Here is a 56,848-nt window from a genome sequence, read left to right as displayed (position 1 = left end):
TATAACAATATTGGCCGAGGCCTGACATGCGTGTTTCCCTGACTGCTCCCTCCGCGCCCGAGGATCGTTGCCCGCTCAGCCATGCTGCCCCACAGGCCGGCACGGCGCCGAACGGTTGTCCTGTCTCGCCTCAGGCGGCGGAATTCGACCCCTTCGAAAATGCCTACCAGCTCGATCCCGCCGAAGCGCTACGCTGGTCGCGAGATCAGGAGCCGGTGTTCTACAGTCCAAAGCTTGGCTACTGGGTGGTCAGTCGCTACGCCGATGTGAAGGCCATCTTTCGCGACAACCGGATATTCTCGCCATCCATCGCACTGGAGAAGATCACCCCGGTGTCTCAGGCGGCGCAGGACACGCTGAAACGCTACGGCTACGCCATGCACCGCACACTGGTAAATGAAGACGAGCCGGCCCACATGGAACGGCGCCGTGCCCTGATGAAATCCTTCGAGCTGGAGGAACTGGCCCATCACGAGCCCATGGTACGGCGCCTGACCCGGGCTTATTTGGACCGTCTCATCGACCAGGGCGAGGCGGATCTCGTCGATGAAATGCTCTGGGAAATTCCGCTGACGGTGGCGCTGCACTTTCTTGGCGTACCCGAGGAAGACATGGATACGTTGCGCGAGTACTCCATCGCACACACCGTCAATACCTGGGGCCGCCCCTCTCCGGAGGAGCAGGTCGCGGTGGCCGACTCCGTGGGCCGGTTCTGGCAGTATGCCGGCAAGGTACTGGAGAAGATGCGCCAGGATCCCTCGGGGCATGGCTGGATGAAATATGCTATCCGGCGGCAGCGGGAACTTCCCGAGGTGGTCACCGATTCTTATCTGCACTCGATGATGATGGCCGGCATCGTCGCGGCTCATGAAACCACCGCCCATGCCAGTGCCAACATGCTCAGACTGCTGCTGGAAAGCCGCGAGGTATGGGAGGATGTCTGCGCCAACCCCTCGTTGATCCCCAATGCGGTCGAGGAGTGCCTGCGCCTGTCCGGTTCTGTCGCCGCCTGGCGGCGCATCGCTACCGCCGATGCCTGGATCGGCGATACGTTCATCCCCAAGGGCGCCAAGCTATTGATCGTCAGCGCGTCGGCCAACCACGACGAGCGTCACTTCGAAAATCCTGATGTTCTGGATATCTACCGCGACAACACCACCGATCACCTGACGTTCGGCTACGGCAGTCATCAATGCATGGGCAAGAACCTGGCGCGCATGGAGATGCGCATCTTTCTTGAGGAGTTCACCCGGCGTCTGCCGCACATGGAGCTTGCCCCGGATCAGACGTTTACCTTCGTGCCCAATACTTCCTTTCGGGGGCCCGAGCACTTGTGGGTGCGCTGGGACCCATCCCGCAATCCCGAACGCCACGATGCCTCGTTGCTTGAGCGGGAGAGGCATTTCCCGCTCGGCGCGCCGAACCGGCAGGATGCCGAGCGCGAGGTGCGCGTGACCGAGGTGATTGCCGAGGCGGAAGACGTCGTGCGCCTGGTGCTGGAGGATCCGAGGGGCCGCCCCTTGCCTCGCTGGAGTCCGGGTGCGCATATCGACGTCCTCATTGGCGACTACGTGCGCAAGTACTCATTGTGCGGTGATCCGAATGACGAACACCGGCTGCAGGTGGCGGTACGCAGGGAGTCTCCCGGGCGCGGCGGCTCGCGCCATATCCACGATTCCATCAAGGCGGGCATGCCATTGCGCATGCGCGGGCCCCGCAATCATTTCCGTCTGGATGAGCGAGCCGATCGCTACCTGCTGATCGCCGGTGGTATCGGCATTACGCCGATCATTGCCATGGCCGATCGGCTCAAGGCCCTAGGCAGGGACTACGCCATCCATTACTGCGGACGCTCGCGCCAGTCCATGGCACTGCTGAGCCGCCTGGTGCGGGATCACGGTGAACGACTGCAGCTCTACCCCGCCAGCGAAGGGCGGCGGCTCGACCTGCCGACGCTCGTGGCGGGGCATGGCAATGCACTGATCTATGCCTGCGGTCCGGGGCGCCTGCTCGACCAACTGGCGGAGTTGACCCGCACGTATCCCGGGGCGCTTCATGTCGAGCACTTCACCGCCACGGCAGAGGCACTCGATCCCCGTCGGGAACATACCTTCGAGGTGGTGCTCGAGGATTCCGAGCTGACCGTGCCGGTAGCGGCGGATCAGACGGTCCTTCAGGCTCTGCGCGCGGTCGGTGTCGATGTGCCCAGTGACTGTGAGGAGGGCCTGTGCGGGACCTGCGAGGTGGCGGTCGTCGACGGCGATGTGGATCATCGCGACAGGGTGCTCACCGATGCCGAGCGGGCAGATAACCGTCGCATGATGACCTGCTGTTCGCGGGCCCGCAGCGGTCGGCTCGTGCTAGGGCTTTAAGCCCTGTCTGAACACCGATAACCAACAACAACATTTATCGATGTATCCGCCCGAGCGGAACACACCAGGAGATTCCTGTGAATAACAACATCCCCAAGCTCGCCACGCTCACCGCCGGTATTGCACTCGCCCTGTCGGGTACGGCGCTGGCACAGACTACCCTCAAGGTTAGCCACTACCTGCCCCCGGTGCATGGCATCCATACCGATTTCATCGTCCCGTGGACGGAGCAGATCACGGCCTGCACCAATGGCGAAGTGCAGTTCGATATCTACCCGGGCGGCACGCAGCTCGGTAACGTGGCCAAGCAGCAGGAGCAGGTGGTCGCCGGGGTAGTGGATATAGCCCACGGGCTGCACGGCATCCCACGGGGCCGCTTTCCACGCACGTCGCTGATCGAGTTACCCTTCATGACGCGCGACGCGGGGGCGGCCAGCGAGACCCTGTGGGATATGTACCCAGAGGATCTGGCCCCTGAATATCGCGGCCTCAAGGTGCTCGCCCTGCATGCTCACAATGGAGGGCTCGTCCATACGGCGGACAAGAAAGTCGAGACGATGGAGGACATGCAGGGGCTGCGCCTGCGTACGCCAAGCCCTGCGGTATCGGCCATGCTGACGGCACTGGGGGCCACGCCTCAGGGACTGCCGCCGGGTGAGGTCTACGAGAATATTCAGAAGCACGTAATCGATGGCACGGTCTTTCCCTGGGATCCGGTGAAGTCGTTCGGCCTCAACGAGGTGCTTAACTATCATCTGGAAGCCGGGGCCTATACGGTGCCGTTCTTCTTCGTCATGAATCAGCGCAAGTACGATGCCCTGCCCGACAATGTCCAGACCTGCATCGACGAGGCTTCGGGGGATACGCTGGTGGCCAAGTTTGGCGACTGGTGGGACACGTGGGATGCGGCCGGACGCCAGGAGGCCGAGGCATCCGGGCACGTCATCACCGAGCTTTCGGATACCGAGCGCGAGCGTTGGAGAGAGGCGCTGCAGCCGACCATCAACGACTATATCGAACAGACGGCTGATCAGGGCGTCGACAATGCCCGTGAGATCTATGATCGCATGCTGGAACTGCTCGCCGAGAAACAATCACGATAAGTCCGCCGCATCGGCCCGGCACGCAAGGTGGTGCCGGGCCGTCTGCCATGACGTGAGCTTGCCATGAGATATCTGATTACGGCGTTGCGTTCGCTCGTCACGCTATCCGCGGCCACAGGCGTTGCAGCCTATGCGGCGGCTGCCCTGCTGACCGTTGCCGACGTGATCGGCCGGCAACTCGGTCTACCCATCCCGGGCATGGTCGACTTGGTCCAGTTGTTTGTGCTGGGTGGCGCCTGGCTGGTCATTCCCTATGCCTTCATGACCGGAGCGCATGTGGGCGTCGATCTGCTAGTCGACTCCTTTCCGAAGCGCCTTGCGGTAGTGATGCGGGGCGTAGCGGCCATGGCTGCCCTCGGCCTGATGGCGCTGATGCTCTACTTCTGTTATGCCACCTTCCAACAGCAGGTTATGTTCGGTGACCGCTCTCAGCAGTTGGGCATTCCCATCTTCTACTTCTGGCTGCCGTTACTCTTTGGAGTCGGGCTTTCCATGGTAGCCATCGTGCTGACCTTGGTGCCGGTACCGGCCCGACAGGCCGAGGTACTGTCATGAGTAGTGCCGCACTCGGGCTGGCCGGCTTCGGCCTCACGCTGTTGCTGATCGCCTTCGGGTTTCCCGTCGCCGTGGCCATGGCCCTCGTCGGGGTGGGAGGTTTCTGGTGGCTGAACGGGAGCATGGGGGCCGGGTTTATTCTTGGCTCATCGCCGTTCGAAGCCATTTTTCCCTACTCTCTGAGTGTCGTGCCGTTATTCGTGATGATGGGCGTGTTTGCGGCGCGTGCGGGTTTGTCGCGCTCGCTGTTCGATATGGTCAACAGCTTCCTAGGACACATCCGCGGTGGGCTGGCAGTGACGGGCGTCGGCGCTTGCGCGATCTTTGGAGCCATCTGCGGTTCGTCGTTGGCAACAGTGGCCACGATGGGACGGGTGGCGATCCCTGAGATGCAGAAGCGGGGCTACGATAGCTCGCTGTCCTCGGCTGCTATTGCCGCCGGGGGAACCTTGGGCGTGCTGATCCCACCCTCCATCCTGCTGGTCATCTATGGCATCCTCACTCAGACCTCGATCGGCCAGCTATTCATCGGTGCCATCGTGCCCGGCATTATCGGTGCCGTGCTATATGGCCTGGCCATCGTCATTCGGGTACGCATGTCGCCGAAGTTGGCACCGCCGGCGGAGAAGGCGGGCTGGACGACGCGGCTAGCTACATTGCGGCGGGTATGGGGCGTACTGCTTCTGTTCTCATTAGTTATCGGGGGCATCTATCTGGGCTGGTTCTCGCCGACCGAAGCCGCTGCTGTCGGAGCCGTTGGCGCCTTCGCGCTGGCGCTGGTTTCCAGGGAGTTGGACCGACACTCGTTATGGGGAGCGGTACGTGAAACGGCGGGACTGACCGGTATGATCTTCTTCATCCTGATCGGTGCGTCCCTATTCAACTACTTTCTTGAAACTACAGGGTTGCCCAGTGCCCTTATCGAAGGCATTCGCAACAGCGGCCTGGGGCCGATGACAGTACTGATCCTGATCATGCTGTTCTACATCGTGCTGGGCTGCTTCATGGATGCCATGTCGATGATCCTGCTGACCGTGCCATTCCTGGCCCCGGTCGCTGCCTCGCTGGACTTCGACATGGTGTGGTTCGGTATCCTTGTCGTCACGGTCGCCGAGATCGGCCTGATCACACCACCCATCGGCATGAACCTGTTCGTGGTGCAGGCGACACAGCCGGAACTCACCCAGAGGATGATCGTGCGCGGCATCCTGCCATTCATTCTCGCGGATGTCGTCCGGCTAGTGCTGCTGGCTGGCGTGCCGGCACTGACCCTGTGGCTGCCCGCTAAAATGTTCTGAGTCTGGCCGGCCCTGGTTCAATTCAGGCCCAGCCGCTTGCCCAGCCGGTACAGGTTGCCACTGTCGAGGCCCAGCGTATGTGCCTTGGCTGCCCAGTGGTGATCATGGCTGGGGCTAAGAAGCACAGGGCCACCGTCATGGCGATGGCCCTTGCCGTTCTAGAGGCGGATAACGCTAGACCTTGAGCACCACGCGGCCGCGTCGTGGACACAACTTTTCATGGTAGCGGTGGGCCTCGACCACCTCCTCGAAAGGAAAGACACGGTCAATCTGCGGAAGCAGTCGCCGTTCGTTGGTCAGGCGGTCGATTGTCTCCAGGGCACGCCGAACGGCGTCACAATCCTGGGGGATACCGAGCTCGGGCTTGCCGGTAAAGTTGGTCAGGCAATGCAGATGAAACTGGATGTTCTTGCGGAAGGCCTCACAGGCGGGCAAGGGGGTTTCGTTGCCACCCAGAAGCCCATAGAGCACCAGGCGCCCTTGCGGGGCGAGCACGTCGCCCATCAGGCCCATCTGCGGCCCGCCCAGAGGATCCATCACTACATTCACCCCGCGCTTGTCGGTCAGCTTGGCGACCTGCATGACCAGATCCTGCTCTTCCGTGACGATGACGTGCTCTGCGCCTAGAGAAAGCAGGTAATCCCGGTCGTCTGCAAAGCGGGTCGTAGCGATGACCCGCGTTCCCAGCGCCTTGGCCAGTTGAATCGTGTAAGGTCCTCCGGTCTGGCTGGCGGCGGTAATCAGAACCCACTGCTGCGGCCGTACCTTGGCCAGCTCGACCAGTCCAAAGTAGGCCACGAATAACGGTGAATAATGCACGCTCGCCTCGATGGGCGAGAGTATCGAGGGATAGCGTGTCAGTGAGCAACGCGGCAACACGAGCCGATCGGCGTAGGTACCGTACTGGCCGGGGTCGTGGCCCGGGAAGGAAGCCACACTGTCACCCACCGCCAGGTCTTCAACACCGTTACCTACCGCCAGTACGGTGCCGGCCATTTCGTGGCCGATTCGCGAGGGCAGGCTGGCATGGGAAGGGGCCAGATTCTGACGCCAGAGCACGTCAAACCAGTTGACCCCAATCGCCTCGGTCGAGACCAGCACCTCGCCTTCACCGGGCGCTATTTCAGGTTGCTCTTCGCAGCGAAGCACATCCGCCGTACCGAACTGATGGAAACGTATCACACGGGGCATCGTTCACCTCGCCAGATGAGCCTGATGGACATAAACTCTATCGGGGATAACCTGCCTGCACCATTCATGTCCATCGATAATCGATATAGAGCCTGATAATGAAGCGAGGTTCAGCGTTGGGGCTGGAGTAGTTCAGCGAGGGTCGATCCCGGCTCGTTTTCCTCTCATGTAGGATTTTTGCCGCACGGGGCATTGCCTGCAAGGAAGAACCATGAACCGTAATGACCTGCGCCGCGTCGATTTCAACCTGCTGATTGTCTTCGAGACGCTGATGCATGAACGGAGCGTGACGCGTGCGGCAGAAAAGCTCTTTCTCGGCCAGCCCGCAATCAGTGCCGCCCTGGCCCGGCTGCGAACGCTCTTCGACGATCCGCTGTTTATCCGTACCGGCCGTGTCATGGAGCCGACCAGCCGGGCTGAAGAGATTTTTCGTCTTTTGGAGCCGGCACTCGATTCCATCTCCAATGCGCTGAGCCACACCAGTGAATTCGATCCCGCTACCAGCGATGCCGTTTTTCGTGTCGGCCTGTCTGATGATGTCGAGTTCGGCTTGCTGCCCCCCTTGTTGCGTCGTCTGCGTGCGGAAGCCCCCAATGTCGTGCTGGTGGTCAGGCGCGCCAATTATCTGCTGATGCCTCAGTTGCTGAGTTCGGGCGAGATTTCTGTCGGCGTGTGCTACACGGGTGAGTTGCCGGCCAATGCGAAGCGCAAGGTGCTTAGGCGAAGCAAGCCGCGTGTACTGCGTGCCGATGCTATCCCGGGGGCGCTCTCGCTGGAGGATTATTGCGCTCGGCCGCATGCCCTGGTGTCGTTTGCCGGTGATCTGAGTGGATACATCGATGAGCGGCTGGCGGCGTTGGGATGCCGACGGCGCGTGGTGCTGGCGGTGCCGCAGTTCAATGGATTGAGCGCGCTTCTGGCCGGGACGGATATCATTGCCACCGTGCCGGATTACGCCGCTGCTGTCCTGACAGCGGGTGGCGGACTGCGTGAAGACGACGTGCCTTTCGATGCGCCCTCGTTCGAGCTTTCGATGGCTTGGCGGGGGGCCCAGGATAACGACCCTGCCGAGCGCTGGCTGCGTTCACGTATCCAGATGTTTGTCGGCGACCCCGATTCCTTACGGTAGTTGCCTGCATTGGCGTGGATGCCGTCCCATCATAAGGCGTTTTCTATCGTTGCGTCGTAACCATCATTCTGAGCGATAGTAGCTTTTACTCTGTTCGATTAGTCACCTTGTATGTTGCATTGCAGAATCCGCTAACTCCCCAGTGATTAGCGGTTCAGACCATGAACTATCAGTTTTCCTACCTACGCAACGCGTTGCATGCAGTCGTGGCCGTTTTCGTACTGTCAGCGGCAAGCGCCCATGCTGAAACGATGCCTGCGCCAACAGTGAGCGTGGCACAGGTCATTCGGCAACACACCACGGAGTGGGACGAATTCACCGGACGTCTCGAGGCGCCCGAAACCGTCGAGGTGCGCCCGCGTGTCTCCGGCTTCGTCGATGCCGTGACCTTTCAGGAAGGGGCCCGGGTGAAAAAGGGCGATGTGCTGTTCGTCATCGATCCGCGTCCTTACGAAGTCGAAGTGCGCCGTCTGGAAGCACAGCTTCAGCAGACGCGGGCGAATGCCGACCGGGCCAACAACGAAGCCCGCCGGGGTGAGCGTCTCAAGGCCAGCAACGCCATCTCGGCCGAACTCGCCGAAGCCCGTACCAGTGCGGCCCGGCAGGCACGCGCCGAAGTGGCGTCACTCGAGGCAGCACTGGATGCAGCCCAGCTCGACCTCAGCTTCACCCAGGTGACCGCACCCATCGATGGCCACGTCAGCCGTGCGGAAGTGACTGCCGGTAATCTCGTCACTGCCGGGGAGAGCGTACTGACCACTGGTATCTACAGATCGCGTTTATGCCTATTTCGAAGCCGACGAACGGGCCTACCTGAAATATCAGGAGCTGACCCGGGAAGGACAGCGTGGCCAGTCCAGCCCGGTCTATATGGGGCTCGCCAACGAGAGCGATTATCCCCATCTGGGCAGCATGGATTTCGTTGATAACCGGGTCGATCCGCAGACTGGCACCATTCGTGGCCGCGCAGTATTCGATAACCCGGAAGGACGCTTCACGCCGGGGCTTTATGTGCGGCTCAGGCTGGCGGGCAGTGCCAGCTACGATGCCGTGCTGATTCAGGATGCCGCGGTGGGTACCGATCTCGGTCGCAAGTTCGTGCTGGTGCTCAATGAGGACGGGACGGTGGCTTATCGCAATATCGAATTGGGTCCTCAACTTGCCGGGCTGCGCATCGTGCGGAGTGGTCTCGATGCCGGCGAACGCATCGTGGTCAATGGGCTCCAGCGCGTCCGCCCCGGAATGCCGGTCACCGCCGAGATCGTCCCTATGGCCGATAGCGAGACGCTGGCCACCCTGTCACGCATGCAGCGTCGCGTCGATGCTGCCCTGGCGGCTTCGCAGTCGCTGGAAGACAACCGACTGACGGCCAGCGCGGCGCACCAGTCTCGCTAGCGGGTTATTGAGGGACGACAACGATGAACTTTTCACAGTTTTTCATACGGCGTCCGATCTTCGCCGTTGTTCTTTCCCTGCTGATCCTGATTGCCGGCGCCATCTCGCTGTTCAAGTTGCCGATCAGCGAATATCCGGAGGTGGTGCCGCCGACGGTAGTGGTGCGTGCCAACTATCCCGGTGCCAACCCCAAGGTAATCGGTGAGACCGTGGCGGCGCCGCTGGAGCAGGCAATCAACGGGGTGGAGAACATGCTTTACATGTCCTCCCAGTCCACTGCCGACGGCAAGATGACCCTGACCATCACCTTCGCACTCGGGACCGATCTCGATACCGCCCAGGTGCAGGTACAGAACCGTGTCACCCGGACGCTGCCCAAACTTCCCGAGGAGGTGCAGCGGCTCGGCGTGACTGCTGACAAGGCCTCGCCCGACCTGACCATGGTCGTTCATCTGATATCACCCGATGAACGTTACGACATGCTTTACCTGTCGAATTACGCGGCGCTCAACATCCGTGACGAGTTGGCCCGGCTGGAAGGGGTGGGCGATGTGCAGCTGTTCGGAGCAGGCGATTACTCACTGCGTATCTGGCTCGATCCCAACCGGGTGGCGTCGCTCAATCTCACTGCGATGGATGTGGTAAATGCCGTACGCGAACAGAATCGGCAAGTCGCCGCCGGTACGCTCGGAGCACCGCCATCGCCGGATGCCACCAGCTTCCAGTTGCTGATCAACACTCAGGGGCGCCTGGTCAGTGAAGAAGAGTTCGAGAATATTGTCGTGCGGGCGGGGGCGAACGGCGAGATCGTACGTCTCAAGGACATCGCTCGTATCGAACTTGGGGCCAGCCAGTATGCGCTGCGCTCACTACTGGATAACCAGCCGGCGGTAGCCATCCCCATCTTCCAACGGCCGGGTTCGAATGCCATTGCGCTGTCCGATGCCGTACGCGAGCGCATGGCCGAGCTGAAGCAGGCCTTCCCCGAGGGTGTCGACTACCGCATCGTCTACGACCCGACGGTCTTCGTGCGTGGGTCCATCGAGGCCGTGGTCCATACCCTGCTCGAGGCGATCATACTGGTGGTATTGGTTGTGGTGCTGTTCCTCCAGACCTGGCGAGCCTCGATCATTCCGCTGGCCGCCGTGCCGGTATCGCTGATCGGCACGTTTGCGGTCATGCACTTATTCGGATTCTCGCTGAATGCGCTGTCGCTGTTCGGCCTGGTCCTGGCGATCGGTATCGTCGTCGACGACGCTATCGTGGTGGTGGAAAACGTCGAGCGTAACATCGCGCTTGGCAAGTCGCCGATCGAAGCCACCCAGCAAGCGATGAAGGAAGTCACCGGACCGATCATAGCCACTGCGCTGGTGCTGTGTGCGGTATTCATCCCCACCGCCTTCATTTCGGGGCTTACCGGGCAGTTCTATCGCCAGTTCGCCTTGACCATTGCCATCTCGACGGTAATCTCGGCGTTCAACTCGCTGACCTTGTCACCGGCCCTGGCCGCTGTACTGCTCAAGCGCCATGATGCACCGAAGGATCGCTTCTCGCGTCTGCTCGACTGGATCTTCGGCAAATGGTTGTTCCGGCCCTTCAATTCCGTGTTTCACCATGCCAGCAATGGTTATGTGGGCACCGTACGACGCATCCTGCGGGGTAGCTCGGTCGCCCTGTTGGTATACGCGGGGCTGATCGGGCTGACCTGGCTAGGTTTTTCCAGCACGCCAAGCGGCTTCGTGCCGCAGCAGGACAAGCAGTATCTGGTATCGTTCGCCCAATTGCCGGATGCCGCGACGCTCGATCGTACAGAGGCGGTAATTCGCGAGATGTCGGAGAAAGCCCTGAACTACCCCGGTGTAGAGAGCACCGTGGCGTTTCCGGGCCTGTCGATAAATGGCTTCAGCAACAGTCCAAATAGCGGCATCGTCTTCGTCACACTGGACCCGTTCGAAGAGCGTCAGGCGCCTGGCCTGTCGGCCAACGCTATTGCCGGGGCGCTGAATCAGGAATTCGCGGCCATTCAGGAGGCGTTCATTGCCATCTTCCCGCCGCCGCCGGTCATGGGGCTGGGAACCATCGGCGGGTTCCGTCTGCAGGTCGAGGACCGTGCCAGCCTCGGTTACGACGAGCTCTACGCGCAGACGCAGAACATCATTGCCAAGAGCCAGCAGGTGCCTGAGCTGGCGGGGGTGTTCTCCAGCTTCACGGTCAACGTGCCGCAGATCGATGCCGACGTGGATCGTGAGAAAGCCAAGACACATGGCGTATCCGTCGATGACATCTTCGAGACCATGCAGGTTTATCTCGGCTCGCTATACGTCAACGACTTCAACCGCTTCGGTCGGACGTATCAGGTGATTGCCCAGGCCGACCAGCCATACCGACTCGAGCCCGAACAGATCGGTCAGCTCAAGCTGCGCAATGCCACCGGCGACATGGTGCCTCTGGCGACGTTCGTGGATATACAACACTCGGCTGGTCCTGATCGCGTGATGCACTATAACGGTTTCCCTACGGCCGAACTCAACGGTGCCGCTGCGCCCGGCTATAGCTCCGGCCAGGCCGAGGCAGCCATGGCCCGGTTGCTTGAAGAGGAATTGCCCAATGGCATGACCTTCGAGTGGACGGACCTGACCTACCAGCAGATCCTGGCCGGGAATACGGCGCTGTTCGTGTTTCCGCTGTGCGTGCTGTTGGTACTGCTGGTCCTTGCTGCGCAGTACGAGAGCTGGAGCCTCCCGCTGGCAGTGATCCTGATCGTACCGATGACGCTGCTTTCCGCGATCACCGGCGTGCTTATTTCCGGCGGTGACAACAATATCTTCACTCAGATCGGACTGATCGTCCTGGTGGGGCTGGCGTGCAAGAACGCGATCCTGATCGTTGAGTTTGCCAAGGACAAGCAATTGGAAGGATTGGACCGGGTCAGCGCCGTGCTCGAGGCTTGCCGGCTACGCTTGCGGCCCATCCTGATGACGTCGTTTGCCTTCATCATGGGCGTGGTCCCGCTCGTGCTCTCTACCGGCGCAGGTGCCGAGATGCGTCAGGCCATGGGCGTCGCGGTGTTCGCCGGTATGCTTGGTGTCACGTTCTTCGGCCTGCTGTTGACGCCGGTTTTCTATGTGCTGATCCGTGCCTACGTGGAGAAGCGCCAGGCCCGAAACCTGCATCCGGATGCGGCTATGTCCTGAGTCGCGTCCCGTCGTCGGCTGGCTATCTTGCCTGTGTAGCCAGCCGATGAGTTTGCCCGCAACGCTTGCCGTTGCGGGCTTTTTTCGTCAAGAGACCAGCGTCGTTCGGTATCAGCTTGCAACGTCCATAACCGGACGGCGGCTCAGCGACAGATAGACGACCAGCGCGCTGGCTCCGGCCAGGGCAATGACCAGCACCATCGGTAACGCCGTACCGTCATAGAGCCGGCCAACCAGTGCACTCGATGTCGCTGCCGAGCCCATCTGGATGAAGCCCAGCATCGACGCAGCGGTGCCTGCCATGTGGTGAAAGGGGGCCAGTGCGCCGGCAATCAGTTGCGGCATCATCATTCCCGAGCCGATGGCGTAGATCACCTGCGGGCCGATAATCGCCGCAAGGGTATCGGCGCCGCTCGCCACCAGCGACACGACCAGCACGCCGGCCAGGACCAGCAGGCTGCCGCCGACGAGAATCAGGCGGTGTCCGCCGACCTTGGATATCAGCCGTGCGCCCAGCAGGTTCCCGGCGATGAAGGCCGCCACTACGAACAGGAAATACCAGCCGAAGTGGGCTTCGGGCACCTCGAATAGCTCAATAAGCACGAACGGAGCGCCGGACATGAAGCCGTAGTGGCCGGCAAACATCAGGCTTACCGCTAACGCATGGGCGAGAAAGGTGCGGTTGCTGATCGCTGACAGGTAATTATCCATGACTGTGCGCGGATGCAGGGTCTGGCGACGTTCGCGGGGCAACGACTCGGGCAATCCGACCCCCACCACGGCCAGTGTCAACGCGGCGTAGATGGCCAAAAATAGAAAGATCGACGGCCAGCCGAAAGCCACCAATAGCGCACCACCGACGACCGGGGCGAGTGCCGGCGCAACGGCCGTGGTGCTACCCATATAGGCGAGCTTCTTCGCCGCCTCGACAGGCTCGAAGGTGTCGCGGACCATGGCTTGGGCCAGCACCATGCCTGATGCTGCGCCGAAGGCCTGGAAGAAGCGATAGCCGAACAGCACGGTGATACTGTCGGCGAACATGCAGCCCACGCTGCCCAGGCAAAACAGGCCCATACCGACGAGCAACAGCGGCTTGCGCCCGAACCGATCGGCCAGTGGGCCACACAGCAACTGCGCGATTGCCAGACCGATCATGTAGGCACTGAGGGTCAGCTGGATCCTGTCTGCCCCAACGCTGAACGTCTCGGCCATGGCGGGAAAGGCGGGCAGGTACATGGAAGTGGCCAGCGGTCCCATCGCCACCATGGCGGCCAGGACGACGACGGCAATCGGCGAGGTGAGCTTGATCATGGGGTGTCCCTTCGGTGATCGGGCTAGAATTCTACGCCTAACACGATGGGATTAGCCAGCTAACGAAAGGCCGGCGTACACGCAAAAAAATGGACCGCAAGAGCGGTCCAAGGTACGCAGGGAACTGAAGGGTCGTGCTGGGGCTGAGCCCCACAGAGTCAAAGGACGGCCATCGACATTACGTCCTTTGACACTGTTCATGATGCGTCGCGGTGAAACTGAGCGGCGCATGCCAAACGAGGCGTCCTTGCGGGAATCCATTCCAGATGCCGTGGCATCCTTGGCCCGAAGGCGCGGCGATTCATCCTTGGACTGGGGGGGTGAACGACGTTTGCACGTGCCTGCCCTCGCCAGCCGCACCTTGAACAATGCGAGAAGGGCGCCAGGTTTTCAAAACATTTGAGATAACAATGCCTTATAGAGGGTTGCTGGTGACTGGTGTTCGGGGGCAACGGTGATTAGGGCTCGCCGGGCCAGGAAAATGTCATCGATTACCGACGGCCTGGCGGGGACATGTCTCGCATTGTCTGTTTTTTCAGCAGCTTAGCCAGTATCTAAACAACGACAAGGCGGTGCCAGGGCTTGTAGAAACACGAAGCCCCTGCCGGGGCAGGGGCTTCGATTTCATTGCCAGCGACTCAGTCGCCGGTGTCCTTGGCGAGGGTTACGCCTTGGACACCTTGCCCAGGGCGGCGTTGAGCGTGGCGCTCGGACGCATGGCCTGGCTGGCCAGTTCACCGTTGGGGTGGTAGTACCCCTGGATATCGACCGGCTTGCCCTGCACCTGGTTGAGCTCATCGACGATGGTCTGCTCTTCGGCTTCCAGCGTCTTGGCCAGCTCGGCGAACAGCGCCTTGAGTTCGGCGTCCTCGTCCTGGCCGGCCAGGGCCTGGGCCCAGTACAGAGCCAGGTAGAAATGGCTGCCGCGGTTGTCGATTTCACCGACCTTGCGCGACGGTGCCTTGTTGCTGTCGAGGAACTTGCCGTTGGCCTGGTCCAGCGTCTTGGCCAGTACCTTCGCGCTCGCGTTGTCGAAGGTGTTGCCAAGGTGTTCAAGGGACGCGGACAGAGCCAGGAACTCGCCCAGGGAGTCCCAGCGCAGGTGGTTTTCCTGCAGGAACTGCTGGACGTGCTTGGGCGCGGAGCCGCCAGCACCGGTCTCGAACAGGCCACCGCCGTTCATCAGCGGGACGATGGACAGCATCTTGGCGCTGGTACCGAGTTCCATGATCGGGAACAGGTCGGTCAGGTAGTCGCGCAGCACGTTACCGGTCACGGAGATGGTGTCCTTGCCGGCGCGGATGCGCTCCAGCGAGAAGCGCATGGCTTCTTCAGGCGCCATGATATGGATATCGAGGCCGCTGGTGTCGTGATCCTTCAGGTAGTGCTCGACCTTCTTGATCAGCTGCGCGTCGTGGGCGCGGTTGGCGTCCAGCCAGAACACGGCAGGGGCACCGCTGTCGCGGGCGCGGGTTACGGCCAGCTTGACCCAGTCCTGAATCGGCGCGTCCTTGGTCTGGCACATGCGCCAGAGGTCGCCTTCCTCGACGGCGTGCTCGAAGACCACGTTGCCCTGCTCGTCGGTGACACGCACGGTGCCGGCCGCGGGGATCTGGAAGGTCTTGTCGTGCGAGCCGTACTCCTCGGCCTTCTGGGCCATCAGGCCGACGTTGGGTACGCTGCCCATGGTGGTCGGATCGAAGGCGCCGTTCTTCTTGCAGTCCTCGATCACGGTCTGGTAGATGCCGGCATAGCAGCGATCCGGAATCACTGCCTTGGCATCGTGCAGCGCATCATCAGAACCCCACATCTTGCCGGAGTCGCGGATCATGGCCGGCATGGAAGCATCGATGATGACGTCGCTGGGCACGTGCAGGTTGGTGATGCCCTTGTGGGAGTTGACCATCGCCAGACGCGGGCGCTCGTTGTACAGCGCCTGAATGTCGGCCTCGATTTCGGCCTGCTTGTCTTCGGGCAGTGACGTGATGGTCGAGTACAGATCGCCGATGCCGTTGTTGGGATCGAAGCCGACCTGGGCGAGATCGTCGGCGTGCTTGCTCAGCACTTCCTTGTAGAACTCGGAGACGACCATGCCGAACATGATCGGATCGGAGATCTTCATCATGGTTGCCTTGAGGTGCAGTGAGAACAGCACGTCCTTGGACTTGGCATCCTCGATGGCCTCGGCGACGAAGGTGCGCAGGGCGCTGCTGCTCATCACCGCAGCGTCGACGACTTCACCATCGAGGACCGGAGTCTTTTCCTTGAGGGTGGTAGTACTGCCATCCTTGCCGACCAGCTCGATCTTGAGGCTGCCGGCGGCGCCGAGGGTGGTGGACTTCTCGCTACCGTAGAAGTCGCCCTCGCTCATGTGCGAGACATGGGACTTGGACTCACTGCTCCACTCGCCCATGCGGTGCGGGTACTTGCGCGCGTAGTTCTTTACCGACAGCGGGGCGCGGCGGTCGGAGTTGCCTTCACGCAGGACCGGGTTGACGGCGCTGCCCTTGACCTTGTCGTAGCGCGCCTTGATGGCCTTCTCTTCGTCGCTCTTGGGCTCTTCGGTGTAGTCCGGCAGCTTGTAACCCTGCTGCTGGAGCTCCTTGATGGCGGCCTTGAGCTGCGGCGTGGAGGCACTGATGTTGGGCAACTTGATAATGTTGGCTTCGGGGGTCTTGGCCAGCTCACCGAGTTCGGCCAGGTGATCACCGATACGCTGCTCTTCGGTCAGGTAATCGGGGAACTGCGAGATGATGCGGCCGGCCAGCGAGATATCGCGGGTCTCCACTTCGATGCCAGCGGGGTCGGTGAAGGCATCGATGATCGGCAGCAGCGAGTAGGTCGCCAGCGCGGGGGCTTCGTCAGTCAGCGTATAGATGATCTTTGGCGTTTTGGACATGTCTGCATTGACCTCTCTTGTCACAGCGGTGGCACGAATCTGGGCGGTAAAGAAGTACCGGGATGCCTGGACAGACTGCTTCGGGCAGTGGTTCTGTCCTGCTCGTCGATGAGGTGACGAGCCGAGATATTGCTTGGACCTCCACGCTCGAGCGGTCTCGGTGGGTCCGGGTTTGTCGACAATCCCCAGCGAACGTGCCGGAGTATACCAGCGCAACACGCGATGCGCATGACCGCTATCGTCGAGTCACGGACTCCAGTGTAGTTGGCGCTTTGGATGGCGTTTATCCAAGGAGAGAGCGCTTACGGTGCCAACGAGGAGGGGGCGTTGCCGTGAAGACACCGGCATCCACTGTGCCGGTGTCTTTCCAAGCGGATTAATGTTGAACGGCACTCAAGGCGCCGAGGAACTGACGACACCAATGGTGGATGTCGTTATTGCGCATCACGTCCATCATGCGCTGCCAGCGTTCCTTGCGCTCTTCCAGCGGCATGTTCAGGGCCTGATCCAGCATGTCGGCGACACCCTCGGTGTCGTACGGGTTGCAGACCAGAGCGCCTTCCTGCAACTCCCAGGAAGCACCGGCCAAATGGGAAAGCACCAGCACGCCGGGATCCTCCGGATCCTGAGCAGCCACAAACTCCTTGGCGACCAGGTTCATGCCGTCGCGCAGCGGGGTCAGGAAACCGACACGACTCAGGCGCAGGAAGCCGAGGATCGATTCTCGGCTGTAGCCGCGATTGAGATAACGCAGCGGTGTCCAGTCGTAATCCGAGAAGCGACCATTGACATGGCCGGCGATGCGCTCCAGCGTCGTGCGCAGCTCGGCATACTCCGGGACGTCGGTGCGCGAGGGCGGCGATATCTGCACGAACACCACGTGGCCATGCTGGTGCTCGGCTTTTTCCAGCAGTCGCTCGAAGGCCAGGAAGCGCTTGTAGATGCCCTTGCTGTAATCCAGGCGGTCGACCCCCATCACTAGCGTCCTATCAGCCAGCGACTGTGCCATACGTTTGCCAATGTTGCTTTCCACACCCTGGCGGGCCAGCTCCTGAGCCGATTCGAGGTCGATCGAGATGGGGAAGGCCTCCGCGCGGAAACGCCGGCCCTCTGCCTCGATTGTGCCATCGTCATGGAAGGTGGCATCGAAACCGTGGCGCATGCACTCTTCAAAGTTGCGCAGGTCGCACTTGGTCTGGAAGCCAACCACATCGTAGGCGCTGAAGTAACGCAGCAAGTTCTCGTAATCGGGGAGGATGCGCAGCACGTCCCACGGCGGGAACGGCGTATGCAGGAAATGCCCGATGGGCACATTGATGCCGGCCTGGCGCAGGTAAAAGCCAAGGGGAATCAGTTGGTAGTCATGCACCCAGATACGCGAGTGAGGTTCGACCAGCGTGGCAACATGACGGGCGTAGCGCTGGCTGACGCGAAGGTAGCCTTCCAGGTTCTCGCGGCTGTAATCCACCTTGTCGGGACGGTAGTGGAACAGTGGCCAAAGCACCTCATTGGAGAACCCTATATAAAAGGTCTGGTGGTCAGTCTCGGTGAGTGGAAATGTCGCAAAACGTACCGAGTCGAACTCATAGTGATTGAGCTGGGCGTCGCGATTCTCATCGATCTCGCCGCTCCAGCCGACCCATAACCCCTCGTTCTTCTGCAATGCGTTCATGACGCCTACGGCGAGCCCCCCCTGGCTGCCTCCCGAACTCTTGGGGGAAGGGACGCGATTGGAGACGACAATCAGCTCGTTATCCGGTTCCTTGGACATGTGAACACCTATGCTTAATGGCGAGTGGCACGGGCCTTCCTGTCCGTGCTCACCCAGGATGACGTCCGGCCGGCAGCTATCCAAGCTAGCCGAGTCGATCTGATGCGATGAACATGCCGGACTTTGCTCTAGTCTATGCTGGCTCTACCGGCCATTGTTCCAGGCAGGTCTTCAGCCAGGCTTCCACGGCCTGGGTATCGTCCAACCGATACCTTGCCCGGGTTTCGCCCTGGCCGACCTTGATACTGTATCCTCCCAAGGCATTGACGGCCTCGAAGCCGTCCTCGTCTGTCAAATCATCGCCGAGAAAGACTGGCGTACGCTGGGCGAATGGCGTCACTTGCATGAACTGATGGATGGCTTCGCCCTTGTTGCAGGAGGTTGTCCGTAACTCGAACACGGACTTGCCGCCATGCATGATGAGGGCGTCCCCCAAGCGCTCCCGCAAGCTTTCCAGCTGCTTCTCGATCGTCGTCTGCTTGTAGGGCGCATTGCGGTAGTGCAAGGCCAGACTGGCTCCCTTGTCTTCTAGTTCCAGCTCGGGATGCGCCTCGAGAAATCGGTTCAGTTCCTCACGAGCCTCGTGCAGTGTTGCGTAGTCGGGCTCGGTCAGGGAATAGCCGTTTACCGCATCGTGTCGCTCGGCACCGTGCTGGCCCGCCAGTGGCAATTCCAACGGCGACAGCAGGCGCGATAGATCGTCGATGGAGCGCCCGCTAATGATTGCCAGAGCGCCGTCGAGGCGCTGGTGCAACTGCTGCAGCAATTCTAGCAGGCGCTTTTCCAGTACCACATCCGCGGGCTTTTCCTTCAAGGGGCTAAGCGTGCCATCCAAGTCGAGAAACAATGCCCAAGCTTCGCCCTTTTTAGGTAATGGGCATGATCGGAATATCTCCGGTTTCGACATCGAAAGGCACCCTCCCTGGGCCTGTTTGTGATAAGTAACTTCGAGGGATACCCCCCGACGAAATCATTCTTACTGTAAGAAAGTCCAGCCGCGTTCGCCAGCGCTTCTCAGTGTTGGAAACGGGGTCGTCATGCTGTTTTAAACGTACGAAAACAACTCATTACGCATTGCAATTAAACCGGCCTGGTTGCAATGTTTGTTGACAATGCGTTGCAAGGCGCCCCGTTCCGATCGAAATCAAAAATAATCGAGAACCTTTGCTTATCGTGCCTCGTTGGAGAAAACATGCTTAATCAGCGAGCCTTGGCCTACCTTAACGAAGTCATACGCCGCGGCTCGTTACGCCGTGCCGCTTCCTATCTCGATGTGGATGCCTCAGCGCTCAGCCGGCAGATCAAAGCACTTGAGGAAACCTTGGGAATCACCCTGTGCGAGAGACACGGAAGCGGAATGCATGCCACACAGGCAGGCAAGCTACTCGTTGAGCATTATCATGCCCAACGTGCCGCTGATGAGGCCGTACTTTCCAGACTGATGGCGCTACAAGAACTGCGCCGCGGCGAAGTGCGGATTGCCGTTGGGGAGGGCTTCATAGCCGATCTGGTGTCGGCTCCTCTGCAGAGTTTTCTTACCGCCTTTTCCGGCATCGAGCTGGAGGTTCGCATGGCCGGTGTCAATGAAGCGATATCGCTGGTCAAGGACATGGAGGTAGATATCGCTCTGCTCTACGCCCCGCCGGTAGATCCTTTACTGCATTGTCATGTGGAAACACTCCAACCATTGGACCTGATCGTGCCGGCAGGTCATCCACTCCTGGCAAAAGGCAGGCCACTGACATTACACGACCTGACCGAGTGGCCGCTGGGTCTGATGGATAACTGTTTTGGTATGCGCCAGATGGTCAGCTTGGTGGAACAGCAGGAACGGGTACATCTGCATGCCCGCTTACGCACGAATTCGGTAGCCGTGCTGAAGAATTTCGTACGTTCGGGAATTGGCGTGACATTCATGCCGGAACTGACGGTAATGGAAGAAGTGCGCCGTGGCGAGATCCGGGTCTTGCCCATGAATTACCCGGCACTTAGTGGTGCGCGTGCCCAGATCGTCAGCCGGTCAGGCCGGGAGCTAACCGTTGCTTCCCAGGCATGCATAACCCATTTGCGAAGAGGGCTGCGTTTCTTCAATGCCGACGCGCCGAGGCTGTTAAACGCAAGTGTTGCATTGAAGACAACACAGCCGTGATTGCATAGGCAACACGACAATGCATAGTCTCATGTAACTTTGTTAAACCCTGTGCCTTAACAACAACAAGGAGACATCGTCATGTCTTGTTCTGCACGATTGCCGTTGAGAACACTGGTTTCAGCCTGTGCATTGAGCTTTACCGTGCTGGCTGGTGCCGTGCAGGCCGAAACGACCGTGAACTTGAGCTATAACGGTGCGCCTGACCCCGACAAGAATGCCGTCCATGTGTTTGCGACAAACTTGAAGGATCTTGTCGCGGAAAAGACCGACGGCGAGATTCAATTGAAGCTGTACCCCAATAGCATGCTCGGCGAAGAGCAGGCCCGCATGGAACAGGTCATGAGTACCCCCAGCCTGAACATTGCTTCCTTCGCCGGCATGTCTCCTCTCGTACCTGAGATCTATGTCAGTGCGATTCCTTTCCTGTTCGAGGATTTCGAGGCGGCACGCAAGTTCTTCGACGAAGGCCAGTACTGGCAAGAAGTGGAAAACGCCCTGCGTGAGCGTACCGGCGCCGAGCTTTTGGCCGTCGTCGAAGAGGGAGGCTTCCTGGCGTTCACCAACGACGAGAGGCCCATCCACTCACCCAAGGACTTCGAGGGCCTGCGCTTCCGTGCGATGGACCCCAGCCAGGTCGCCCTCTATGAGGCATTTGGTGCGTCAGGCACGCCGATCCCCTGGACCGAGGTTTACATGGCCCTGCGTACCGGAGTCGCCGACGGTCAAATGAATCCGCCGATGTATATCATCCTGGGGAGTCTCCACGAGGTGCAGGACTACCTGACTCTGGCCAACATCCAGTACTCGGACCAGTTCCTGGTTGGTAACGGCCAGATGCTGGATAGCTGGGATGAAGAAACCCGCCAAGCCTTCATGGACGCCGTGGCCGAGGCCAACGAGATGGCCCGGGACTACAACGAAGCGAAGGTCGACGAACGCATCTCTTATCTCGAGGAGCAGGGCATGGAGGTCATCCGCCCCTCACAGGAAGACTTGCAGGCGTTTCGCGAGCAGGGCCAGCCGGCCTATCTGGACTGGCTGAAGGAGCAGGGCATCGAACAGCGCTGGATCGATATGGCGCTAAAGGATGCCGGCATGACCGAGCTGGCACAGTAATCGACACTCGAAACGGCAGGGAGCCGCCTCCCTGCCTCACCTGACTCCTGGCTTGTAGAACTCCCATGACTTCGCTTCGCTCTCGGGTCCTGGCCGTCAGCCGGCCGCTGTCCCTGTGTGTCGCCAGTACCCTGCTCTTCATCGATCTGGCCGTCATTCTTTATGGCGTATTCATGCGTTACCTGGCAGGGGGTGCACCGATCTGGACCGACGAACTGGCCCGCTATCTGATCATCGGCAGTGTCCTGCTGGCAGCCGGCGCCGTATGGGTCGAAGGCGGTCATATGCGCGTCGCACTGATCGAAAGGCTGTTGCCGGCTGGGCTTTGCCGGCTACTCAACTGGTATCAGTGGCTGCTGACCCTGGGGCTGGCGGTAGCCGGCACGGTCATAAGTTATGACTATGCCCAGTCGGTAGCCATGTTCACCAGCTCCGGGCTGGGCATCAGCCGTACCATTCCCATGCTGTCGTTGCCGGTGGGGTTTGCACTGCTGTCCTGGCATGTACTCTGGTACGGTCCGGCGCCTCTGCGCACCCAGGTGGAGGAAGCTGCATGACCCTGACCATGCTGGCCGTCTTTCTGGTGCATATCCTGTTGGGGCTGCCCCTGTTCCTGGCCCTGCTGGTCACGGCACTGGTCGGGTTCATGTTCATCGATCCTTCGATGATTCCTCGCATGCTGCCCCAGCAATTCTTCGGGGGGATCAACGCCTTTTCCCTGATGGCGATCCCGTTGTTTATCCTTGCGGGCAACCTGATGAATGTCAGCAGCCTGACCGAGCGGCTGATGGGGCTGGCCCGGTTACTGGTGGGGCATCTGCGAGGAGGCATGGGGCATGTCAACGTGGTCTCGAGCGTGTTCTTTGCGGGGGTCAATGGTTCGGCGGTGGCGGATACCTCTGCACTGGGGTCATTGCTGGTACCTTCGATGCGCAAGGAGGGCTACTCCACGGCGTTCGCTGCCGGGCTTACGGCAGGCAGCTCGCTGATCGGGCCGATCATTCCGCCCAGTATCTTCATGATCCTCTATGCCTCGCTGACCAATACCTCGGTAGGCGACCTGTTCCTGGCGGGCGTCGTGCCGGGCCTGATCCTCGGGCTGGCGTTCATGGCCATGAACGCCTGGTACGCCTGGCACAAGGGGCTCGCCAAGCGAGGCCAATGGCCTGCGGCGAGTGAGCTGGGCAAGGCCATATTTGCCGCGATGCCGGCTCTCGTGGCGCCGTTCATCATCGTTGCCGGGATTGTACTGGGGTTCGTCACGCCGACCGAGTCCGGTGCCCTGACGGCACTCTACGTCGCCTTGTGCGGCTTCATGCTCGGTAACCTGCGACTGGCTGACGTGTGGCGGGCCATCGTCGACACGGCGCGGCTGACCTCGGCGATCTTCCTGATCATGGCCGCGTCGGCAACCATCAGCTGGTTGTTGTCCTATGCCCAGGTGCCAGCCCAGTTCGTCGAGCTCCTGGCACCGTACATGGAAAACTCCCTCGTGATTCTGTTATTGCTCAGCGCCATCACTTTTGTCACCGGCATGTTCATGGAAGAGGTGTCGGCCCTGATGCTGCTTACGCCGATTCTCTCCCCGGTGGCGATGATGGCGGGTGTCGATCCGGTGCATCTGGGCATCATCATTACCCTGAATATCACCATCGCGCTGATCACGCCGCCCATGGGTGCCTGCGTATTCGTCGCTGCCGCCGTGAGTCGGCTGGAGATTGTCGAACTCTTCAAGACGATCTGGCCCTTTGTGCTCACGGCCGTCTTCGTCCTGATCCTGCTGATTCTGTTTCCGTCCCTGACCCTTTGGCTGCCGACCCTGCTTGGATAAACAATGATGGTGAAACCCTCCTGCAATACGTTTCTCGCTGACCGGCTGCCACCCATTTCGACCCTTGCCGAGCCGCACTGGGGAACGGTCAGCCGCTTGCCCATCCTGGGCAGCGATGAGCCGCTCGTGCCCATGAGTCTGGCGCCGCTGCCGATAAAGGTCTTTCCGGCTTACGCCAAGCTGGGTATCCCCGGTGCGGTCGCTGAATGCTACGTGCGGGAAGGCGTCTACCGTCGGTTATTGGCCGTGGCACGCTCGCTGCCGTCGGGGCTACAACTGGTGGTGTTGGACGGCTGGCGGCCATGGCGGGTCCAGCAATACCTGTTCGATACGCTCTATGAGTCGATTCGGGCGCATCATGGCGAGGCCGACGAAGCACAGTTGCTGACGCGCACGCGTGAGTTCGTCTCTGTTCCCAGTCGTGACCCGCAGGCGCCGAGCCCGCATCTCACCGGAGGCGCCGTGGACGTGACGCTGTGCGACGAGGACGGCCTGATGCTGGATATGGGGACATTGTTCGACGAGGCGGTGCCGGCCTCGCATACCGCGGCCCTGGAAAACCAGGACGAACTCGACGACCGTCTGGTCCGGGCACGCGACTACCGACGGCTATTGTTCCATGCCATGCGTGAGCAGGGGTTCACCAACCTGCCGAGTGAATGGTGGCATTACGACTTCGGCGATCAGCTATGGGCCCATTATGGGGACCATGGTCGGGCCCTCTATGGCCCGGCCGAACTCGATACCATCGAAAGCCGTTGGCGCCGACAGCTATAGCCGTGGTCGTTTGCGTGACGGTCGTTCCGGACCGCGGTGCTGGCGGGTTACCGGCACGCAAATCTCTTTACGCTTGGGCAACAGGGCTGGCATTGACGCGGCCAGGACGGCTTGCCAGCCTTGCTTGATGCCACGTATGACGATCTCAGAGGAGGAGACTCATGGCCAATCAGGAAGATACCCTGTTCCGTCCGTTTACGCTTTGCGGAATGGAACTGCCCAACAGGGTAATCATGCCGCCCCTGACCCGCTCACGTGCCGGACAGCCGGGAGATGTGCCCAACGACATGAACGTCGAGTACTATCGGCAACGCGCCGGCGCGGGGCTGATCATCGCCGAGGCGACCCAGGTCTCGCCGCAGGGTAAGGGCTATGCCTTCACGCCGGGCATCCATTCCGATGAGCAGGTCGAGGGTTGGCGCAAGGTGGTCGATGCCGTTCACGGCGCTGGCGGCCGTATCATTCTGCAGCTTTGGCACGTGGGTCGCATTTCTCACCCTGAGCTACAGCCGAACGGCGAGAAGCCGGTGGCGCCGTCGGCGATCAAGCCCGAGGGTGCACAGACCTTTATCAGTGCCGAGTCCGGCATGGTCGATATACCCGAGCCTCGGGCACTCGAAACCGACGAGATCCCCGACGTCGTCGAACAGTTCCGCCAAGGGGCCGAGAATGCCAAACGTGCAGGCTTCGATGGCGTCGAGATCCATGCCGCCAACGGGTACTTGCTCGACCAGTTCCTGCGCACCAAGACCAACCAGCGTACCGACCAGTACGGCGGCTCGCTGGAGAATCGCCTGCGCTTCCCGATGATGGTCGTGGATGCGGTGGCCGAGGTCTGGGGACCGGACCGCGTCGGGGTGCGTGTCACGCCGACCGGCAGCTTCAATGACATGGCCGACGACAACCCGATCGAGACCTTCGCCGCGTTTGCCAAGCGACTCGACGAGGCCGGCATCGCTTTCATCGAAGTGGTGGAGGATTCGTTCCAGGGCAACCTGGTGAAGGGGCGCCCCGAGGAAGTCATCGAGGCCATCCAGGAAAACTTCAAGCGCACCTATATCGGCAACGGTCACTACACGGCCGAAGAGGCACGCGAGCGCATCGAGGCGGGCAAGTGCGACCTGGCGTCGTTCGGCCGGGCTTTCATCGCCAACCCCGACCTGCCGGAGCGCATACGCCGTGGCGCCCCGCTCAACGAATGGGACGCCGGCACCTTCTACGGTGGTGATGAGCGAGGCTACATCGATTACCCCTTCTTGGATTCGTAACCCGGCTGTTGGCTGACAAGGGGGGATACGATCCCCCCTTGTTTTCCGTCCCACCTTGCACCCGCCTCGCTGTGATAAGCTCGCTGCGTTCCGTGGCCCTGGCCGTTACAGCGTGCCAGCCCGCTTAAATGAGCCAGCGAATAGAAGCCCTGCGCATGTCGCCCACGCTAGAGCACACGCTTACCCGCATTCGCGGCCGGGATCGCCAGGTTGGCGACCGGGCCCGTGCCCATATCGACACGCTTACCAAGCCACCCGGTAGCCTGGGACGCCTGGAGACGCTAGCCATCGAGCTGGCGGAAATCCGTAGCGAGGCCTTTCCCGACGTAACGCCGCCCGGCGTGCTGGTATTCGCCGCTGACCATGGTGTGGCAGCGGAGGGCGTGTCTGCCTTTCCTCAGGAAGTCACCGCGCAGATGGTTGCCAACTTCGTCAGCCGGGGCGCGGCGATCAACGTCTTCGCTCGGCAGATCGATGCCCGACTGGAAGTAATCGATGTCGGCGTGGCGGCCGAGCTGAGCGGCGATGGCGTTGTGCATGCCAAGGTCCGCCTCGGCACGGGCAACATCGTCGAAAGTGACGCCATGACCCGCGATGAGGCCGTGCAGGCCATCGAGACCGGTATCGGGGCCGCCGAGCGTATGGCCGAGGCCGGCTGCCGCTGTTTGATCGTCGGCGAGATGGGCATCGCCAATACTACTGCCAGCAGTGCCGTGCTAGCTGCCTTGACTGGCCGTGAGGTGAGCGCCGTGATCGGCCGGGGTACCGGCATTGCCGAGTCGCGCCTCGCCCACAAACAAGCGGTAATCGAGCGGGCCATGGAGGCGCGCCAGGCGAATACCGACGATGCGATGGACGTATTGTGTAAGCTCGGCGGGCTGGAAATTGCCGCCATGACCGGGGCCTACCTGGGCGCGGCGGCGCATCGCCTGCCGGTAATCGTTGATGGCTTCATTGCCACGGTGGCCGCCCTGGTGACTTGTCGGTTGTGCCCGGCGGCACGCGACGCCATGATTTTCGGGCATCGCTCCCAAGAGCCGGGGCATGGCGTGGCGTTGGATACGCTCCGGGCCCGACCGCTGCTCGACCTGGACCTGCGCTTGGGTGAAGGCACCGGTGCCGCGTTGGCCTATCCGCTGCTGGTCTCGGCGACTCGAATGCTCGCCGACATGGCGACCTTTGCCTCGGCCGGTATAGCCGGCGGCGAGGCGCGCTGAACGCATGGTTAGCGAGCCATTCGGCCTGGCCGGGCTGGGACTATTACTGGTAGCGATCGCTATCGATCTGCTTGTTGGCGATCCGCACTGGCTGCCGCATCCGGTGGTCGTTATCGGGCGCGTTATTGCCCGTCTGGACCGGGGGTGGAACCACGGCTCGCCCGAGGCCAGAAAGACAAAAGGTGTCGTGCTGACCGCTCTGGTCGTGCTGGGAACCTACGCGGTCGCCTGGCTGGCGCTGGCAGCGCTGGCCTGGTGGCATCCCTGGCTGGCTGCACTTGGCGAGGTCGCGATGTTGGCAACCTCGTTGGCCATCAAGGGGCTGCGTGATGCGGCGCTCGATGTGGCCCGGCCACTAGCTCGGGGCGACCTGGTCACGGCCCGGGCCAAGCTGGCCATGATCGTGGGGCGTGACACGCAAACGCTCGGCGAAGGCGAAATTACCCGAGCCACGGTGGAGACGGTGGCCGAGAACACCGTCGATGGCATCACCGCGCCGCTGTTCTGGGCTTTTATCGGCGGTGCTCCGCTGGCGTTGGCTTACAAGGCGGTAAATACGCTGGATTCGATGGTCGGCTACCTGAGTCCGCAATATGCCGACTTCGGTTACGCCTCGGCGAAGCTCGACGATCTCGCCAACTGGATTCCCGCTCGGCTGACCACATGGTGCCTGTGGCTGACCGCATGGTTCGTTCCCGGCGCCAGGCCACACGGTGCATTAGCCGCGACCTACCGCGACGCGCCGCGTCATCCCAGCCCCAACGCCGGCTGGCCGGAGGCGATGATGGCGCACCTGCTCGGCGTGCAACTGGGCGGCACCAATTATTATCAGGGCCGTGTCTCGCATCGTGCCACGCTGGGCCAGCCTCGTGAGGCCCTGGCAGTCGCCCATGTGTTCCGTGCCATCCGCCACATGCATGCCGGCTGGCTGGCCTTTGTGCTGTTGCTGGCCATCGTGGCACTGCTATGGGAGGCCATGACATGACAAGAGACACGCCGCTGGACGATTGGCCGCGGCACGGCGGGCAGCCTCAAGCCTTGCTGAAACGGCTCGGGCTGACACCGGGGCAGCCCGTACGGGATTTCAGTGCCAATCTCAACCCGCTGGGCCCGCCTGAGTGGCTGGACGAGCACTTGCCGTCCCTCTGGCACGGTATCGATCGGTATCCCGATCCCGACTATTACACTGCACGATATGCGATCGCCGAGGCCCAGGGGCTCGACGCCTCACAGGTACTGCTGACCAATGGCGGTGCGGAGGCGATTTTCCTGGCTGCCGCCCTGCATACCGGCCGACGGGCTGCGATTGTCCAGCCAACCTTCGCCGAGTATGCCCGAGCCTGCCAACACTACCGCCTGACTGTTCGGAACATATTCCTGTCCCCCGATTTCGCCATCGACGAGACGCGGACGCTCGAGGCGATGCGCGAGGCCGACGTGGTGTTCCTGTGCCGTCCCAACAACCCCAGCGGCACGCTGGTGCCGAGAGCGTTGATCGATAAGATGTTGGCAGTGGGGCAGGCCCATGGCACCTGTCTGGTCGTCGATGAGGCGTTTATCGACTTCATCGAGGATCCCTCCGAGTCGTTGACGCCGCTGTTGGCTGAATACCCACACCTGATCCTGCTGCGCTCGCTGACCAAGTTGTATGCCATTCCCGGCCTGCGGCTGGGTTATCTGCTGGGCGCACCCGATGTCGTCGCCCGGGCCACCGAAGTGCAGATGCCGTGGAGTGTCAATGCACCAGCCGCCGCGTTGGTTGCGCCCCTGCTGGCGGATGGCGACTTCGTTGCGTGCACTCATGCCTGGCTGCGCCGGGAACTGGATCGCCTGCAGCCGACTCTTGACCGCTTGGCGTTCGACGTCTCGCCGACCCGGGTCAACTTCTACCTGCTACGTGACCGGCGCCAGCCGCGGTCCAGCGAGGCGTTGCTGCGCTTTCTGGCCAGTGCTGGCATCCTCGCCCGGCCTACTCATAACTTCCCCGGTCTCGAGGACGGCTGGCTGCGCCTGGCGGTGCGTTCGGCCGAGGACAACGATTGCCTGCTGGCGGCCCTCGCGGCCTGGCGGCAGAGGCAGGAGGTGTCATGATCGCCTTCGTCAGCGGCGGTGCACGCTCGGGCAAGAGCCGCTATGCCGAATCCCTGGCCCGGACCTGGCAGGCCGAGGCGGGTGGCGAGCTCTACTACTTGGCCACGGCCGAGGCCGCGAGCCACCTCGCCGATACGGAAATGGCCCGGCGCATTGCTCGTCATCGTCATGAGCGCGGCGAGGATTGGACGACCCTGGAAGAACCCGTGTCACTCGACGTAGCCATCGAAAAGGTGGCTGATCAGGGCACCGTGCTGCTCGATTGCCTGACGCTGTGGGCCAGCCAAGTGCTGTATGCCAGTTCGCTGAATGAAGGCGCTGCCGTAGCGATGTTGCGCACCGTCATGCACGAGGTCCGCAGCCGAGCATTGCGCCTGGTGGTGGTTTCCAACGACGTCAACGAGGGGCTGCCGATTCGCGCTGCCGAGGTGCAGCGCTATGTAGCCTTTCTGCAGCACCTGCACCACCAGGTGGTTACCGAGGCCGAGGTAGCCGTACAAGTGATTGCCGGCTGCCCTGTGGCTTGGAAAGGAAGTGTGCTGGAAAAGGGTAAGTTGAAAGGAGTGCCGCCATGCGTGCCGTGATGCACGGCTTCTTGCTGGCGCTGCAGTTCCTGTCGCGCCTGCCGGTCCCGGTTGAATGCCCGTGGAATATCGAGACCAGCCGCTGGGCAGTGCGTTGCTACCCACTGGTGGGCTTGCTGTTGGGCGGCATTGTCGCCTTGGTCGGGCTCTTGTTGCAGGCGGTACTGCCCACGCCGCTGTTGGCCCTGCTGTTACTCAGCGTATGGGTGGCGCTGAGCGGCGGGCTGCATCTGGACGGCTGGATGGACGTGGCCGATGCCGTGGGTAGCAATGCTCCGCTGGAGAAGCGTTGGGCGATCATGAAAGATCCACACGTCGGTAGCTTCGGCATCCTGGCGTTGGTTTTTCTGCTGCTATGGAAAGGCGCGCTGCTGCTGGCGGTCCTGGACGCTGGGGCCAGCCTGGCGTGGTTGCCGCTGGTTATGGCCTTGGCTCGACTGGGCGCAGTGGCGCTGCTGATACTGTTGCCGGCAGCGAGGCCGGAGGGGTTGGCCTGGGCCTGGAAGCAGCATCTTGAGCGGGGCGACCTGCTATTGGCGCTAGTGCCGCTGTTGCTCGGTTTCCTGTTATGGCCGGGCTGGCCGTGGCTGCTTGTGGCGCTGATACCTTTCTTGTTCGGGTATGGTCTTTGGGCACGACGTGCCTTCAACGGCATCAACGGCGATATCGTGGGTGCCGCCATCGAGGGAGGAGAGCTATGGCTGCTGCTGTGCGTCTGGCTGTGGTACTCGTCCGCCATGGGCTGACGGCCTGGAACCGTGAGCGGCGCTATCTGGGGCATCACGACATCGGTCTGCTGCCCGATGAGTCCGGAAGCGGCCTTGTCATGCTGCGCAACGCCCTGGCGGGGATGACGTTCGATGCTGTCTATTGCAGCGATCTGCGCCGCTGCCGGCAAACCCTGGCCGGACTCGGCTTGCCTGATGATCGAGGCGTCGAGACACGTTTCGACGCCCGGCTGCGTGAACTCGACTTTGGCGCCTACGAGGGCTTGCGCTACGACGACCTCAAGCATGACGCCGGCTACCGTGCCTGGATCGACAGCCAGGGCGAGCAGGCCCCGCCGGGTGGCGAGCCGGCACCGGCCTTTCATGCCCGCGTGGCAGCCTGCATGGACGACCTGCTGGCGCGTGCCGAGGTGCACGGGCACGGCCGAGCGCTGGTCGTCACCCACGGAGGGGTGATTCGCTCGCTGCGTCAGCGTCACGAAGCGCTGGGCTTCTGGGAAGGCAATATCGAACCGGGGCAGGCCCACACATTGGCTTTTGTCTATCGGGGAGGGTGGCAATGCAGCTGTTCATCGGCGGTGCCTATGCCGGCAAACGCGCCGAAGTAAGGCACCGTTTCGATAATCTCGTCTGGCATTCCGCTTACGATGAGATGGCGTTGGAAGACTGGCGAGCAAGCATGTTGCCGGGAGCCACGCTGATCGTGGAAGGCTGGGAGCGCTGGCTGGCAGCGGCCCTGGCCGAGAGCGACGATGACGACCGTATACGTCGACACTTCGCGGAGGCGCTGGGCTCGCTGGCCCGTGCCGAGCGTGATCATGGCTTGCAGGTCGTGCTGATCATGCTGGAAATGGGGCGAGGCATTGTTCCCCTCGACGCCCGCGAGCGACGCCTGCGGGATTTGGCCGGCTGGCTGGCCCAGGATGCTGCCTCGGTTGTCGAACGTGTCTGGTACGTGTGGAACGGGCTGGCAAGGAGTTTGCGTTGATGTGTCGTTGACCAGAGACAGGAATGTTTTTCTCTCGGTCATTTAGCATGGAGAAATTCATCTTTAATGATACGAATCGCTAACTAGACTTTACATTTCTATAAGAAAACTTATAACCACGTACGCAAGGAATGACGCAATGGCTATTTATTCAATCGCTTATGATCTGTTCCAGCCTCAGGAGTATCGCGCATTCTATGAGTGCCTCGAATCCTTCCCGCATATCCATGTCATGGATTCCCTGTGGCTGATCCAGGCCGATGACGATGCCGGGACGCTACGCGATCGCATGATGTCGCTGATCAGCGGCGGCGATGCGCTCTTCGTCAGTCGGGTCAGCCAGGACTGGGCCGGTGCCGGCACACAGTGTGGCGAGTGGCTCAATGCCACCGACAGGCATCAGGCCTTGGCGTCACAGCCAGCCGCCGTTTAATGGCAAGCGGCGCCTGCACTTGACCGACCCGCCACATGCAGGCGCCGACCGACACCGTAGTTCCCTTTAAAGCTCCATGCCTTTCTGTGCACGGATGCCCGCCTTGAATGCGTGTTTCTCCATCTTCATCCACGTCACCGTATCGGCCAGGTCGATCAGCGCTTGTGGCGCATGCCGGCCGGTGATGACGACGTGTTGCATGGCCGGGCGTCGATTCAGAACGCCAAGCACTTCATCGAGGGGCAGTAACTCCTTGTTCAATACGATATTGAGTTCGTCGAGCAAGACCACCTGATAGCGTTCATCACCCAGCATGCGCGCGGCGACCTGCCAGGCCTGGCGGGCGGCGGCCAGATCGCGCTCGCGGTCCTGGGTCTCCCAGGTAAAGCCTTCGCCCATGACGTGGTATTCCACGCCAGGGATGCGCCGGAAAAAGGTTTCCTCGCCGGTACTGAAGGCCCCCTTGATGAACTGCACCACGCCGACCTGCATATCATGGCCCAGGGCGCGGGCGATCACGCCAAAGCCAGCCGAGCTCTTGCCCTTGCCGTTGCCGGTATTGACCAACAGCACGCCCTGGTCGCGGTCGGCCTTTTGAACCCGCGCATCGATCAGGCGCTTCTTGCGTGCCATCTGCTGGCGGTAGGCGTCGTTGTCGTGTGTGTCGCTCATCGTTCGTCTCCGCTAGTTGGGGGTGGGCTGCAACAAGCCATTCAACCAGGCCCTGTCCAGGTGGCTCTCGATGGTGTCCGCCAGCCGGTCAAGCTGGGCCAGGCGGTGCCGGTGATAATCCACGGCGGGATAATGATCGGTATGGCCCAACAGGGTAAGCAGTCCCTCGCAGGCCTCGGCGCGATCAAACAGTCCGTGGATATAAGTGCCCATTACCTGGCCATCATCGCTGATTGCCCCGTCGGGGCACCCCTGCAGGTCGACGAGCGGTCGGGCCAGGGCCGGACCGCTGGTCACGCCGTTATGAATCTCGTAGCCGTCGAGGGGCATCGACCCGCCGCCCTGATCGATCAGGTGGCCACTGACGTTGCGCAACTGCTTGCCGGCGACCATACGCGTCTCCATGGTCAGCAGCCCAAGGCCCGGCGTGCTGCCGGACTCGCCTTCCAGGCCGTCGGGGTCGTGCACGGCGTCGCCGAGCATCTGAAAGCCGCCACAAATGCCCAGCAGCCTGCCGCCGTAGCGCAGATGACGATGGATCGCGGCGGGCCAGCCCTGCCGGTTCAGCCAGGCCAGGTCGTGACGGGTACTCTTGCTGCCGGGCAGGATGATCACGTCCGCCGCGGGGATGGCCTGGTCGGGGCCGATGAATTGCAGATCGACACCGGGATGCAGGCGCAACGGGTCGAAGTCGTTATGGTTGCTGATGCGTGGCAGGGCGGGAACGATCACCTTCAGCGCGCCGTGGTCATGGCTACCGGTCAGGCCCAGGCTATCCTCGGCATCCAGCACCAGGCTGGGCAGGTAGGGCAGTACGCCCACGACCGGCTTGCCGGTGCGCTGGGTCAGCCAGTCGAGGCCGGATGTCAGCAACGCGGGATCACCACGAAAGCGATTGATGACGAAACCACGGATACGTTGCCGTTCGGACTCGCTGAGCAGCTCCAGCGTGCCGACCAACTGGGCAAAGACGCCGCCGCGATCGATATCACCGACCAGCAGCACCGGGCAGTCGATGGCCTCGGCAAAGCCCATGTTGGCGATATCGTTGGCGCGCAGGTTAATCTCCGCCGGGCTGCCGGCGCCCTCGGCAATAATCACATCGTGGCGCTGACTCAGGGCCTGCCAGGCAGCCAGCACGCTCTTTCTGGCCTCGGCCTTGAAGGCGTGATAGTCCAGCGCATCCATGTTGCCATGCACGTGGCCACGCAGGATGACCTGGGAGCCTCGGTCGCTCTGTGGCTTGAGCAGCACCGGATTCATGTCGCTGTGGGGCACGAGCCCGCAGGCCAACGCCTGCAGCGCGGTGGAGCGACCGATCTCGCCGCCGTCCTCGGTAACGGCGCTATTGAGCGCCATGTTCTGAGGCTTGAAGGGGGCCACCGAGACGCCCTGACGGGCCAGCCAACGGCACAACCCGGCGACCACGGTACTCTTGCCGGCATCCGAAGTCGTCCCCTGGACCATCAGCGTGGTCATCGGCGTGGCTCCAAGGTCTCGAGTGCCGTGCTCAGGGTCGGTGAGTCCAGGGGCTGCTTCCACCCATTGCCATGCACCCGCTCGGCCAACGGCAGGCGCTGCCGCCAGCCGGCGCGAGCGAGTTCCGGCTGGTCGAGAAAGTCACTGACATATCCCAGGCACAGGTAGGCCAGGGGATACACCGACGTCGGCAGCCCCAGCACATCGGCCAGTTCGGCCGGGTCGATGATACTGACCCAGCCGACACCGATGCCCTCGGCACGGGCCGCCAGCCACAGGTTCTGGACCGCCAGGCAAGTGCTGAACAGGTCCGTCTCGACGATGCTGTGCCGACCCAGTACATGCTCACCGCCTCGGCTCCGGTCGCAGGTAATGCACAGGTTGAGCGGGCTCTCCAGGATGCCTTCGAGCTTGAGGCGGCGATAGAGCATGCCGCGCGCTTCGGTATGGCACTCGGCGGCCCTGGCGTTCTCGCGCTGAAAGATCCGGTGCACTCGCTCGCGCACCTCGCGACTGTCGATCAGCAGGAAGTCCCAGGGCTGCATGAAGCCCACCGACGGGGCATGGTGGGCGGCCTCCAGCAGACGTGCCAGAACCTCGGGCGGGATAGGGTCCGGCAGGAACTGGGCGCGCACGTCGCGCCGCTCGTGGATGGCCCGGTAGACGCCGGTCCGCTGTGCCTCGGGAAAGGCGTGGTCGGGTCGCCCGCTCGGTTCTGCCATGGGGCTTTCTCCTGAAAACATCATTGGTATTCATTGCTCGGGGCGGCGATCCCCGTCGGTGTCCGAGCCAGCAGGTAGATGTCCATGATCCAGCCATGCCGCTCGCGCAGAGCGGCACGACGCTCGATGATCGATGGCGCCACGTCGGCCAGCCAGCCGTCGAGCAGGCTTTGCTTGTCCATGCCCAGATAGGCGCCCCACCAGATGTAGATGCCTTCCGACGGCAATGCCTCGAAGGCGCCGCCACTGTCGAGCATGACGGCGACGGTGGCCGCTTCGCCGGGCCAGCCATGCTCGCGCAGGCGCCGGCCCGTGGTGATCTGGACCGGCTCGGCGAGCGCATTGAGAGGGATCCGGTGCTCGGCGGTGAGCACCTGCAGACTAGTGATGCCCGGCACAACGTCGACCTCGACCGTCCGCTCGGCGGCGCCTTTCGTGCAGCCTTTCATGCAAGACTCGAGACGGCTGGCGATGCGCAGGCTACTGTCATACAGCGACGGGTCGCCCCAGATCAGCATGCCAACCCGCCCTCCCTGGGGCAGGTGGGTCTCCATGAGTTCCGCCCAGACGCTGGCAATCGCCTCATGCCAGGCGTCCACCGCATTCAGGTAATCGCCATGGGCATCGCGGCGTGGCAGGTCGAATTCCACGACTCGGGTCTGCTCCGGATCGTCCAGGAGGTTCCGGCACAGCAGCCGGCGCAGGTCGATCAGGTCTGATTTAGCCTCCCCCTTGCGTGGCAACAGGATGAGGTCCGCCTCATTGAGCGCCCGCACGGCGGCCAGGGTGACATGCTCGGGGTTGCCCGTGCCGATGCCGATCAACGAGAGCCGGATCATGCGTCGTCATTCCCGTGGTCGGGAGCGGTGCCGGCGAAGGGTGAGTCCGCCGACTGAGGCCGAAATCGACGATCATAGCCCACTGAATATAGGCAGCTTTCCTGAAAGCTCTCGCTTTCCAGCACCGGCCCCACCAGGATCAATGCCGTTCGCTGCATGCTGTCGTCGACTTGGGAGGCCAGGGTCGCCAAGCGCCCGCGGATTATCCGTTCATCGGGCCAGCTGGCCCGCCAGACGATGGCTGCCGGGCAATCGGCGCCGTAGAACGGTGCCAGCGTTTCCACCACCTGGGCCAGGTTATGAATGGAAAGGTGAATCGCGAGGGTGGCGCCACTTCTGGCGAAGTTGGCCAGGGTTTCACCGGACGGCATGGCGCTGGCACGCCCCGGTGTGCGGGTCAGCACGACGGATTGCGCCACCCCCGGCAATGTCAGTTCCTGTCCCAGGGTGGCGGCGGCCGCGGCGAAGGATGGCACACCCGGGGTAATGGTATAGGGAATGGCCAGTTCACGTAGCCGGCGCAACTGTTCCCCCATGGCGGACCAGACCGATAGATCTCCTGAATGCAACCGGGCCACGTCCAGGCCTGACGTATGGGCGCGACGCATCTCATCGATGATCTCATCCAAGGACAGGGGCGCTGTGTTGAGAATTCGGGCGCCCTCCGGGCAATGCTCAAGTATCTGTTCGGGCACCAGCGACCCCGCGTAGAGGCACACTGGGCAGGAGGCGATGAGATCCCGTCCCCGCAATGTCAAAAGGTCCGGTGCGCCGGGGCCGGCGCCGATGAAATGTATCGTCATGCTCAGTCTCCTCTCAGCCTTCCTCTCGCCGCCGCCACGGTGGCTCGTCGATCCGCCGAAATCAGCCGGGGGCCCAGCAATGCCGCCCCGGGGCCCGCCGACAGCAGGGCAACGGCCTCGGCGACGCTCCCCGTGCCCCGGGCTCGCAAGCTGTGCCTGGAGCAGGTGATCGTGGTGGCGGTGGGCAGGGCGTCGTCGTCCACGGTGATCACGGCGATGCCCCGCGTTCGCCCCAAGGCCTGAACCAGCGGCAACATTGTCTGTGTCGCAGCCAGCCGGTCGACGGCTCCGTAATAAGTCTCGAGCCGCTCCAGCGCCTCGTTCAGCGAGGCCAGCTGCGCTGCTTGGCGAAAGCCGAATCCCGCCACTATCAACGGGTCACCCGCCACTGCACGATGGGATAGCTGGCTTGCCAGCCCCGCCGCGTGCCGATGGGAGCGGCGGCGGCCAGTTCGAGACGCAGCAGCTCTCCGCCAGCCACCTGCTGCCAGTGGGCCAGCAGGGCCTCGGATTCAAGGGTGACCGCATTGGCCACGATGCGCACGCCCGCCGGCAGACGATGCCACAGCGCCTCCAGCAGCGCCTCCGATAGTCCACCGCCGATGAAGACCGCATCGGGCAGTGGCGCGTCACTCAACACGCCGGGGGCGTTTCCTTCCATCACCTCGAGCCAGTCGACACCCAGCAGGCGCGCGTTGCGACGCGCTCGTTGCGCACGTTCGCTATTGGATTCGAAGGCCAGGGCGCGGTTGTCCGGGTGGGCCAGCAACCACTCGATAGCGATCGAGCCCGAACCCGTGCCGATATCCCACAGCCGCTCCCCCGGGGCCGGTGCCAGGGCGGCCAGGGTCATGGCACGTACCACCTGTTTGGTGATCTGGCCATCGTGCTCGAACCATTCATCCGGCAATCCGGGCGTCAGTGGCAGGGACGGTCCGTCACCGGCGACCTCCAGCCCCACCGCGACCGGGTGGGTGATATCGTCCGGCAGGGCGGCTTCCGCCTGTACGCTGCGATACCGCTCGCCGTCTCCACCCAGCGCTTCCAGCACATGCAGCCGGGTTGTCCCGAAGCCATAGTGCACCAGCAGACCGGCCAACTCGTTCACTGGGTCGCCATTGCGCAGCAACACCAGCAGGCGCCGCCCACGGTGTAGATAGGGCCGGATGCGCGTCAGGGGTTTGGCATGCAGACCCAAACACACACAACCCTCCAATGACCAGCCCAACCGCGACGCCGCCAGGCTGAAGGTGGAGGGCGATGGCAGGGCCTGCCATTCGCCGGCCTCAAGGTGCCGCACCAGGGTGGTGCCGGCCCCGAACCAGAAGGGATCGCCGGAGACCAGCATGACGACCCGGCGGCCACGCTCGGCAAGCAACAGCGGTAGGCCATCCGCGAAGGGCACCGGCCATTCCCGTACCTCGGCGGCCAATGGCGGCAACAGACGCAGGTGGCGACGCGCGCCGAAGACCACGTCGGCGTCCTTCAGTGCGTCGCGGCTTGCCGGCGTCAGGCCCGCTGTGCCACTCTCGCCCCAGCCCAGCATCGTCAGCCAGGGAGCGTCGTCAACGTCATTCACCATGAAAATCCTGATTCTGGGAGGGACCACCGAAGCCAGCGCTTTGGCCAAGGCCTTGGCCGAACGCGAGATCCCCGCGCTGTTCAGTTATGCTGGCCGAGTGACCGCGCCTAAACCGCAACCGCTGCCCACCCGTGTCGGTGGCTTCGGGGGCGTGGAGGGCCTGGCCGCTTTCCTGGCGGAACAGCGCATCACCCACCTGGTCGACGCCACCCACCCCTTCGCCGAACAGATGAGCCGTCACGCCCTGGCGGCGGCTGAACGGTGCGGTGTGGACGTGATTGCCCTGACCCGGCCGCCCTGGACCCCGGAGGCTGGCGACCGCTGGCAGCGGGTCGCTGGTATCGCGGCGGCGGTACAAGCCTTGTCCGGCCCGCCGCAGCGCGTGCTGCTGGCGATCGGACGCATGCATCTGGCCGCCTTCGCGGCGCGTCCCCAGCACCATTACTTGCTGCGGCTGGTCGACCGGCCAGAGGCCCCGCCGCCCTTGCCACATCATCACGTGATCATCGACCGGGGCCCCTTTACGCGGGAGGGCGATCTGGCCCTGCTCCGGGAGCATGGCATCGAGCGTATCGTGTGCAAGAACGCCGGCGGCGCAGGCGCGGTGTCCAAGCTCGCCGCGGCCCGCCACCTGGGCCTGCCGGTGACGATGATCGAAAGGCCGGCGCTGCCACTCCGCCGGGAGGCACATTCCACCGAGGCGATCCTGGCGTGGCTCACTCATGACTCCGACCCTGGCGCCGACCTCGGGGTATAGACCCACGGTACCCCTTCGCGCGCAATATGCCGCGTCAGGCTGGAGCCCACCAGCACCAGGGTGCGCATGTCGGCCATCTCCGGCTCGGCGTCGCCCAGGGTCGTGACCCGCACGGCTTCCTCCGGGGTGGAGACGGCCCGTGCGAACATGATCAGGCGCTCCGGTCCACAGGCCTCCCGCAGCACCTGCAGAGCACGGACGAATCCCTCCGGTCGCGCCTTGGAGCGGGGGTTGTAGAAGGCCATGGCAAAGTCAGCTTCCGCGGCCAGCCGTAGGCGTTTCTCGATCAGGGCCCAGGGCTTGAGGTTATCCGACAGGTTGATACAGCAGAAATCATGCCCCAGTGGCGCCCCCAGGCGGGCGCTGGCGGCCAGCATGGCCGAAATGCCCGGCAGTACCTGGATGTCCAGTGCACGCCACGCCGGCTCTCCCGCTTCCAGCGCCTCGAAGACGGCGGCAGACATGGCGAACACGCCAGGGTCCCCCGACGAGACGATCACCACCCGGTGGCCACCGGCGACCATGCGCAGCGCCTGTTCCGCCCGCCGGATTTCCTCGCGGTTGTCCGAGCCGTGGCGCGTTAATCCCGGCCGCGGCGGGACCCGCTCGACATAGGGGGCATAGCCCACCACATCGGTGGCCTCGGCCAGTGCGGCGGTGACCTCGGGGGTAATCATCGCTTCCGCGCCCGGGCCGAGGCCAACAATTTTCAGCCAGCCATCCTTTTCCCACTCATGAGTTCTCATGGCCGTCTCCCGTTACCATGGATTACCAGGATGGAAAAGTAAGGGGCGCTATCGCCGGCTTCGCTGAAGGGCAGGACCCGTTCCTGCGGCATGGCGGCGTATTCGATCAGCCAGGATTCCTTCTCCCTGCCGGCCCGCGTCAGCGCCCGCCTGACCTTGTCCAGGTTGCGGCCGATCTTCATCACCACCAGGGCATCGGTCTTCATCATGTGCTCGGCCAGCGTTTCTTCCGGCAGTGTGCCCATCAGCACGGTCATGATGTCATCACCCCAGGTCACCGGTTGGCCAGTGGCGGTCCAGGCGGCAGACATGCCCGTGATGCCGGGCACAACCGAGACGGGCACTCGGCCCTTCAGGCGCGTATACAGGTGCATGAAGGAGCCGTAGAAAAACGGGTCGCCTTCGCACAGCACCACCACATCGCCTCCGGCGTCGATGATCTCGGTCAGGCGTGCCACGCTTGCCGCATAGAAGTCCGCCAGCAACGCGTTATAGCGGGGGTCGTCGAACGGGATCTCGGTAGTAACCGGGTATTCCATCGGCAATTCAACGGCATCAGGCGCCACCATGCCTTCAACGATGCTGCGGGCATGGCCGGTTCGGCCTTTCTTGCGGAAATAGGCGATATGAGACGCCTGACGGATCAGCCGATCCGCGCGCACGCTCATCAGATCCTGGCTGCCCGGCCCGAGGCCGACCCCGTAAATGGTTCCCTGGCTCATTCCGTACGATCCGCCATGGCGTTGATGGCGGCCACCGTCACCGCGCTGCCACCGAGCCGCCCCTGGACGATGCAGCAGGGCACCGAGGCGCTCTCCCACAGTGCCTGCTTGGATTCGGCCGCCCCCACGAATCCCACCGGACAGCCGACGATGGCCGCCGGGCGGGGGCAATCGAACTCTTCCAGCATGTTCAGCAGGTGGAACAGCGCGGTCGGGGCATTGCCGATCGCCACCACCGCGCCGTCCAGGTAAGGGCGCCAGAGTTCCACGGCCGCCGCCGAGCGGGTATTGGCCATGTCCTGGGCCAGGCCGGGAACCCGCTCATCGTGCAGGGTGCAGATGACGGCATTGTCCGCCGGCAGGCGCTTGCGGGTGATACCTTCGGAAACCATGCGGGCATCGCACAGAATCGGCGCCCCTTGCTCCAGCGCCTCCCGCGCCCGGTTTACCGCATCGCCGCGGAACTGAATGTGTGACGCAAGTTCTACCAGGCCGGCGGCATGGATCATGCGTACGGCCACCGGCTCTTCCTCTTCCGAGAAGCGCTCTAGCTCGGCCTCGCGCCGGATGATGGAAAAGGACTCCCGGTAGATGGCCGGGCCGTCCGTTTCATAGACGTGAGGCATTCAGGTTCTCCAGATAATCTTCGAGTTCAGTTTCGGTGAGGCCAGTTGCTATCGGTGTATCATCGGCACGACCGCCGAGGATCAAGTCGAAGCGGCCTGCCCGTCCCGTCAGACACAGTTCGGCCGGCTTTTGATAGGCACACCCCTTGGCACAGCCGGACACATGCACGCTGCCCTCGACCCGGCCTGCCAGCCGTTCGGCCAGACCCAGCGTCTCGACACTGGCCTGATCGCAGTAAGGGGCGCCCGGACACGCCTGCATGGAAAGGCGCGCATCGCTTTCATCGTTCAGCAGACCCTCGATCGATGCCGCAGCTGCCTGCCCAACGTTCTCCAATAGCAGGCGCCGCCATGGCGTTACCCGCACGGCGGTCGCCATGGTCGATTCGAACGCGGCACGTAACACCGACGCTGTGGTCCGTCCAAATGGAAGGCCGAATACCGCCCCCTGCGGATGCGTCCCCAGCGTCAGCCTGTCGTCGGCTTGGGCGGGCGGCATCAGGGCAGGAGCCCAACCCGGCATCGGTGCTCTGTGTCGACGCATTCGCCCGGATTCCCGCCCACCGCTCTCGATGAACCAGTGTGCAAGCCGCACCAGATGCTCGACGCCGGCAGCGACCGAGTCCACAGGGGTGCCCAGCGCTCGCCCATCGGCCCGAACGAGCAGGGCGCCCGAGGCCGACTGCTCGAGGCGGAAGTCCGCAGAGGCTTCGCCCAGGACCGGCAGGGGACCGGCGTCAAGGACGATGCCCATCTTGGCTGGCAGTGGAGGCATCTCAGCGAGGCGGGCCAGCAGCAGGTGGGCCGCCTCATGTGTCGCGTCGCCCACGTGCCAGTCCGGTGCCAGCAACAGCTGAGGCTGGCGCTCGACCTCCGGGTCTGGGTCTACCAGCGCTTGTTCGACAAGGAAGGCCATTAGCTCAGGCCAGCCGGCCTCGGACACGCCGCGCAACTGCAGGTTGGCGCGGCTGGTGAGTTCGATCAGACCGCTACCGAAGGCCTCGGAGGCGTCACACAGCGCCAGCAACTGGGCCCGCGAGAGCCGCCCCAGGGGGGGGCGCACACGTACCAGCAGGCCATCGCCGGTCGCCATGGGTCGCCATGCCCCGGGACACCAGCCCTTGATGCGAGCTTCAGACGTCATGCCCCGGTCTCCCTGGCCTCGTCGATCTCAAGAAGCAGATCCTGCAGGGCCGCTCCCTGTTCACCAGGGTCCTGCCACATCCCCCGCTGGACGGCTTCCAGCAGCCGCTCGGCCATCTCCTCCAGCGCCGCCGGGTTATGCTCGCGCAGGAAGCGCTGGTTGGCCTCATCCAGCACCAGGGCGTCGGTCACCTGGGCATACTGATAGTCGGCTACCAGGTCGGTGGTGGCATCGTAGGCGAACAGGTAGTCCACCGTGGCGGCCATCTCGAAGGCGCCCTTGTAACCGTGCTCACGCATGGCCTCGATCCATTTGGGATTGAGCACCCGGGAGCGAATCACGCGGGACAGTTCTTCCTTAAGGGTACGAATCCGCGGATGCGCCGGGTTGGCATGATCGGCGTGGTAGATGGTCGGCGCCTGTCCACCCAGGGAGCGGCTGGCATTGGCCATGCCGCCCTGGAATTCGTAGTAGTTGTTCGAATCGAGAATGTCATGCTCGCGGTTGTCCTGGTTCTGCATAACCGCATCCAGGCCCTTGATCTGTCGTTCAAAGGCCCTGCGTGCAGCGACCCCGGATTCCGGGAATTGGCCGTAAGCATACGCGCCGGCACCGAGATAAGCCTCCGCCAGGTCGTCCGCGGTCTCCCAGGTGCGGTTATCGATGAGCCGGTTCAGGCCGGTACCGTATTCGCCGGGCTTGCTGCCGAAGATCCGGTAGCTGGCTTCCCGGGCAGCGGCATCGGGCGATAATCCCTGACGTTCGAGTTCCTGCCGGCGCTCCATGATTGCGGCGCGAATGGTATTGCCGTTGCCGGGCTCTTCATACTCGGCGACTGCCTGCACTGCGGCATCGAACAGGCGAATGACATTGGGAAACGCATCACGGAAGAAGCCGGACATCCGCAGGGTGACATCCACACGGGGACGCCCCAGCAGCATGGCGGGAATCACCTCGATGTCGATGACCCGTTGCGAGCCGAGCGACCAGACCGGCCGTACGCCCATCAGGGCAAAGGCCTGGGCGATGTCATCGCCGCCGGTGCGCATGGTCGCGGTACCCCAGATTGACAGCCCCAGCTGGCGCGGATAGTCACCGTTATCCTGCAGATAACGCTCCACGAACGCCTGCGCCGATTTTTCGCCCAGAGACCAGGCGGCGGGTGACGGAATCGAGCGATTGTCCACGCTGAAGAAATTGCGCCCGGTGGGCAGGGTGTCCAGCCGCCCACGGCTGGGAGCACCGCTCGGTCCGGGGGGGACGAATTCGCCGCTGAGCCCGTCCAGCAGCGACTGTATCTCCATCTCGGCCCCCCGCTGCATGGCGACCCATAGCCGGTCGCGGGCATAGCGGCACTGTTCCGCGGTGGCCGGATAGTCACGCGCCAATCCGTCCAGGCAGCCCGGCGCCAGAACGTAGTCGGTTACCAGTCGATGGGCGAGCAGTTCCAGTCGCTCACGGGTATCGGCGGCGGTGCGCCAGGCGGACGAATCCATCCCGGTCAGAGCCGGCGGCCTCGGGCCGACCCAAGGCTCGGCGCCAGCCATGAGAGGATCGAAGTGCCTGCCGCCGTTCTGCAATCCCAGGTCGTCCGCCAGGTTGTGCAACAGGCCGCGATGGGCCGGCGTCTCTCCACGGGGCAGCCTCAGGATGGCGACCAGGGTTCCTGCCAGCTTGTCCTGCGGCGGCAAGGTGCCCAGCACGTGCAGGCCATGGCGGATCTGAGCTTCCTTGATATCGCACAGGTACGTGTCCAGTTCGTTGAGCAGCAGCTCGTCATCCGCGCTGTTCACTGCCTGGACGAGCTCCTGGTCGATACCGGTGCGGTGCAGGTGCTCCAGGATCTGTTCGCGCAACAACGCCTCACGCCGCGGATCCATGCCCAGGGCCTGGTAATACTCGTCGGTCAGGGCTTCCAGTTCCGCCATGGCGCCGTAGAGCTCGGCCCGGGCCAGCGGCGGCATCAGATGGTCGATGATGACGGCCTGGCTGCGGCGCTTGGCCTGGGCGCCTTCGCCCGGGTCATTGACGATGAAGGGATAGAAATGCGGCAGCGGGCCCAGGACGATATCCGGCCAGCAATTGGCGCTCAGTGCCGTACTCTTGCCTGGCAGCCATTCCAGATTGCCGTGTTTGCCGACGTGAACCACTGCATCCACCTGATAGTGATCACGCAGCCAGAGATAGAACGCCAGGTAGCTATGGGGCGGTACCAGCTCCATATCGTGGTAGGTCTGCGTCGGGTCGTCGCTGTAATCCCGCTCCGGCTGTATCCCGACGAAGGTTTCTCCCAGGCGGATACCGGCAATCATCAACCGGCCCTGGCGGCATTTGGGATCGTCCGACGGCGCACCCCAGCGCTTCCATACGGCCTCCCTCAGGGGCGCCGGCAGGGCCTGGAATCCGGCCATGTACTCATCGAGTCCGATACTCTGCCAGCAGAGGCGTTGGTCCAGAGCATGGCGGTCATTGGTGATGGCGCCCTGCAACAGCTGTATCAGAGCATCCCCGTCGTCCGGAACGTCGCTCACCGGATAACCCGCCGAGGCCAGCGCCCGCAGGATCCGCACCGTCGATGCCGGCGTATCCAGGCCAACGCCGTTGCCGATGCGGCCATCGCGATTGGGATAATTGGCCAGCACCAGGGCCAGCCGCTTGGCGGCATTGGGCGCCTGACGTAAACGACAGAACCGCCGCGCCAGCCTGGCGACGAAGGCGGCGCGCTCTGGATGCAGGGCGTGGCGGGTCACCGATAGCTGGCACCGCTCACTGTAGTGCGCTTCCGCCTTGAATCCCACCGCCCGCGTAATGATGCGTCCATCCATCTCTGGCAACACCACCTGCATGGCCATATCACGGCTATGCAGGCCGGCTGCCATGGCCTGCCAATCATCCTCGGTGCTGCTCGCCAGGATTGCCTGCAGCACCACCGGTCGCCCGACGAAGAGACCATGGGAAATCTCATCGCCCAGGGCGTCCATGTCGTCCGGGTTGCGGTTGACGGAAAAACCGGTGGTGTTGACCACCAGCATGGCACCCGTCTGCTCGATCAAATGATTGACGAAGGCGACGCAGGACGCCTCCTTCAGCGACGTCACGGCTACCGCCAGCGGCTCAAGCCCTTGGGCCCTCAACACTTCGATCAAACCATCCAATACGGCGGTATTGGCCCCTTGCAGATGACTGCGGTAGAACAGCAGCAGACATACCGGGCGCCCGGGAACCTGGCGCGCACGCCATTCGCTCAGGGTCGCTTCCTGTCGGCCTGTCGTCTGCGGCGCGTAGAGCAGCGCCGCGGGAATCGCTCTGGGTTCCTGCCAGCCCAGCGGCACGCCTATACACTCGGCGGCGACAAAGCGCAGCAACTGCTCGGCATTGTCGACGCCGCCCTCTCTCAGGTAGCGCCAGACCCGCTGGGCCGACTCGAAAGGCACGCTGGATTCGCCCAGCAAGGCGTCGTCCGGCTCGTCACTGCCCGGTACCAGTATCAGTTGGCGCCCCTGGCCGGCGACGGCCCAGGACAATAGACGCTCGTGACCGTAGCGCCAGTAGGCGCTGCCGCCCATCAACGAGACAATCACCAGGCGCGCCTCTTCCAGCACACGATCCTCGTAGAGGTCGTAAGCGGCGGGCTTGGCCAGGTTCATCCAGTTCGCGAGTCGTACCGTCGGGTAATCATTCCCGGTCGACGCGGCCAGCCGGTCAACTGCCTGCGCCAGCGCCGATAGGCTGCTGTCGGCCGCCGACAGGATGACGATCTCGGCAGGGCTCTGCTGCAGATCGACGATGCCTTCATCGTCGACGAAGCCCCCAGGCTTGGCGGCAAAAAGGTGCATCAGGGCGTCGTCGCTATCTCGGCGCTCGCCAAGGCCTGGTGCAGCGCATCGCGATCCAGCGCCTTGCCGATGATGACGAGCTGGGTGTGGCGCGGCTCGTCCTGGCCCCATAGCCGATCGAAGTAGCCGTCCAGCCGCTCGCCCACGGCCTGGACTACCCGGCGCATGGGCTTGCCGGGAATGGCCGCGAAGCCCTTGGCCCGATAGATCTCATGGGTTTTCAGCAGCTGCTGGAGCCGTTCTGCCAGGATGTCGGCATCGACTTCCCCCAGGCGGATCACGCAGGAATCGAAATGATCGTGCGCGTGGTCGTGATGCGCCCCCTCGGCATGGTGGCGATCGTGATGGTTCACGATGCGGTCGATGTTTTCCTCGCTTGCCGCCCCGATGCCCATCAGGGCTTCCAACTGAGCCGTATCCGTGGCGAGAGTCTGGTCGATGAACAGGGTCTTGACCGATTCGGGGACGCGCGCCTGGATCAGGGCCTCGACCCGTGCCTTGTCGTCTGGCGTGAGCAGGTCGGTCTTGCTGACCAGCACCAGATCGGCCGCGCTCAGCTGGTCGTCCAGCAATTCGCGCAGGCTGGGATCGTGGTCCAGGCTTTCGTCGGCCCGGCGCTGGGCCTCTACCTGGTCGACATCGCTGGCGTAACGGCCAGCGGCGACGGCCGGCCCGTCGACCACGGTGATAATGGCATCGACGGTGCAATGCTGGCGTACTTCCGGCCAGTTGAAGGCCTGAACCAGTGGCTTGGGCAGGGCCAGACCGCTGGTCTCGATCAGGATGTGGTCGATGTCGTCGCGGCGGGCCACCAGCTTTTTCATCACCGGCAGGAATTCCTCTTCCACCGTGCAGCAGATGCAGCCATTCGCCAGCTCGTAGATACCGCTGTCCTCGCCTTCCAGGGGGCGCTCGTTCCCGTCGCCTTCTTCACAGCCCAGGGCGCAGCCGCGCAACAGGCTGGAATCGATATCCTGCTCACCGAATTCGTTGACGATGACGGCGATGCGCTTGCCGGTGACCTGGCGCAGGATGCTGGCCAGCAGCGTGGTCTTGCCGCTGCCCAGAAAGCCGGTCACCACCGTGGCGGGGATCTTGTTCAGTTGCATCCGTTGGATTCCTCAGTCTCGATGGTCTGCCCCGTGGCCGGGCCGAACAGGCGGGCCACAGCGGCGGGGTTGTCAGGGAAGAACAGGTGCAGGTAGGACGCAGTCAGGCGTCGATCGCGATAGATGGCCTCGCCCGGCGCGGGATGGCGCTGGCGCCGCCCGTTAGCGATGGGCGTGGGGGTGTCCGCCGCCACCGAGCGGTGATGGGCATGGCCCCGAATCTCGCCCTCCGGCAGAGCGGCGGTCTGCATCCCCTGACAGCCTCGTCGCCCCCGCATGGCGCCATGACCGGGCAACAGGCCCAGCATGGTGTGGGTGCGGCCGTCGTAGTCCGTGAGGGTATCCAGGGCATAGAGCATGCCGCCGCACTCGGCGAGGATGGGCTTGTCGGCAGCAAAGAAGCGGCGGATGTCGTCCCGCATGGCGGTATTGTTCGCCAATTGTGCGGCATGAAGCTCGGGGTAACCGCCGGGAAGCCAGATAGCATCGCAAGGTGGCAGGCCTTCATCGCTCAGCGGCGAGAAGAAGCGCAGTGTCGCTCCCATGCGCTCCAACAGGTCGAGGTTGGCCTGGTAGATGAAGCTGAACGCGGCATCCCGCGCCACGCCGATAATATGGTCGTGAAGCGAAGGCAGGGACTCTGTCGCTCCCGCCTGCGGCGGCGCAAACGTGACCGGCGGCAGCTGCAGCAGGGCCTCCGCCAGCCCCTCGGCCAACAGGGCCTGGGCGCCGGCTTCGAAACGGGTCTCCAGGTCCTCGCGTATCTCCTCGGCCTGAACCAGCCCCAGGTGGCGTTCCGGCAGGGCCAGATTGGCATCGCGCGCTACCGCCGCCAGCAGAGGGATGGAGGCTGGCAGCGCCGCTTCGATCAGCTCCCGGTGACGCTGTGAGCCACAGGCGTTGGCGATCAGCCCGGCAATACGGATATCATCACGGAAGCCTGCCAGGCCGGCCACCAGCGCCGCTGCGGTCTGGGCCATCCCTTTCACGTCCATGACGATGACCATCGGCAAGTCGAACAGGGCGGCGAGGTCGGCGCTGGACGGTTCGCCATCGAACAGGCCCATGGCGCCTTCCACCAGGATGAGATCCGCCTCGAGCGCGGCTTCGTACAGGCGTTGGCGGCAGTAGGCTTCGCCGGCCATCCACAGATCGAGCTGATCGACTGGCTGGCCCGAGGCTTGCGCCAGTACCAGCGGATCCAGGTAATCCGGGCCGGTCTTGAAGACTCGCACCACCTTGCCTTGGTTGCGCAGCATTCGTGCTAGCGCCGCGGTCACCGTGGTCTTGCCTTGCCCCGATGCCGGTGCGGCAATGAATACTGCGGGGCAGGCCGCAGCCAGCGATTCGCGGGCTGGCGCTATGCCGAGACGGCCTTTGCCTCGGATCTCGACGCTCTCGGTCATAGGGCCTCCAGGCGGGGCAGTGGCCGATAGCATGCACCCAGCTGCTCGGCGAGTTGGCGTCCTCGGCCTCGCTTGATGGCAGACTGCTCGGTATCGACCACGACGCAATCGCCGAGTGACGGTAGGCCGGTCAGGGGTTGCCGGGTGCGGCCGTCGGTGATGAGGTAGGTGCGGATGTGCAGGCCGGCGTCCTGTCGTCGCCACTGGCGGAGCAGGCGCGCCGCCCGCAGGATGGCTTCGCGGATCGGCGTCCCACCGCCACCTGGCGTGGCGTTGAGCTGCTCGAGCGCATCCTTGGGCGCGCGTCGCCGTGGCAGGATGAAGTTGACGCTATCATTGCCGAAACCCAGAACCGCGATCTGCTCCCGGGCGGCGTAGGCCTGGCACACCAGCCGATCGACCAGCCCCTTGGCCCGGCCCAGCAGGCGTTGACCCAGGGTGGAGGCGGACGTATCCAGCAGGATGAGATGCAGTACCGGCTGCCCGGTGCGGGCCCGGCGATAGCGCAGGCGTCGCCAGGGCCACTGTCCGCGATTGTCGATCAGGGTGGCGAACCAGTCCGGCTGTCTGCCTTCGCCATGGGCCCGGCGCTGGCCCGACTGGTATCCCCGGCGCTTTCCCGAGAGCGGCGTCGATGAGGCGGATGCCGCGCTAGGTCCCGGAGTGATCTCGGGGAAGTCCGGGGCCGGCACACTGACGCTTTGCTGGGATATTGGCGGCATGGCACCCCATTGCCCTTGCGAGGTCTCGGCATGACCGGGCGACGCGATCTCATCGCCGCCGGTCTCCCCTTGCCCAGAGGGCGGGGGAGGCGGCGTGCCGGACGTAGAAGGGGGCGTCGTACGGCGATGGGCCAGGACCCAAGGCTCAACGGTATCCAGATCCTGCTGGCCCACCACCGTTACACCCCGCCAAGCGGCATGGGCCTGCGCCGCCCGATGCCAAGTCACATCCGCGCGCAGGCCTTCGACGCCTGCAGCCTCGCAGCGCGCCGCGATATGCTCGTAGACCCAGGACTCGGCGGTAGTTTCGGCCAACATTCGCTGTGCTTGACGGATGCGCTGGGTCAGCGCTGCCTGGTCGGCCTGATGCCGGGCGACAAAAGCCTGCGGGTCACGGTCGAAGGCTTCTCGCTGCCGCACGATGGCCACCCGCTCCTGCACATTCGCCACAGCTTTCTGCTCGAGGCATAGCCCGAAGCGGTCGAGCAGCTGAGGCCGCAACTCTCCCTCGTCCGGGTTCATGGTGCCGATCAGGCTAAAGCGAGCCGGATGCGAATGGCTGATGCCGTCACGCTCGACAATATTGACGCCGCTCGCCGCCACATCGAGCAGCAGATCCACCAGGGGGTCCGGCAGCAGATTGACCTCGTCGACATACAGCACGCCGTTGTCGGCCTTGGCCAGCAGACCCTCGTGAAACCTCGCCTCGCGCTCGGAAAGCACTCGTTGCAGGTCCAGGCTGCCGGTCAGGCGCTCCTCGCTGGCACCCAGCGGTAGAGTGACGAACGGCGGCCGCCGGCCACCGGCGTCATCGGGCAGAATCGCTGCCAACGCCCGCGCCAAGGTGGACTTTGCGCTGCCCTTGGGGCCGCTGATCAAGACGCCACCGACACCAGGATTGATGACGTTGAGCAGCAAGGCGGTCTTGAGTGCTTCCTGGCCGACGACGGCGACGAAGGGAAACTCAGTCACGGGCTTCCTCATGGCCTTGCGCTATACCGGTAAGGCGCTGCAGGGCGATGACGGACAGCAACCCGGCCAGTAGCCAGAATGCCAGGTTGGTGAGGCCGGATGCCCAGATAAACGAATGGTGCAGCTCGGTCAGCGCCGCTACGGCTTGGGGGTCCGGATGCGAGAACAGCGGCCCTTCATGGGCAGGCACCCACGCATAGGGCGCCAATAGCAGGAGCCCCCCGAGCCCGCGCTGCCAACCACGTGCCAGGATCAACAGCCCCAGACCGGCCGCGGCCAGGATGACGGTGGCAAGCCACCACAGCTGCCGTGACTCGAGAGCCGTAGCTGCAGCCCCGGGAATTTCGGGCGGCAGGCCAAGAGACGGCGCCACGAACACTACGAGATAGCACAGCCCTCCCATCATCAGGCCGCGCCCTGCCGTCATCATCAGCCGACCACGCTCGTGTAGCTGGTTCATGACCACCAGAAGGATGGCGGCAAAGCCGATCCCGGCGAGTATGTTGGACACGGCCGTGTAGAACAGACGCTCGGTACCATCGGCTGGCGCCCAGGCCGTCTCGTCATGATGATGACCTGCCTGGCCAGCATGTCCATGATCGTGATGGGCTCCGGCTACCGCTTGAGGGCCGTGGCTGACTTCATACTGTTCGGCGGCGAGCAGGATCGGGGTGACACCAACGGCTTGCATGGCCGTCATGGCCAGTCCCAGGACAATGCCTATAAGACAGGCGCTCAATACCAGCGCACGGAACATTGGCTTTTCTCCTCAAATGCCTCAGTGGCAGGGAAACACGAGGGAATGCCGGGTATCGTGGGCCGCGTTGTGCGCTGCGTTCATCGGCAGGAAGCCGACGGCATAGAGGATGAGCGCTCCGAAGAGCACTACGGCTCCTTGCTGATAGGCAGACGCGATACGGGAGCCGGAACGGGAAATCCGGCTGGAGGAAGATACGGGAGTCGCAGACATTTTGGATCCTTTCGGTGCCCACCGCACCGTTATGGGATGGTACGTTATGACAGGCCGGTCTCCGGGCTCGAAGAGGATGCATTCCGCAGAACACGCCGTTGCCTGTGCCTTCCCGGCAGATGCCAGTGGTCTTCGCAGGCAGCTCTTTCATTACCGTTGCGGGGGCAGCGATGGGATTGGCCGCAGGCCGCACCATACTTCCCGATTATCCCCTTGCAGCACATCAGGGGCACCTGTCTTCGAATGGGCCATCCTAAGTCAACTGCCGCAACGAGCGCAATCGGTGGGCGCGGTCTGGCCTGTCACCTCTTCGGCATGAAGATCCCTCGAGCTTCCATCCTCGCTGGGTCTGCTCGGCGCGCTCTCGGTCAGCGGGGACTGGGCCAACGGAGAAGCGAAGCTGTCGAAGTGATCAAAAGTCATAAAAATGAATTCATTTCTCTCGGCCCTGACTCTGCTTTTCCTCCCTGGCCCTGCGCATCTGCTCGTCGAGGTTGAGCTGGTTACGGTTATAGGGACGGATCATCACGACGCGCTCCTCGTCAACGATGCACAGGCGGGGTTTGATGGGAAGCTGCAAAAGACGCTGCATTTCCTGCTCCTCTTCCATCAGGTGCAGCAGGTTGTCGTACAGGCGCTTGCGTACCCAAGGCGGCATATCCTGTGGCTTGCGGTGCAGGCGCACATGGCTGAACAGTCCCTCCAGCAGCTTCATTCGGACTCCCTTATTTCTGGAACGGAAGAAGGGCAAAGGTCACGACGATCAGACCCAGTGACAGCAGGATGAGGTGCAGCCCGCGGGTACGGTCATGGGCGGCCTGCTCGTTGGCCGCGAAGTACCAGCGATAAACGATGTCGTAACTGCCCGACATCATGTCCTGCATCTGCGCGGCGATGGCTTCGTCGCTCTTGTCACCCTGTTCCTTGAGTTTGTTTTCTGCCTCGACGAGCTCTTTCAAGTCGGGAGGATCGACATAGATAAAGCCTCTCTCTAAATTGATGATGAACGCCGCGCCGGAGAGCAGCAGCACGACGCTGGTGAAAAACAGCACTCCGATAGCCAGGTTGACCGGGTAATTCCAGTGTTCCAGGTGATAGTTGGTGGCCAGTGTCGACAGGTTGAAGACAGTAAAGGCCAGCGCCGAGACCGGCGTTGCGACACTACTGCGAATCTGCTCGCGACGGTCGCGCTGGGATTGGTACAGCTCCCGCATGACTTCGAAGCGTAGGCGTACTGGATCCACGGGCATCCTCCGTGTCACTCATGATTCCTTTCAGATAGAAGCAACGTAGCGCAATGGCAGGTACCTGCAAGCTATCGCCTCGAGAGCAGGCGCAGGCATTGGCCGACAATGCATCCGACAATGACCGGTGCGAGGTTTCGGGGTAGGGTCTGTATTTCTTCTCTACAACAACAGTCAGGAGCTTTCCATGGATCTAGGTATCGCCGGCCGCTGGGCCGTGATCGGGGCAGCAAGTCGTGGGCTGGGGAAGGGGTGCGCGAACGCTCTGGCGAAGGAGGGCGTGAATCTGGTACTCAACGCCCGGGGCGTCGAGGCGCTGGAAGCCACTGCTGACGAGTTACGCGCAGAGAACCCCGGCATCGAGATTCATACTGTGGCAGGAGACATCGGTACGCCCGAGGTGCGCGCCGATATTCTGGCTGCCTGCCCTCAGGTGGATATTCTGGTCAACAATAATGGCGGACCACCTCCGGGTGACTTCCGGGACTGGACGCGTGACGACTGGGTGAGTGCAGTGGACGCCAACATGATCACGCCGATTGAGCTGATCAAGGCGACCGTGGACGACATGGCATCGCGCGGCTATGGGCGGGTGATCAATATCACCTCCGGTGCGGTGAAAGCGCCTATCGACACCTTGGGGCTGTCCAATGGGGCGCGTAGCGGGCTGACGGGCTTTATCGCCGGGCTGGCTCGGCAGCCACGGCTGGCTGGCAACAATGTGACGATCAACAACCTGCTGCCAGGGCCCTTCGATACCGAGCGATTGCACAAGACGCTCGAGGCCGCTTCCAAGGCATCGGGGGAGGATGTCGAGGCGATTCGTGACCAGCGCCGCCAGGGGATCCCCGCGCAACGCTTCGGCTCTGCCGAGGAATTCGGGGCATTCTGCGCCTTCCTGTGCAGTATGCATGCCGGCTACATGACCGGGCAGAACATTCTGCTGGACGGGGGCAGCTATCCCGGCACGTTCTAGCAGCGGCATGTCGTGAATCGCGGCGCTATCACGGCGCCGCGATTCGGCAAGGTTCAGCGCCAGGCCTCTCCGTGAGGGTACTGGTGGGCTTCCAGCGAGGCGTCATGCATGGTGATGCTGTAGCCGGGCGCCTCGGGAACCAGGTAACGCCCGCGATGGATGCGCACCGGATCGACAAAGTGTTCGTGCAGGTGATCGACATACTCGAGCAGACGGCCCTCCAGCGAGGCTGACACACAGATATAGTCGAACAGGGAGATATGCTGGGTGTACTCGCAAAGGCCGACCCCGCCACCATGCGGGCAGACCGGAACGCCGAACTTGGCCGCCATCAGCACTACCAGCAGTACCTCGTTCAGCCCGCCCAGGCGTGCTGCATCGAGCTGGCAGTAGTCAATGGCGCCGGCTTGGAACAGCTGCTTGAACATGACCCGGTTATGGCAGTGCTCGCCGGTCGCCACGCCGATCGGCGCCACACGGCGGCGGATCTCGGCATGGCCGAGGATATCATCGGGACTTGTTGGCTCCTCGATCCATAATGGGGCGTATTCGGCCAGGTTTCGTACATTGGCGACGGCCTCGTCGACGTCCCAGACCTGGTTGGCATCGATCATCAGTGAGCGCTGCCAGCCGATCTCCTCGCGCAGGATCTGGGCCCGGCGACGGTCTTCATCCAGGTTCCCGCCGACCTTCTGCTTGAAGTGCTCCCAGCCTTCCGCCAGGGCGTCACGGGCCAACTGGCGCACCTTGTCCTCGCTGTAGCCCAGCCAGCCTGCCGAGGTCGTGTAGCCGGGGTAGCCCAGCTCACGCATTTCCCGCTCGCGTTCACGACGGGTGTCCACATGCCGTCGCAGCAGGGCAGTGGCTTCCTGGGGGGTGAGCACATCCGTGACGAAGCGAAAGTCGAGGCAGTTGACCAGTTCTTCAGGTGACATGTCGGCGAGCAATTTCCAGACCGGCTTGCCTTCGCGCTTGGCCCACAGATCCCATACGGCATTGATGATGGCGGCAGCGGCCAGATGAATGACTCCCTTCTCGGGACCCAGCCAGCGCAACTGGCTGTCGCCGCTGGTCAGGTCGCGCCAGAAGCGTCCCATGTTCGCAGTGATGCTATCCAGATCCTGACCGACGATGCGAGACGCCAGCGCCTCGATGGCGGCGACGCAGACGTCGTTGCCTCGGCCGATGGTGAAGGTCAGGCCATGGCCGGTGAGGCCGTCGCCGGCATCGGTGGAGAGGATGACATAGGCTGCCGAGTAATCCGGCGCGGCGTTCATGGCGTCCGAGCCGTCCAGATGGCGCGAGGTGGGAAAACGCGTATCGCGGGCTTCCAAATGGGTAATGGTGGGCATGGCGGTGCTTCCCGGGTCGTGTGGGTGGCTCAAGCGTGATGAGTGGGAACAGCCCTAGAGGCTAGTGCTACTATCGATAACCGACCAATCGATATTTTATTTGTCCGATCAGGCTAGGTTATCGGAGTAGGGAAAGAGTTTTTGTATGGTAATTGTTGAACTTTGCGTACAAAAGTCATTATATGGAGTCAGGCTTCCCTTGACCGTGACGAGGCAACCATGGAACTCATTCATCACTCGCCAGCTGTCATTCGCTTGCATGCCAATGACAATGTCGGTGTAGCTGCCCGCGCCCTGGCAGAATCCACTCCCATTGACGATGGAGGACATCTGGCCCGACAGAACGTCGATGCAGGCCATAAGGTCGCGCTGACCGACATCGCCAGCGGCGAGAATATCGTCAAGTATGGTCAGGTCATCGGCCGTGCCAGCCGCGACATTGCCCTTGGCGAGCATGTTCACACGCACAACGTGGTCATGCTGGAGCGTGAGACTTCGCTGGAGGGTTTTCGTCCGGCGTCGCCGACGCCCGTGACCGTGAGCGACAGGACCTTCAATGGTTACCATCGCGCAGATGGTCAGGTCGGCACGCGCAACTATATCGGCATTCTCTCCACCGTGAACTGCTCCGCCACCGTGGCGAAGATGGCGGCCGAGGCGCTCAATACGTCTGAAGAGATTCGCCAGCTAGGCTACGACGGGGTCGTTCCGGTGACGCACGGTTCGGGATGCGCCATGAATACCGAGTCGGAGGGGTTTGCCTTTCTGGAACGGGTCATTGCCGGTTATGCCCGCCATCCCAACTTTGCCTTCGTGCTGATCATCGGGCTCGGCTGCGAGACCAATCAGGTCAAGCAACTGGTCGAAAAATCAGGGCTATCGGACAGCTCACGCATTTTCTATTTCAATATTCAGCAGGTCGGCGGCACCCGAGCCAGCATTGGCTTGGCCCGTGACAAGATATTAGAGATGGCGCGCAGCTTTGGCGCTGCCGAGCGGAAGCCGGCACCGCTGAGTCACCTGAGCGTGGCCCTGCAATGTGGTGGGTCTGACGGTTACTCGGGCATCACGGCCAACCCCGCACTGGGCCACGCGGCCGACCTGATCGTCGGGCATGGCGGCAGCGCCATTCTCAGCGAGACGCCCGAGATCTACGGTGCCGAGCACCTGCTGCTGGATCGGGCCATTGACGAGCGAGTGGCCACCAAGTTGCTGGAGCGTATCGCCTGGTGGAAACATTACACCGAGATCAACGGCGCCGAGTTGAACAACAATCCCTCGCCCGGCAACAAGGCTGGCGGGCTGACCACCATCCTCGAGAAGTCCCTGGGGGCAGTGGCCAAGGGCGGCGCCAGCAGCCTCAACGACGTGCTGGAGTATGCCGAGCCACGTCGAGTCGCCGGCTTCAACTTCATGGACAGCCCGGGCTATGATCCGGTGTCGGTGACCGGGCAGATCGCGTCGGGCGCCAATGTGGTCTGCTTCACTACCGGGCGTGGCTCGGTATCCGGCTTCAAGCCCTCACCCTGTCTCAAGCTTGCCACCAATACGCACATGTACGAGCTGATGCAGGAAGACATGGACATCAACTGCGGCGTCATCGTCGAGGGACATGCCAGTGTCGAGGAGGTCGGTGTCGAGATCTTCGAGCGGATCATTGCCGTGGCATCCGGTGAACTGAGCGCCAGCGAATCGCTGGGCTACGGCAGCAACGAGTTCGTGCCGTGGATGGTGGGCGCTGTGACCTGACCGCCTGCCGAGTCCAGGGCACACGATAGATTGAACCGCATCCTAACGGGAGAGGCATGACCAAGACCTTGCAGGAACAGCTTTACCAGGCGTTGGCCAACAGCATCGAACGGGGGCATCTGGAGCCCGGCCTGGTATTGCTCGAGGGCAACATTGCCAAGGTGTTCGGCATGAGCCGCTCGCCGGTGCGCCAGACGCTGGGGCGGTTGCACGAGGAGGGGGCGATCAGTCGCTTCGAGGGGCGGGGCTACCTGGTAGGACGTCACCCCGGCGATATCATTCGTCGCACCCTGACGGCAGGGGACTTTCGCGTGGTGGGCGGACGGGCCGCCATTGAGCGCAAGGATGCCTGGCGCTCAATGGCGGAAACGGTGGAACGGGATGTCGTGCTGTGCTCGATGAAGGGGCGGCTCGAACTCAATGAGCTGCAATTGGCCAAGACGCTCAAGGTCAGCCGGACCGTGACGCACCGCATCCTGCTGCACCTGCAGTCACTGGGGGTCGTTGAGAAGGCCAAGTACACCAGCTGGAGCGTGGTTCCCCTCGATGAGTCACGTCTTCACCATCTTTATGAAGCGCGTCTGCAGCTTGAACCGTTCATGATCGGGCAGGCCTGTCAGGTCATGCCCGAGTCGGAGATCACGCAGTTTCTCGATCGTCTCGAGGATGCGGCGCGACAGTACCCCAACGTCCCGGGCTCCACCCTCGATGCGCTCGAGAACGACCTGCACCACGAGGCGGTTGCCCGTGGGGGTAACCCGGAAATCCTGGGGATGCTGCGCCGGACACGTCCCATTCTGCTGGTCAGCAAGCACCTGCTGGGTGCCCTGTTCGACATGCCTGCCGAAGACCCCTTCTTCGACGAGCACCGGGCCGTCTTCGAGAAGATGCTTGCCCGTCGGCCGGACCAGGCCGGGCGGGCCTTGCATTCACACTTGGCGCGCTCGGAAGGCAAGGTGCAGGCACGGCTGGCGGCGTTTCGCGAGACTGCGCAGGTCGATCTGCCTGCCTATCTGC

General features: G+C 62.9%; 49 protein-coding genes, 1 pseudogene and 1 riboswitch (1 of these 51 only partly in view). Of the genes and pseudogenes, 25 read left to right on the top strand and 25 right to left on the bottom strand.

The features are described from left to right. The first annotated feature begins 26 nt into the window (after positions 1 to 26). The 4 genes from F568_RS0116530 (at position 27) to F568_RS0116515 (ending at position 5,328) form a co-directional block, all read left to right on the top strand. Entirely contained in the window at positions 27 to 2,372 is a 2,346-nt protein-coding gene (locus F568_RS0116530; protein WP_019019872.1) for a cytochrome P450/oxidoreductase, read from the top strand. A 77-nt stretch (positions 2,373 to 2,449) separates the two neighbouring features. After that, positions 2,450 to 3,475 carry a TRAP transporter substrate-binding protein gene (locus tag F568_RS0116525; protein WP_019019871.1) on the top strand — a complete coding sequence of 342 codons (1,026 nt, stop codon included), beginning with the start codon at positions 2,450 to 2,452 and terminating at the stop codon, positions 3,473 to 3,475. A gap of 63 nt (positions 3,476 to 3,538) precedes the next feature. Then, a complete protein-coding gene (locus F568_RS0116520; RefSeq protein ID WP_019019870.1) occupies positions 3,539 to 4,030 on the top strand; it encodes a TRAP transporter small permease in 492 nt (163 codons plus the stop codon). Then, positions 4,027 to 5,328 (top strand): TRAP transporter large permease, encoded by a 1,302-nt coding sequence (locus F568_RS0116515; protein WP_019019869.1) that lies wholly within the window; start codon positions 4,027 to 4,029, stop codon positions 5,326 to 5,328. The genes F568_RS0116520 and F568_RS0116515 overlap by 4 nt, the downstream gene beginning before the upstream one ends. Positions 5,329 to 5,502: 174 nt before the next feature. On the opposite strand, the gene F568_RS0116505 is transcribed toward F568_RS0116515, so the two are convergent. Continuing rightward, positions 5,503 to 6,519 (bottom strand): zinc-dependent alcohol dehydrogenase family protein, encoded by a 1,017-nt coding sequence (locus tag F568_RS0116505; protein WP_019019867.1) that lies wholly within the window; start codon positions 6,517 to 6,519, stop codon positions 5,503 to 5,505. 211 nt (positions 6,520 to 6,730) lie between these two features. Between F568_RS0116505 and F568_RS0116500 the strand changes: the two genes are divergently transcribed. The 3 genes and pseudogenes from F568_RS0116500 to F568_RS0116490 all read left to right on the top strand — a co-directional run bounded on the left by F568_RS0116500 (position 6,731) and on the right by F568_RS0116490 (position 12,237). Continuing rightward, on the top strand, positions 6,731 to 7,648 hold the full coding sequence (locus F568_RS0116500) for a LysR family transcriptional regulator (RefSeq protein WP_019019866.1): 918 nt from the start codon (positions 6,731 to 6,733) through the stop codon (positions 7,646 to 7,648). 161 nt (positions 7,649 to 7,809) lie between these two features. Then, positions 7,810 to 9,043 (top strand): annotated as a pseudogene (locus tag F568_RS26375) (efflux RND transporter periplasmic adaptor subunit). 23 nt (positions 9,044 to 9,066) lie between these two features. Further along, the gene (locus tag F568_RS0116490) at positions 9,067 to 12,237 is read left to right on the top strand and encodes an efflux RND transporter permease subunit (RefSeq protein ID WP_019019864.1); all 3,171 of its coding nucleotides are present in this window, start codon (positions 9,067 to 9,069) and stop codon (positions 12,235 to 12,237) included. 111 nt (positions 12,238 to 12,348) lie between these two features. Here F568_RS0116490 and F568_RS0116485 read toward each other — a convergent pair whose 3' ends face one another. From F568_RS0116485 to otsB, 4 genes are all read right to left on the bottom strand, one after another. Further along, complete coding sequence (locus F568_RS0116485) at positions 12,349 to 13,548, bottom strand: multidrug effflux MFS transporter (protein WP_019019863.1); 1,200 nt, start codon at positions 13,546 to 13,548, stop codon at positions 12,349 to 12,351. Positions 13,549 to 14,212: 664 nt separating this feature from the next. After that, positions 14,213 to 16,447: an NADP-dependent isocitrate dehydrogenase gene (locus F568_RS0116480; RefSeq protein ID WP_019019862.1), complete on the bottom strand. Its 2,235-nt coding sequence runs from the start codon at positions 16,445 to 16,447 to the stop codon at positions 14,213 to 14,215. 376 nt (positions 16,448 to 16,823) lie between these two features. Next, positions 16,824 to 18,218, bottom strand: a complete 1,395-nt coding sequence (locus tag F568_RS0116475) for an alpha,alpha-trehalose-phosphate synthase (UDP-forming) (protein WP_019019861.1) — start codon at positions 18,216 to 18,218, stop codon at positions 16,824 to 16,826. 133 nt (positions 18,219 to 18,351) lie between these two features. Beyond that, a complete protein-coding gene (otsB, locus tag F568_RS23040; RefSeq protein ID WP_051087985.1) occupies positions 18,352 to 19,125 on the bottom strand; it encodes a trehalose-phosphatase in 774 nt (257 codons plus the stop codon). A gap of 285 nt (positions 19,126 to 19,410) precedes the next feature. Here otsB and F568_RS0116465 point away from each other — a divergent pair, with 285 nt between their 5' ends. From F568_RS0116465 to F568_RS23030, 14 genes are all read left to right on the top strand, one after another. Beyond that, a complete protein-coding gene (locus tag F568_RS0116465) occupies positions 19,411 to 20,367 on the top strand; it encodes a LysR family transcriptional regulator (RefSeq protein WP_019019859.1) in 957 nt (318 codons plus the stop codon). Between the two features lie 81 nt (positions 20,368 to 20,448). Further along, entirely contained in the window at positions 20,449 to 21,486 is a 1,038-nt protein-coding gene (locus F568_RS0116460) for a TRAP transporter substrate-binding protein (RefSeq protein ID WP_026300603.1), read from the top strand. 65 nt (positions 21,487 to 21,551) lie between these two features. After that, positions 21,552 to 22,043, top strand: a complete 492-nt coding sequence (locus F568_RS23035; RefSeq protein ID WP_019019857.1) for a TRAP transporter small permease — start codon at positions 21,552 to 21,554, stop codon at positions 22,041 to 22,043. Beyond that, positions 22,040 to 23,317 carry a TRAP transporter large permease gene (locus tag F568_RS0116450; protein WP_019019856.1) on the top strand — a complete coding sequence of 426 codons (1,278 nt, stop codon included), beginning with the start codon at positions 22,040 to 22,042 and terminating at the stop codon, positions 23,315 to 23,317. The genes F568_RS23035 and F568_RS0116450 overlap by 4 nt, the downstream gene beginning before the upstream one ends. Before the next feature lie 3 nt (positions 23,318 to 23,320). Continuing rightward, positions 23,321 to 24,094 (top strand): M15 family metallopeptidase, encoded by a 774-nt coding sequence (locus F568_RS0116445; protein ID WP_019019855.1) that lies wholly within the window; start codon positions 23,321 to 23,323, stop codon positions 24,092 to 24,094. Between the two features lie 161 nt (positions 24,095 to 24,255). Then, positions 24,256 to 25,362, top strand: coding sequence for an alkene reductase (locus F568_RS0116440; RefSeq protein ID WP_019019854.1), 1,107 nt, complete (start codon positions 24,256 to 24,258; stop codon positions 25,360 to 25,362). Positions 25,363 to 25,517: 155 nt separating this feature from the next. Beyond that, on the top strand, positions 25,518 to 26,579 hold the full coding sequence (gene cobT / locus F568_RS0116435; RefSeq protein ID WP_019019853.1) for a nicotinate-nucleotide--dimethylbenzimidazole phosphoribosyltransferase: 1,062 nt from the start codon (positions 25,518 to 25,520) through the stop codon (positions 26,577 to 26,579). 4 nt (positions 26,580 to 26,583) lie between these two features. Continuing rightward, the gene (cbiB, locus tag F568_RS0116430) at positions 26,584 to 27,564 is read left to right on the top strand and encodes an adenosylcobinamide-phosphate synthase CbiB (protein WP_019019852.1); all 981 of its coding nucleotides are present in this window, start codon (positions 26,584 to 26,586) and stop codon (positions 27,562 to 27,564) included. Beyond that, entirely contained in the window at positions 27,561 to 28,670 is a 1,110-nt protein-coding gene (gene cobD / locus F568_RS0116425) for a threonine-phosphate decarboxylase CobD (RefSeq protein ID WP_019019851.1), read from the top strand. Before cbiB ends, cobD begins: the two co-directional genes overlap by 4 nt. Continuing rightward, entirely contained in the window at positions 28,667 to 29,254 is a 588-nt protein-coding gene (locus tag F568_RS0116420) for a bifunctional adenosylcobinamide kinase/adenosylcobinamide-phosphate guanylyltransferase (protein WP_019019850.1), read from the top strand. The genes cobD and F568_RS0116420 overlap by 4 nt, the downstream gene beginning before the upstream one ends. Beyond that, the gene (cobS, locus tag F568_RS0116415) at positions 29,242 to 30,000 is read left to right on the top strand and encodes an adenosylcobinamide-GDP ribazoletransferase (protein WP_019019849.1); all 759 of its coding nucleotides are present in this window, start codon (positions 29,242 to 29,244) and stop codon (positions 29,998 to 30,000) included. The genes F568_RS0116420 and cobS overlap by 13 nt, the downstream gene beginning before the upstream one ends. Beyond that, a complete protein-coding gene (locus F568_RS0116410; RefSeq protein ID WP_019019848.1) occupies positions 29,952 to 30,590 on the top strand; it encodes a histidine phosphatase family protein in 639 nt (212 codons plus the stop codon). The genes cobS and F568_RS0116410 overlap by 49 nt, the downstream gene beginning before the upstream one ends. After that, on the top strand, positions 30,542 to 30,970 hold the full coding sequence (locus F568_RS0116405) for a bifunctional adenosylcobinamide kinase/adenosylcobinamide-phosphate guanylyltransferase (RefSeq protein ID WP_019019847.1): 429 nt from the start codon (positions 30,542 to 30,544) through the stop codon (positions 30,968 to 30,970). The genes F568_RS0116410 and F568_RS0116405 overlap by 49 nt, the downstream gene beginning before the upstream one ends. Before the next feature lie 139 nt (positions 30,971 to 31,109). Continuing rightward, on the top strand, positions 31,110 to 31,403 hold the full coding sequence (locus F568_RS23030; RefSeq protein ID WP_019019846.1) for a hypothetical protein: 294 nt from the start codon (positions 31,110 to 31,112) through the stop codon (positions 31,401 to 31,403). A gap of 66 nt (positions 31,404 to 31,469) precedes the next feature. Here F568_RS23030 and cobO read toward each other — a convergent pair whose 3' ends face one another. Genes cobO through F568_RS0116365 form a run of 7 tightly spaced genes read right to left on the bottom strand, consistent with a single transcriptional unit; the run spans position 31,470 to position 37,500 of the window. Then, complete coding sequence (cobO, locus tag F568_RS0116395) at positions 31,470 to 32,075, bottom strand: cob(I)yrinic acid a,c-diamide adenosyltransferase (RefSeq protein WP_019019845.1); 606 nt, start codon at positions 32,073 to 32,075, stop codon at positions 31,470 to 31,472. 12 nt (positions 32,076 to 32,087) lie between these two features. Beyond that, entirely contained in the window at positions 32,088 to 33,554 is a 1,467-nt protein-coding gene (locus tag F568_RS0116390; RefSeq protein WP_019019844.1) for a cobyric acid synthase, read from the bottom strand. Continuing rightward, complete coding sequence (gene bluB, locus F568_RS0116385) at positions 33,551 to 34,276, bottom strand: 5,6-dimethylbenzimidazole synthase (protein ID WP_019019843.1); 726 nt, start codon at positions 34,274 to 34,276, stop codon at positions 33,551 to 33,553. The genes F568_RS0116390 and bluB overlap by 4 nt, the downstream gene beginning before the upstream one ends. A gap of 20 nt (positions 34,277 to 34,296) precedes the next feature. Next, the gene (cobF, locus tag F568_RS0116380) at positions 34,297 to 35,115 is read right to left on the bottom strand and encodes a precorrin-6A synthase (deacetylating) (protein ID WP_019019842.1); all 819 of its coding nucleotides are present in this window, start codon (positions 35,113 to 35,115) and stop codon (positions 34,297 to 34,299) included. After that, positions 35,112 to 35,918 (bottom strand): precorrin-4 C(11)-methyltransferase, encoded by an 807-nt coding sequence (gene cobM / locus F568_RS0116375; RefSeq protein WP_019019841.1) that lies wholly within the window; start codon positions 35,916 to 35,918, stop codon positions 35,112 to 35,114. The genes cobF and cobM overlap by 4 nt, the downstream gene beginning before the upstream one ends. Positions 35,919 to 35,920: 2 nt before the next feature. Then, positions 35,921 to 36,292, bottom strand: a complete 372-nt coding sequence (locus tag F568_RS0116370) for a cobalamin biosynthesis protein (RefSeq protein WP_019019840.1) — start codon at positions 36,290 to 36,292, stop codon at positions 35,921 to 35,923. Further along, positions 36,289 to 37,500, bottom strand: coding sequence for a bifunctional cobalt-precorrin-7 (C(5))-methyltransferase/cobalt-precorrin-6B (C(15))-methyltransferase (locus tag F568_RS0116365; RefSeq protein WP_019019839.1), 1,212 nt, complete (start codon positions 37,498 to 37,500; stop codon positions 36,289 to 36,291). Before F568_RS0116365 ends, F568_RS0116370 begins: the two co-directional genes overlap by 4 nt. Between F568_RS0116365 and F568_RS0116360 the strand changes: the two genes are divergently transcribed. Continuing rightward, the gene (locus F568_RS0116360) at positions 37,499 to 38,257 is read left to right on the top strand and encodes a cobalt-precorrin-6A reductase (protein ID WP_019019838.1); all 759 of its coding nucleotides are present in this window, start codon (positions 37,499 to 37,501) and stop codon (positions 38,255 to 38,257) included. The two genes, F568_RS0116365 and F568_RS0116360, sit on opposite strands and share 2 nt — an antisense overlap. Here the strand turns inward: F568_RS0116360 and cobJ are convergent. The 12 genes from cobJ to F568_RS0116300 form a co-directional block, all read right to left on the bottom strand. After that, a complete protein-coding gene (cobJ, locus tag F568_RS0116355; RefSeq protein WP_019019837.1) occupies positions 38,221 to 39,003 on the bottom strand; it encodes a precorrin-3B C(17)-methyltransferase in 783 nt (260 codons plus the stop codon). The two genes, F568_RS0116360 and cobJ, sit on opposite strands and share 37 nt — an antisense overlap. After that, positions 39,000 to 39,725 carry a precorrin-2 C(20)-methyltransferase gene (locus tag F568_RS0116350; protein WP_019019836.1) on the bottom strand — a complete coding sequence of 242 codons (726 nt, stop codon included), beginning with the start codon at positions 39,723 to 39,725 and terminating at the stop codon, positions 39,000 to 39,002. Before F568_RS0116350 ends, cobJ begins: the two co-directional genes overlap by 4 nt. After that, positions 39,722 to 40,351 carry a precorrin-8X methylmutase gene (locus F568_RS0116345; protein WP_019019835.1) on the bottom strand — a complete coding sequence of 210 codons (630 nt, stop codon included), beginning with the start codon at positions 40,349 to 40,351 and terminating at the stop codon, positions 39,722 to 39,724. Before F568_RS0116345 ends, F568_RS0116350 begins: the two co-directional genes overlap by 4 nt. After that, positions 40,335 to 41,495 (bottom strand): ferredoxin-like domain-containing protein, encoded by a 1,161-nt coding sequence (locus F568_RS0116340; protein WP_019019834.1) that lies wholly within the window; start codon positions 41,493 to 41,495, stop codon positions 40,335 to 40,337. Before F568_RS0116340 ends, F568_RS0116345 begins: the two co-directional genes overlap by 17 nt. Continuing rightward, positions 41,492 to 45,331: a cobaltochelatase subunit CobN gene (gene cobN, locus F568_RS0116335; protein WP_019019833.1), complete on the bottom strand. Its 3,840-nt coding sequence runs from the start codon at positions 45,329 to 45,331 to the stop codon at positions 41,492 to 41,494. Before cobN ends, F568_RS0116340 begins: the two co-directional genes overlap by 4 nt. Beyond that, complete coding sequence (cobW, locus tag F568_RS0116330) at positions 45,331 to 46,440, bottom strand: cobalamin biosynthesis protein CobW (protein WP_019019832.1); 1,110 nt, start codon at positions 46,438 to 46,440, stop codon at positions 45,331 to 45,333. Before cobW ends, cobN begins: the two co-directional genes overlap by 1 nt. Next, a complete protein-coding gene (locus F568_RS0116325) occupies positions 46,431 to 47,846 on the bottom strand; it encodes a cobyrinic acid a,c-diamide synthase CobB (RefSeq protein WP_019019831.1) in 1,416 nt (471 codons plus the stop codon). Before F568_RS0116325 ends, cobW begins: the two co-directional genes overlap by 10 nt. After that, complete coding sequence (locus F568_RS0116320; RefSeq protein ID WP_026300601.1) at positions 47,843 to 49,552, bottom strand: ATP-binding protein; 1,710 nt, start codon at positions 49,550 to 49,552, stop codon at positions 47,843 to 47,845. The genes F568_RS0116325 and F568_RS0116320 overlap by 4 nt, the downstream gene beginning before the upstream one ends. Beyond that, positions 49,533 to 50,297, bottom strand: a complete 765-nt coding sequence (locus F568_RS0116315; protein WP_019019829.1) for a CbtA family protein — start codon at positions 50,295 to 50,297, stop codon at positions 49,533 to 49,535. The genes F568_RS0116320 and F568_RS0116315 overlap by 20 nt, the downstream gene beginning before the upstream one ends. Before the next feature lie 21 nt (positions 50,298 to 50,318). Beyond that, on the bottom strand, positions 50,319 to 50,510 hold the full coding sequence (locus F568_RS0116310; protein WP_026300600.1) for a CbtB domain-containing protein: 192 nt from the start codon (positions 50,508 to 50,510) through the stop codon (positions 50,319 to 50,321). 35 nt (positions 50,511 to 50,545) lie between these two features. Further along, positions 50,546 to 50,762: riboswitch (cobalamin riboswitch) on the bottom strand. A 181-nt stretch (positions 50,763 to 50,943) separates the two neighbouring features. Beyond that, positions 50,944 to 51,225: a hypothetical protein gene (locus F568_RS0116305; RefSeq protein ID WP_019019827.1), complete on the bottom strand. Its 282-nt coding sequence runs from the start codon at positions 51,223 to 51,225 to the stop codon at positions 50,944 to 50,946. 10 nt (positions 51,226 to 51,235) lie between these two features. Further along, a complete protein-coding gene (locus F568_RS0116300) occupies positions 51,236 to 51,754 on the bottom strand; it encodes a hypothetical protein (protein ID WP_156817470.1) in 519 nt (172 codons plus the stop codon). A 187-nt stretch (positions 51,755 to 51,941) separates the two neighbouring features. Between F568_RS0116300 and F568_RS0116295 the strand changes: the two genes are divergently transcribed. After that, positions 51,942 to 52,730 carry an SDR family oxidoreductase gene (locus F568_RS0116295; RefSeq protein ID WP_019019825.1) on the top strand — a complete coding sequence of 263 codons (789 nt, stop codon included), beginning with the start codon at positions 51,942 to 51,944 and terminating at the stop codon, positions 52,728 to 52,730. A 53-nt stretch (positions 52,731 to 52,783) separates the two neighbouring features. On the opposite strand, the gene F568_RS0116290 is transcribed toward F568_RS0116295, so the two are convergent. Further along, positions 52,784 to 54,082: an L-fuconate dehydratase gene (locus F568_RS0116290; RefSeq protein ID WP_019019824.1), complete on the bottom strand. Its 1,299-nt coding sequence runs from the start codon at positions 54,080 to 54,082 to the stop codon at positions 52,784 to 52,786. A gap of 219 nt (positions 54,083 to 54,301) precedes the next feature. Here F568_RS0116290 and F568_RS0116285 point away from each other — a divergent pair, with 219 nt between their 5' ends. Together F568_RS0116285 and F568_RS0116280 are read left to right on the top strand one after the other, a co-directional pair. Next, on the top strand, positions 54,302 to 55,831 hold the full coding sequence (locus F568_RS0116285; RefSeq protein ID WP_019019823.1) for a UxaA family hydrolase: 1,530 nt from the start codon (positions 54,302 to 54,304) through the stop codon (positions 55,829 to 55,831). Between the two features lie 56 nt (positions 55,832 to 55,887). Further along, a protein-coding gene (locus F568_RS0116280) for a GntR family transcriptional regulator (RefSeq protein ID WP_019019822.1) crosses the window boundary here: on the top strand, positions 55,888 to 56,848 show its 5' portion. It continues 20 nt past the right edge of the window; 961 of the gene's 981 nt are visible here — the first part of the coding sequence; it begins with the start codon at positions 55,888 to 55,890; the stop codon falls past the right edge of the window.

The sequence above is a fragment of the Modicisalibacter luteus DSM 23508 genome (assembly GCF_000378505.1).
Taxonomy (GTDB): domain Bacteria; phylum Pseudomonadota; class Gammaproteobacteria; order Pseudomonadales; family Halomonadaceae; genus Modicisalibacter; species Modicisalibacter luteus.
This window is presented reverse-complemented; position numbering and strand designations above follow the sequence as displayed.

What these genes read in the sequence shown, in the direction of transcription:
- F568_RS0116530 (WP_019019872.1), top strand. Translation starts at nt 27, where the DNA reads ATGCGTGTTTCCCTGACTGCTCCCTCCGCGCCCGAGGATCGTTGCCCG.
- F568_RS0116520 (WP_019019870.1), top strand. Translation starts at nt 3,539, where the DNA reads ATGAGATATCTGATTACGGCGTTGCGTTCGCTCGTCACGCTATCCGCG.
- F568_RS0116515 (WP_019019869.1), top strand. Translation starts at nt 4,027, where the DNA reads ATGAGTAGTGCCGCACTCGGGCTGGCCGGCTTCGGCCTCACGCTGTTG.
- F568_RS0116505 (WP_019019867.1), bottom strand. Translation starts at nt 6,519, where the DNA reads ATGCCCCGTGTGATACGTTTCCATCAGTTCGGTACGGCGGATGTGCTT.
- F568_RS0116500 (WP_019019866.1), top strand. Translation starts at nt 6,731, where the DNA reads ATGAACCGTAATGACCTGCGCCGCGTCGATTTCAACCTGCTGATTGTC.
- F568_RS0116490 (WP_019019864.1), top strand. Translation starts at nt 9,067, where the DNA reads ATGAACTTTTCACAGTTTTTCATACGGCGTCCGATCTTCGCCGTTGTT.
- F568_RS0116485 (WP_019019863.1), bottom strand. Translation starts at nt 13,548, where the DNA reads ATGATCAAGCTCACCTCGCCGATTGCCGTCGTCGTCCTGGCCGCCATG.
- F568_RS0116480 (WP_019019862.1), bottom strand. Translation starts at nt 16,447, where the DNA reads ATGTCCAAAACGCCAAAGATCATCTATACGCTGACTGACGAAGCCCCC.
- F568_RS0116475 (WP_019019861.1), bottom strand. Translation starts at nt 18,218, where the DNA reads ATGTCCAAGGAACCGGATAACGAGCTGATTGTCGTCTCCAATCGCGTC.
- otsB (WP_051087985.1), bottom strand. Translation starts at nt 19,125, where the DNA reads ATGTCGAAACCGGAGATATTCCGATCATGCCCATTACCTAAAAAGGGC.
- F568_RS0116465 (WP_019019859.1), top strand. Translation starts at nt 19,411, where the DNA reads ATGCTTAATCAGCGAGCCTTGGCCTACCTTAACGAAGTCATACGCCGC.
- F568_RS0116460 (WP_026300603.1), top strand. Translation starts at nt 20,449, where the DNA reads ATGTCTTGTTCTGCACGATTGCCGTTGAGAACACTGGTTTCAGCCTGT.
- F568_RS23035 (WP_019019857.1), top strand. Translation starts at nt 21,552, where the DNA reads ATGACTTCGCTTCGCTCTCGGGTCCTGGCCGTCAGCCGGCCGCTGTCC.
- F568_RS0116450 (WP_019019856.1), top strand. Translation starts at nt 22,040, where the DNA reads ATGACCCTGACCATGCTGGCCGTCTTTCTGGTGCATATCCTGTTGGGG.
- F568_RS0116445 (WP_019019855.1), top strand. Translation starts at nt 23,321, where the DNA reads ATGATGGTGAAACCCTCCTGCAATACGTTTCTCGCTGACCGGCTGCCA.
- F568_RS0116440 (WP_019019854.1), top strand. Translation starts at nt 24,256, where the DNA reads ATGGCCAATCAGGAAGATACCCTGTTCCGTCCGTTTACGCTTTGCGGA.
- cobT (WP_019019853.1), top strand. Translation starts at nt 25,518, where the DNA reads ATGTCGCCCACGCTAGAGCACACGCTTACCCGCATTCGCGGCCGGGAT.
- cbiB (WP_019019852.1), top strand. Translation starts at nt 26,584, where the DNA reads ATGGTTAGCGAGCCATTCGGCCTGGCCGGGCTGGGACTATTACTGGTA.
- cobD (WP_019019851.1), top strand. Translation starts at nt 27,561, where the DNA reads ATGACAAGAGACACGCCGCTGGACGATTGGCCGCGGCACGGCGGGCAG.
- F568_RS0116420 (WP_019019850.1), top strand. Translation starts at nt 28,667, where the DNA reads ATGATCGCCTTCGTCAGCGGCGGTGCACGCTCGGGCAAGAGCCGCTAT.
- cobS (WP_019019849.1), top strand. Translation starts at nt 29,242, where the DNA reads ATGCGTGCCGTGATGCACGGCTTCTTGCTGGCGCTGCAGTTCCTGTCG.
- F568_RS0116410 (WP_019019848.1), top strand. Translation starts at nt 29,952, where the DNA reads ATGGCTGCTGCTGTGCGTCTGGCTGTGGTACTCGTCCGCCATGGGCTG.
- F568_RS0116405 (WP_019019847.1), top strand. Translation starts at nt 30,542, where the DNA reads ATGCAGCTGTTCATCGGCGGTGCCTATGCCGGCAAACGCGCCGAAGTA.
- F568_RS23030 (WP_019019846.1), top strand. Translation starts at nt 31,110, where the DNA reads ATGGCTATTTATTCAATCGCTTATGATCTGTTCCAGCCTCAGGAGTAT.
- cobO (WP_019019845.1), bottom strand. Translation starts at nt 32,075, where the DNA reads ATGAGCGACACACACGACAACGACGCCTACCGCCAGCAGATGGCACGC.
- F568_RS0116390 (WP_019019844.1), bottom strand. Translation starts at nt 33,554, where the DNA reads ATGACCACGCTGATGGTCCAGGGGACGACTTCGGATGCCGGCAAGAGT.
- bluB (WP_019019843.1), bottom strand. Translation starts at nt 34,276, where the DNA reads ATGGCAGAACCGAGCGGGCGACCCGACCACGCCTTTCCCGAGGCACAG.
- cobF (WP_019019842.1), bottom strand. Translation starts at nt 35,115, where the DNA reads ATGATCCGGCTCTCGTTGATCGGCATCGGCACGGGCAACCCCGAGCAT.
- cobM (WP_019019841.1), bottom strand. Translation starts at nt 35,918, where the DNA reads ATGACGATACATTTCATCGGCGCCGGCCCCGGCGCACCGGACCTTTTG.
- F568_RS0116360 (WP_019019838.1), top strand. Translation starts at nt 37,499, where the DNA reads ATGAAAATCCTGATTCTGGGAGGGACCACCGAAGCCAGCGCTTTGGCC.
- F568_RS0116365 (WP_019019839.1), bottom strand. Translation starts at nt 37,500, where the DNA reads ATGGTGAATGACGTTGACGACGCTCCCTGGCTGACGATGCTGGGCTGG.
- cobJ (WP_019019837.1), bottom strand. Translation starts at nt 39,003, where the DNA reads ATGAGAACTCATGAGTGGGAAAAGGATGGCTGGCTGAAAATTGTTGGC.
- F568_RS0116350 (WP_019019836.1), bottom strand. Translation starts at nt 39,725, where the DNA reads ATGAGCCAGGGAACCATTTACGGGGTCGGCCTCGGGCCGGGCAGCCAG.
- F568_RS0116345 (WP_019019835.1), bottom strand. Translation starts at nt 40,351, where the DNA reads ATGCCTCACGTCTATGAAACGGACGGCCCGGCCATCTACCGGGAGTCC.
- F568_RS0116340 (WP_019019834.1), bottom strand. Translation starts at nt 41,495, where the DNA reads ATGACGTCTGAAGCTCGCATCAAGGGCTGGTGTCCCGGGGCATGGCGA.
- cobN (WP_019019833.1), bottom strand. Translation starts at nt 45,331, where the DNA reads ATGCACCTTTTTGCCGCCAAGCCTGGGGGCTTCGTCGACGATGAAGGC.
- cobW (WP_019019832.1), bottom strand. Translation starts at nt 46,440, where the DNA reads ATGCAACTGAACAAGATCCCCGCCACGGTGGTGACCGGCTTTCTGGGC.
- F568_RS0116325 (WP_019019831.1), bottom strand. Translation starts at nt 47,846, where the DNA reads ATGACCGAGAGCGTCGAGATCCGAGGCAAAGGCCGTCTCGGCATAGCG.
- F568_RS0116320 (WP_026300601.1), bottom strand. Translation starts at nt 49,552, where the DNA reads ATGAGGAAGCCCGTGACTGAGTTTCCCTTCGTCGCCGTCGTCGGCCAG.
- F568_RS0116315 (WP_019019829.1), bottom strand. Translation starts at nt 50,297, where the DNA reads ATGTTCCGTGCGCTGGTATTGAGCGCCTGTCTTATAGGCATTGTCCTG.
- F568_RS0116310 (WP_026300600.1), bottom strand. Translation starts at nt 50,510, where the DNA reads ATGTCTGCGACTCCCGTATCTTCCTCCAGCCGGATTTCCCGTTCCGGC.
- F568_RS0116305 (WP_019019827.1), bottom strand. Translation starts at nt 51,225, where the DNA reads ATGAAGCTGCTGGAGGGACTGTTCAGCCATGTGCGCCTGCACCGCAAG.
- F568_RS0116295 (WP_019019825.1), top strand. Translation starts at nt 51,942, where the DNA reads ATGGATCTAGGTATCGCCGGCCGCTGGGCCGTGATCGGGGCAGCAAGT.
- F568_RS0116290 (WP_019019824.1), bottom strand. Translation starts at nt 54,082, where the DNA reads ATGCCCACCATTACCCATTTGGAAGCCCGCGATACGCGTTTTCCCACC.
- F568_RS0116285 (WP_019019823.1), top strand. Translation starts at nt 54,302, where the DNA reads ATGGAACTCATTCATCACTCGCCAGCTGTCATTCGCTTGCATGCCAAT.